This window comes from Lysinibacillus mangiferihumi, from assembly GCF_003049665.1.
GTDB lineage: Bacteria > Bacillota > Bacilli > Bacillales_A > Planococcaceae > Lysinibacillus > Lysinibacillus mangiferihumi.
Genome location: NZ_PYWM01000017.1, coordinates 1 through 57,671, shown reverse-complemented (window position 1 = coordinate 57,671; position 57,671 = coordinate 1). Strand labels below are relative to the sequence as shown.

Annotated in this window: 57 protein-coding genes, 1 pseudogene and 1 riboswitch (1 of these 59 running past the window's edge); of the genes and pseudogenes, 42 read left to right on the top strand and 16 right to left on the bottom strand. The window is 36.4% G+C overall.

What is annotated here, in order from left to right; all coding sequences use genetic code 11:
• The 18 genes from hypD to C9J37_RS15745 form a co-directional block, all read left to right on the top strand.
• On the top strand, window positions 1-14 hold the 3' end of the coding sequence (gene hypD, locus C9J37_RS15835) for a hydrogenase formation protein HypD (RefSeq protein WP_107896109.1). Its footprint begins 1,093 nt before the window's first position; the window shows 14 of its 1,107 coding nt (coding positions 1,094-1,107); its start codon lies beyond the left edge, outside the window; its stop codon occupies window positions 12-14.
• A gap of 1 nt (window position 15) precedes the next feature.
• Window positions 16-1,026 (top strand): hydrogenase expression/formation protein HypE, encoded by a 1,011-nt coding sequence (hypE, locus tag C9J37_RS15830; protein WP_107896108.1) that lies wholly within the window; start codon window positions 16-18, stop codon window positions 1,024-1,026.
• A 55-nt stretch (window positions 1,027-1,081) separates the two neighbouring features.
• Window positions 1,082-1,618 (top strand): cytochrome b5 domain-containing protein, encoded by a 537-nt coding sequence (locus tag C9J37_RS15825; protein ID WP_107896107.1) that lies wholly within the window; start codon window positions 1,082-1,084, stop codon window positions 1,616-1,618.
• The gene (locus C9J37_RS15820; RefSeq protein ID WP_107896106.1) at window positions 1,611-2,516 is read left to right on the top strand and encodes a hydrogenase small subunit; all 906 of its coding nucleotides are present in this window, start codon (window positions 1,611-1,613) and stop codon (window positions 2,514-2,516) included. Before C9J37_RS15825 ends, C9J37_RS15820 begins: the two co-directional genes overlap by 8 nt.
• Entirely contained in the window at window positions 2,509-3,915 is a 1,407-nt protein-coding gene (locus C9J37_RS15815) for a nickel-dependent hydrogenase large subunit (protein ID WP_107896105.1), read from the top strand. The genes C9J37_RS15820 and C9J37_RS15815 overlap by 8 nt, the downstream gene beginning before the upstream one ends.
• Window positions 3,915-4,364, top strand: coding sequence for a hydrogenase maturation protease (locus tag C9J37_RS15810; RefSeq protein ID WP_107896104.1), 450 nt, complete (start codon window positions 3,915-3,917; stop codon window positions 4,362-4,364). The genes C9J37_RS15815 and C9J37_RS15810 overlap by 1 nt, the downstream gene beginning before the upstream one ends.
• A gap of 989 nt (window positions 4,365-5,353) precedes the next feature.
• Window positions 5,354-6,367, top strand: a complete 1,014-nt coding sequence (locus C9J37_RS15800; RefSeq protein WP_107896102.1) for a S66 family peptidase — start codon at window positions 5,354-5,356, stop codon at window positions 6,365-6,367.
• 26 nt (window positions 6,368-6,393) lie between these two features.
• Window positions 6,394-6,660: a CPCC family cysteine-rich protein gene (locus C9J37_RS15795; protein ID WP_107896101.1), complete on the top strand. Its 267-nt coding sequence runs from the start codon at window positions 6,394-6,396 to the stop codon at window positions 6,658-6,660.
• Between the two features lie 99 nt (window positions 6,661-6,759).
• Window positions 6,760-7,239 carry a magnesium transporter gene (locus tag C9J37_RS15790; protein ID WP_235617137.1) on the top strand — a complete coding sequence of 160 codons (480 nt, stop codon included), beginning with the start codon at window positions 6,760-6,762 and terminating at the stop codon, window positions 7,237-7,239.
• 340 nt (window positions 7,240-7,579) lie between these two features.
• On the top strand, window positions 7,580-9,208 hold the full coding sequence (locus tag C9J37_RS15785) for a PucR family transcriptional regulator (RefSeq protein ID WP_107896099.1): 1,629 nt from the start codon (window positions 7,580-7,582) through the stop codon (window positions 9,206-9,208).
• Between the two features lie 260 nt (window positions 9,209-9,468).
• On the top strand, window positions 9,469-9,654 hold the full coding sequence (locus tag C9J37_RS15780) for a XapX domain-containing protein (protein WP_024364802.1): 186 nt from the start codon (window positions 9,469-9,471) through the stop codon (window positions 9,652-9,654).
• A gap of 71 nt (window positions 9,655-9,725) precedes the next feature.
• Window positions 9,726-9,887 carry a XapX domain-containing protein gene (locus tag C9J37_RS15775; RefSeq protein WP_107896098.1) on the top strand — a complete coding sequence of 54 codons (162 nt, stop codon included), beginning with the start codon at window positions 9,726-9,728 and terminating at the stop codon, window positions 9,885-9,887.
• A 191-nt stretch (window positions 9,888-10,078) separates the two neighbouring features.
• The gene (locus C9J37_RS15770) at window positions 10,079-10,756 is read left to right on the top strand and encodes a cysteine hydrolase family protein (RefSeq protein ID WP_107896097.1); all 678 of its coding nucleotides are present in this window, start codon (window positions 10,079-10,081) and stop codon (window positions 10,754-10,756) included.
• 141 nt (window positions 10,757-10,897) lie between these two features.
• Complete coding sequence (locus tag C9J37_RS15765; RefSeq protein WP_167397326.1) at window positions 10,898-11,827, top strand: oxamate carbamoyltransferase subunit AllH family protein; 930 nt, start codon at window positions 10,898-10,900, stop codon at window positions 11,825-11,827.
• A 2-nt stretch (window positions 11,828-11,829) separates the two neighbouring features.
• Window positions 11,830-13,383: an acyl-CoA synthetase FdrA gene (gene fdrA / locus C9J37_RS15760; protein ID WP_107896095.1), complete on the top strand. Its 1,554-nt coding sequence runs from the start codon at window positions 11,830-11,832 to the stop codon at window positions 13,381-13,383.
• Between the two features lies 1 nt (window position 13,384).
• Window positions 13,385-14,818, top strand: coding sequence for a YlbE family protein (locus C9J37_RS15755; protein WP_107896094.1), 1,434 nt, complete (start codon window positions 13,385-13,387; stop codon window positions 14,816-14,818).
• Window positions 14,811-15,746, top strand: a complete 936-nt coding sequence (arcC, locus tag C9J37_RS15750; protein WP_107896093.1) for a carbamate kinase — start codon at window positions 14,811-14,813, stop codon at window positions 15,744-15,746. Before C9J37_RS15755 ends, arcC begins: the two co-directional genes overlap by 8 nt.
• Window positions 15,747-15,793: 47 nt before the next feature.
• On the top strand, window positions 15,794-16,207 hold the full coding sequence (locus C9J37_RS15745; RefSeq protein WP_107896092.1) for a cupin domain-containing protein: 414 nt from the start codon (window positions 15,794-15,796) through the stop codon (window positions 16,205-16,207).
• A 378-nt stretch (window positions 16,208-16,585) separates the two neighbouring features.
• On the opposite strand, the gene C9J37_RS15740 is transcribed toward C9J37_RS15745, so the two are convergent.
• Window positions 16,586-17,119 (bottom strand): hypothetical protein, encoded by a 534-nt coding sequence (locus C9J37_RS15740; protein WP_107896091.1) that lies wholly within the window; start codon window positions 17,117-17,119, stop codon window positions 16,586-16,588.
• Window positions 17,120-17,438: 319 nt separating this feature from the next.
• Between C9J37_RS15740 and C9J37_RS15735 the strand changes: the two genes are divergently transcribed.
• Complete coding sequence (locus tag C9J37_RS15735) at window positions 17,439-17,801, top strand: hypothetical protein (protein ID WP_107896090.1); 363 nt, start codon at window positions 17,439-17,441, stop codon at window positions 17,799-17,801.
• Window positions 17,802-18,501: 700 nt separating this feature from the next.
• A complete protein-coding gene (locus C9J37_RS15730; RefSeq protein ID WP_107896089.1) occupies window positions 18,502-18,828 on the top strand; it encodes a nucleoside triphosphate pyrophosphohydrolase in 327 nt (108 codons plus the stop codon).
• Between the two features lie 157 nt (window positions 18,829-18,985).
• On the opposite strand, the gene C9J37_RS15725 is transcribed toward C9J37_RS15730, so the two are convergent.
• Together C9J37_RS15725 and C9J37_RS29010 are read right to left on the bottom strand one after the other, a co-directional pair.
• Window positions 18,986-19,186: a hypothetical protein gene (locus C9J37_RS15725; protein WP_107896088.1), complete on the bottom strand. Its 201-nt coding sequence runs from the start codon at window positions 19,184-19,186 to the stop codon at window positions 18,986-18,988.
• Window positions 19,187-19,345: 159 nt separating this feature from the next.
• Window positions 19,346-19,420, bottom strand: a complete 75-nt coding sequence (locus C9J37_RS29010) for a hypothetical protein (RefSeq protein ID WP_235617143.1) — start codon at window positions 19,418-19,420, stop codon at window positions 19,346-19,348.
• A 669-nt stretch (window positions 19,421-20,089) separates the two neighbouring features.
• Here C9J37_RS29010 and C9J37_RS15715 point away from each other — a divergent pair.
• The 7 genes from C9J37_RS15715 to C9J37_RS15685 all read left to right on the top strand — a co-directional run bounded on the left by C9J37_RS15715 (window position 20,090) and on the right by C9J37_RS15685 (window position 28,474).
• Complete coding sequence (locus tag C9J37_RS15715) at window positions 20,090-20,830, top strand: N-acetylmuramoyl-L-alanine amidase (RefSeq protein ID WP_107896087.1); 741 nt, start codon at window positions 20,090-20,092, stop codon at window positions 20,828-20,830.
• Window positions 20,831-21,194: 364 nt separating this feature from the next.
• Complete coding sequence (locus tag C9J37_RS15710) at window positions 21,195-22,712, top strand: lmo1851 family serine protease (RefSeq protein WP_107896086.1); 1,518 nt, start codon at window positions 21,195-21,197, stop codon at window positions 22,710-22,712.
• Window positions 22,713-22,780: 68 nt separating this feature from the next.
• Complete coding sequence (locus tag C9J37_RS15705; RefSeq protein WP_107896085.1) at window positions 22,781-23,683, top strand: CobW family GTP-binding protein; 903 nt, start codon at window positions 22,781-22,783, stop codon at window positions 23,681-23,683.
• 389 nt (window positions 23,684-24,072) lie between these two features.
• The gene (locus C9J37_RS15700) at window positions 24,073-24,756 is read left to right on the top strand and encodes a YkwD family sporulation-associated protein (protein WP_107896084.1); all 684 of its coding nucleotides are present in this window, start codon (window positions 24,073-24,075) and stop codon (window positions 24,754-24,756) included.
• A gap of 189 nt (window positions 24,757-24,945) precedes the next feature.
• On the top strand, window positions 24,946-26,379 hold the full coding sequence (locus C9J37_RS15695) for a spore germination protein (protein WP_107896083.1): 1,434 nt from the start codon (window positions 24,946-24,948) through the stop codon (window positions 26,377-26,379).
• The gene (locus tag C9J37_RS15690) at window positions 26,376-27,413 is read left to right on the top strand and encodes a GerAB/ArcD/ProY family transporter (RefSeq protein ID WP_107896082.1); all 1,038 of its coding nucleotides are present in this window, start codon (window positions 26,376-26,378) and stop codon (window positions 27,411-27,413) included. The genes C9J37_RS15695 and C9J37_RS15690 overlap by 4 nt, the downstream gene beginning before the upstream one ends.
• The gene (locus C9J37_RS15685; RefSeq protein ID WP_107896081.1) at window positions 27,395-28,474 is read left to right on the top strand and encodes a Ger(x)C family spore germination protein; all 1,080 of its coding nucleotides are present in this window, start codon (window positions 27,395-27,397) and stop codon (window positions 28,472-28,474) included. Before C9J37_RS15690 ends, C9J37_RS15685 begins: the two co-directional genes overlap by 19 nt.
• Before the next feature lie 78 nt (window positions 28,475-28,552).
• On the opposite strand, the gene C9J37_RS15680 is transcribed toward C9J37_RS15685, so the two are convergent.
• On the bottom strand, window positions 28,553-29,899 hold the full coding sequence (locus C9J37_RS15680) for an MATE family efflux transporter (RefSeq protein WP_107896080.1): 1,347 nt from the start codon (window positions 29,897-29,899) through the stop codon (window positions 28,553-28,555).
• 172 nt (window positions 29,900-30,071) lie between these two features.
• Here C9J37_RS15680 and C9J37_RS15675 point away from each other — a divergent pair, with 172 nt between their 5' ends.
• Entirely contained in the window at window positions 30,072-31,148 is a 1,077-nt protein-coding gene (locus C9J37_RS15675) for an undecaprenyldiphospho-muramoylpentapeptide beta-N-acetylglucosaminyltransferase (RefSeq protein ID WP_107896079.1), read from the top strand.
• A gap of 55 nt (window positions 31,149-31,203) precedes the next feature.
• Here the strand turns inward: C9J37_RS15675 and C9J37_RS15670 are convergent, their stop codons facing one another.
• Window positions 31,204-31,752 (bottom strand): GNAT family N-acetyltransferase, encoded by a 549-nt coding sequence (locus C9J37_RS15670; protein WP_024361631.1) that lies wholly within the window; start codon window positions 31,750-31,752, stop codon window positions 31,204-31,206.
• Between the two features lie 549 nt (window positions 31,753-32,301).
• Here C9J37_RS15670 and C9J37_RS15665 point away from each other — a divergent pair.
• The 9 genes from C9J37_RS15665 to C9J37_RS15625 all read left to right on the top strand — a co-directional run bounded on the left by C9J37_RS15665 (window position 32,302) and on the right by C9J37_RS15625 (window position 44,853).
• Window positions 32,302-34,329 carry a diguanylate cyclase domain-containing protein gene (locus C9J37_RS15665; protein ID WP_107896078.1) on the top strand — a complete coding sequence of 676 codons (2,028 nt, stop codon included), beginning with the start codon at window positions 32,302-32,304 and terminating at the stop codon, window positions 34,327-34,329.
• Between the two features lie 98 nt (window positions 34,330-34,427).
• Window positions 34,428-35,105 (top strand): response regulator transcription factor, encoded by a 678-nt coding sequence (locus C9J37_RS15660; RefSeq protein WP_024361633.1) that lies wholly within the window; start codon window positions 34,428-34,430, stop codon window positions 35,103-35,105.
• A complete protein-coding gene (locus C9J37_RS15655; RefSeq protein WP_107896077.1) occupies window positions 35,102-36,487 on the top strand; it encodes a sensor histidine kinase in 1,386 nt (461 codons plus the stop codon). The genes C9J37_RS15660 and C9J37_RS15655 overlap by 4 nt, the downstream gene beginning before the upstream one ends.
• Window positions 36,488-36,719: 232 nt before the next feature.
• On the top strand, window positions 36,720-39,542 hold the full coding sequence (locus C9J37_RS15650; RefSeq protein WP_107896076.1) for a 2-oxoglutarate dehydrogenase E1 component: 2,823 nt from the start codon (window positions 36,720-36,722) through the stop codon (window positions 39,540-39,542).
• Window positions 39,543-39,633: 91 nt separating this feature from the next.
• Window positions 39,634-40,866: a 2-oxoglutarate dehydrogenase complex dihydrolipoyllysine-residue succinyltransferase gene (gene odhB, locus C9J37_RS15645; protein ID WP_107896075.1), complete on the top strand. Its 1,233-nt coding sequence runs from the start codon at window positions 39,634-39,636 to the stop codon at window positions 40,864-40,866.
• Between the two features lie 376 nt (window positions 40,867-41,242).
• Window positions 41,243-41,428: riboswitch (Lysine riboswitch) on the top strand.
• 119 nt (window positions 41,429-41,547) lie between these two features.
• On the top strand, window positions 41,548-42,402 hold the full coding sequence (locus C9J37_RS15640) for a transporter substrate-binding domain-containing protein (protein ID WP_107896074.1): 855 nt from the start codon (window positions 41,548-41,550) through the stop codon (window positions 42,400-42,402).
• 284 nt (window positions 42,403-42,686) lie between these two features.
• Window positions 42,687-43,412 carry an amino acid ABC transporter permease gene (locus C9J37_RS15635; RefSeq protein ID WP_069512545.1) on the top strand — a complete coding sequence of 242 codons (726 nt, stop codon included), beginning with the start codon at window positions 42,687-42,689 and terminating at the stop codon, window positions 43,410-43,412.
• Between the two features lie 13 nt (window positions 43,413-43,425).
• Window positions 43,426-44,157, top strand: coding sequence for an amino acid ABC transporter ATP-binding protein (locus C9J37_RS15630; RefSeq protein WP_069512546.1), 732 nt, complete (start codon window positions 43,426-43,428; stop codon window positions 44,155-44,157).
• Window positions 44,158-44,655: 498 nt separating this feature from the next.
• A complete protein-coding gene (locus tag C9J37_RS15625; RefSeq protein ID WP_025219552.1) occupies window positions 44,656-44,853 on the top strand; it encodes a DUF6501 family protein in 198 nt (65 codons plus the stop codon).
• 64 nt (window positions 44,854-44,917) lie between these two features.
• On the opposite strand, the gene C9J37_RS15620 is transcribed toward C9J37_RS15625, so the two are convergent.
• The 4 genes from C9J37_RS15620 to C9J37_RS15605 form a co-directional block, all read right to left on the bottom strand.
• Window positions 44,918-45,988 (bottom strand): toxic anion resistance protein, encoded by a 1,071-nt coding sequence (locus C9J37_RS15620; RefSeq protein ID WP_107896073.1) that lies wholly within the window; start codon window positions 45,986-45,988, stop codon window positions 44,918-44,920.
• Window positions 45,985-46,635, bottom strand: a complete 651-nt coding sequence (locus C9J37_RS15615; RefSeq protein ID WP_107896072.1) for a 5-bromo-4-chloroindolyl phosphate hydrolysis family protein — start codon at window positions 46,633-46,635, stop codon at window positions 45,985-45,987. The genes C9J37_RS15620 and C9J37_RS15615 overlap by 4 nt, the downstream gene beginning before the upstream one ends.
• A gap of 241 nt (window positions 46,636-46,876) precedes the next feature.
• Window positions 46,877-47,158, bottom strand: coding sequence for an acylphosphatase (locus C9J37_RS15610; RefSeq protein WP_069512549.1), 282 nt, complete (start codon window positions 47,156-47,158; stop codon window positions 46,877-46,879).
• Window positions 47,159-47,199: 41 nt separating this feature from the next.
• The gene (locus C9J37_RS15605) at window positions 47,200-48,927 is read right to left on the bottom strand and encodes a globin-coupled sensor protein (RefSeq protein WP_107896071.1); all 1,728 of its coding nucleotides are present in this window, start codon (window positions 48,925-48,927) and stop codon (window positions 47,200-47,202) included.
• 130 nt (window positions 48,928-49,057) lie between these two features.
• Here C9J37_RS15605 and C9J37_RS15600 point away from each other — a divergent pair, with 130 nt between their 5' ends.
• From C9J37_RS15600 to C9J37_RS15590, 3 genes are all read left to right on the top strand, one after another.
• The gene (locus C9J37_RS15600) at window positions 49,058-49,339 is read left to right on the top strand and encodes a DUF1033 family protein (protein ID WP_107896070.1); all 282 of its coding nucleotides are present in this window, start codon (window positions 49,058-49,060) and stop codon (window positions 49,337-49,339) included.
• A 222-nt stretch (window positions 49,340-49,561) separates the two neighbouring features.
• Window positions 49,562-49,762 carry a cold-shock protein gene (locus tag C9J37_RS15595; RefSeq protein WP_004230088.1) on the top strand — a complete coding sequence of 67 codons (201 nt, stop codon included), beginning with the start codon at window positions 49,562-49,564 and terminating at the stop codon, window positions 49,760-49,762.
• 198 nt (window positions 49,763-49,960) lie between these two features.
• Window positions 49,961-50,440 carry a YkvA family protein gene (locus tag C9J37_RS15590; RefSeq protein WP_107896069.1) on the top strand — a complete coding sequence of 160 codons (480 nt, stop codon included), beginning with the start codon at window positions 49,961-49,963 and terminating at the stop codon, window positions 50,438-50,440.
• A 104-nt stretch (window positions 50,441-50,544) separates the two neighbouring features.
• Here C9J37_RS15590 and C9J37_RS15585 read toward each other — a convergent pair.
• The 6 genes and pseudogenes from C9J37_RS15585 to C9J37_RS15560 all read right to left on the bottom strand — a co-directional run bounded on the left by C9J37_RS15585 (window position 50,545) and on the right by C9J37_RS15560 (window position 54,584).
• A pseudogene (locus tag C9J37_RS15585) lies at window positions 50,545-50,825 on the bottom strand (hypothetical protein).
• A 10-nt stretch (window positions 50,826-50,835) separates the two neighbouring features.
• Window positions 50,836-51,225, bottom strand: a complete 390-nt coding sequence (locus C9J37_RS15580) for an SHOCT-like domain-containing protein (protein ID WP_024361648.1) — start codon at window positions 51,223-51,225, stop codon at window positions 50,836-50,838.
• Between the two features lie 13 nt (window positions 51,226-51,238).
• On the bottom strand, window positions 51,239-51,604 hold the full coding sequence (locus tag C9J37_RS15575) for a DUF2089 domain-containing protein (RefSeq protein ID WP_024361649.1): 366 nt from the start codon (window positions 51,602-51,604) through the stop codon (window positions 51,239-51,241).
• A 385-nt stretch (window positions 51,605-51,989) separates the two neighbouring features.
• Window positions 51,990-52,814, bottom strand: a complete 825-nt coding sequence (locus tag C9J37_RS15570; RefSeq protein ID WP_107896068.1) for a S1C family serine protease — start codon at window positions 52,812-52,814, stop codon at window positions 51,990-51,992.
• A gap of 57 nt (window positions 52,815-52,871) precedes the next feature.
• Window positions 52,872-53,528, bottom strand: coding sequence for a hypothetical protein (locus C9J37_RS15565; RefSeq protein ID WP_107896067.1), 657 nt, complete (start codon window positions 53,526-53,528; stop codon window positions 52,872-52,874).
• Between the two features lie 60 nt (window positions 53,529-53,588).
• On the bottom strand, window positions 53,589-54,584 hold the full coding sequence (locus C9J37_RS15560) for a S66 family peptidase (RefSeq protein WP_107896066.1): 996 nt from the start codon (window positions 54,582-54,584) through the stop codon (window positions 53,589-53,591).
• A gap of 226 nt (window positions 54,585-54,810) precedes the next feature.
• Here C9J37_RS15560 and C9J37_RS15555 point away from each other — a divergent pair, with 226 nt between their 5' ends.
• Window positions 54,811-55,281, top strand: coding sequence for a DinB family protein (locus C9J37_RS15555; protein ID WP_107896065.1), 471 nt, complete (start codon window positions 54,811-54,813; stop codon window positions 55,279-55,281).
• 114 nt (window positions 55,282-55,395) lie between these two features.
• Here C9J37_RS15555 and C9J37_RS15550 read toward each other — a convergent pair whose 3' ends face one another.
• Window positions 55,396-57,000: an ABC-F family ATP-binding cassette domain-containing protein gene (locus tag C9J37_RS15550; RefSeq protein ID WP_107896064.1), complete on the bottom strand. Its 1,605-nt coding sequence runs from the start codon at window positions 56,998-57,000 to the stop codon at window positions 55,396-55,398.
• Between the two features lie 267 nt (window positions 57,001-57,267).
• Here C9J37_RS15550 and C9J37_RS29005 point away from each other — a divergent pair, with 267 nt between their 5' ends.
• On the top strand, window positions 57,268-57,522 hold the full coding sequence (locus tag C9J37_RS29005; RefSeq protein WP_235617136.1) for a hypothetical protein: 255 nt from the start codon (window positions 57,268-57,270) through the stop codon (window positions 57,520-57,522).
• The last annotated feature ends 149 nt before the right edge of the window (window positions 57,523-57,671 follow it).

Genomic DNA, 57,671 nt, shown 5'->3' with positions numbered 1-57,671 from the left:
TGAAGGAGGGATAATTTGGTTCAACGTATTAGTTTAACACATGGAGAAGGCGGTGAGTTAACTCATCGGTTAATCAAAGATGTTTTTATCAAATCTTTTGGTAATCTTCAGCACACACAACTTGATGCAGCAATCATTAAATTAAACGCTTCAAAATTAGCAGTTACAACAGATTGTTACGTTGTAAAACCCTTATTTTTCCCGGGTGGAGATATTGGTAAGCTTGCTATTACGGGAACAGTCAATGACTTAGCAGTAAGTGGTGCAACACCTCAAGCTATTACTGCAGGTTTTATACTTGAAGAAGGATTTCCATTAAGGCAATTAAAACTTATCGTTAAAAGTATGGCAGAAGAAGCCAAAAAAGCAGGTGTGTCAATCATAGCTGGTGACACGAAAGTAGTAGAAAAGGGAAGTGTTGATGGATTATTTATTAACACAACAGGGATTGGATTTATAAAAGAAACACATCAATTGTATCCAGAAAATATAAGCGTGGGCGATATGGTAATTGTAAGTGGAACAGTTGGAGACCATGGAATTGCTATCGTATCTGCACGCGAGGAATTGGGGTTGATGACAGATGTACAAAGTGACTGTGCTTCATTAAATCATTTACTACAAGAGCTTTTAGAGAAAGTGGATGGGATTCGTGTAATGCGTGATCCTACACGTGGTGGTGTATCAACGTCACTTGTCGAACTATGTGAAGAATTGCATTGTACAATTGAATTAGAAGACAGTTCAATTCCTATTCGGCAAGAGGTAGAAGGAGCATGCGATATTTTAGGTTTTGACCCACTCTATCTTGCTAATGAAGGTAAAGTATTGCTGATTGTTGACAAAAATCAAATAGATTGTGTTTTAGATATCCTACAAAATCATGAACTAGGCAAAGATGCAAAAGTAATTGGCCAAATTACTGAATGTCAAAAAGAAGAGGGGAAGGTGTTATTAAAAACACCTATAGGTTCTACAAGACGTCTTTTCCGTCTTTCAGGCCTGCTATTACCTAGAATTTGTTAATGAAAATAAACATGAAGCATAAAATGTGTGGAGTCTCTCTAATTAGGAGGAAAACATGCAAAATATCGAGATGCTTCGATGGCAGTTGAACAGCCTTGTTTCGCAAGTACAACAAGATATTTATACACTTTCTACAACTAATCAATCATCAATAACCCCTGTAATTCTTCAAAGGTTATGGGATACAACTTCTAGTATCCATTTCATTGGTGAATTACTTGTCAATCAAGCTTTAAATTGTTACCAGCCAATATCTGATCATTCACAAATAATTTCTGTAAACAATACCCCTAAAAACACTCAAGTGCCACCTACTACACCTCAATCCCCAAATCAATCCATTCCACATTTAAACGGACGTAATTTTACAATAGGAGAATTAGCAAATTTCAATGGTAAAAATGGAAATCCTGCTTATGTTGCTGTCAACGGCACTGTTTATGATGTCACCAATAATAGAGCGTGGGCTGCAGCAACCCACTTTGGTTTACTAGCTGGTAAAGAATATTCACAAGAATTTGCTTCATGTCATGCTGGTCAACAATCTATTTTAACAACTCTACCTGTTGTGGGGAGGTTATATAATGAATAAGCTTATTTTACCGCCGGAAGATTTAAGTAATGAAGCTATTTCAAAAAGGTTAACGACAAATGCGTTAAATAATGTAAACAATGGACTGATTAACAAAAAGAATCTTGTGTATTTAGAACTGAATGGTTGTTCAGGAAATATCATATCTTTGTTAAACGGGCAAAATCCAGACTTTGAATACGCTTTTACATCAATGGTCAATATTCTTTACAGTAATTCGTTAATGGTTTCGGAGGGTGAAAAAGCTATTGCCAAATTAATGAACGCACTAGAAGGAGATTATATTTTAGCCGTTGAAGGGGCAGTAGCCTTAAAAAATAATGGTCTTTACAACATCATTGGTAGTTGGAAAGGAAAACCGTTAACAGGACTAGAAGCAATCAAGTTGTTAGGAGAAAAAGCATCACACATATTGGCAGTCGGTGCATGTGCTACACATGGTGGAGTGTCAGCAGCAAAACCAAACCCATCTGAATCAGTAGGTATAAACAAAGTTCTAACAAATAAAAAAATGATAATGTTACCTGGTTGTCCTGTACACCCAGATTGGTTTTTAGGAACCTTAGCCCATCTTTTATTATATGGGGAGCCAGATACTGATAACTTAAACCGCCCATTGATGTTTTATAGTACGCTTATTCATGACCGTTGCCCAAGAAGACCGTTTTTTGATCGGGGAATTTTTGCAGAGAAATTAAGTGATAAAACTTGCTTATTCAAACTTGGATGTCGTGGGCCAGTAACGAGAACGGATTGTCCGACAAGGCAATGGAACGGGCACGTAAATTGGCCAATTGGGGATGATACACCTTGTATTGGGTGTGCGCAATTTGGCTTTCCAGATGCGATGGCTCCTTTTATTAGCTATGACACAACGAGAGTGGTAAAAGATGAATAAAAGAATTATCATAAATCCTTTAACACGTATTAGTGGTTTTTTAGAAATTGACGTTCGGATTGAAAACAATGTAGTTGTGGATGCAAAAACAAAAGGAAACTTATTTCGAGGATTTGAACAAATGTTAGTAGGTAGGAGTCCTTTTGATGCGGTTTACTTTACACAACGAATATGTGGAATTTGTTCGGCGGCACATTCTATGGCTTCCTCACTGGCTTTAGAAGATGCACTAAAAATTGAGCCTATGGAACAAGGACGCTATTTACGAGACATCATTCATTGCTGTGAGTTTTTACAAAATCACATTCGTCATTTTTATCAATATACTGTTCCTGATTTTGTTAAATTGGGCCAAAATACACTCTTAGAAACGGATCATCATGATTTTCGATTAGCTAAAGAAATTAATAATCGGATTGCACAGCATTATTTAGATTCACTCGCTATCAGTCGTTCAGCACACCAAATGTTAGCGGTATTAGGAGGGAAAGCACCACATAATCATGGGGTGTTTATCGGTGGTATTACAACAAAAGCAACATCTGAGAAGGTAGTATTGATTGATTCACTATTACAAAAAATTGTGGAATTTATAGACGAAAAAATGATTCCTGACGTTTATGATATTGCTCATTATTATCCCGAATATTTTAAACTAGGTGGAGGGTACGGTAACTTACTATCTTATGGTTCATTTCATAATTATAAAGAGTTAGGAACACTGTATACGAATCCACTTGTTCTATCAAAAAAAGGCCTAGAAGTGTTTAACGAAAATAATATAGAAGAAAAAATAGATTACTCTTATTACAAGTTGTCAGAGAAAACTGATAAACAAAATCAAGCCGTTCTAGAACCAGACATGGATAAAAAAGGGGCATATTCTTGGGTAAAAGCACCACGATATAATGGACTTCCTTTTGAAGTAGGACCACTAGCAAGACTAATTTTAAGTGGAAATTATATAAATCGTATTTCAGCAATGGATCGTACAATTGCAAGAGCATTAGAAACAAAGAAGATTGCAGAAATTATGAAAATACTACTTAAACAAATTATACCGGATGTGGAAATGCAACAAAAATACGACCTTCCTTTATCAGCATCTGGTAGAGGACTAGTAGATACTACAAGAGGAGCATTAGGGCATTGGCTAGAGATTAAAAATCAGAAAATTTCCTTCTATCAAATTATAACACCATCAACATGGGATTTTTCAACTCGAGATGAAAATGGTTATAGAGGAGTAGCTGAAGAAGCGCTAATTGGAACACCGATAGCTAATCCTGATGAACCAGTTGAGATTGGCAGAATACTACGTTCTTTCGACCCGTGCATGTCATGTGCAACACATGTATACAGCCCCGGAAAAAAAGTAAAAACTATAAAGGTGTTCTAATGGAGAAAGTTATCGTACTTGGTATTGGAAATCGGTTAATGATGGACGATGGGATTGGCATTTATTTAGTGGAAGAAATGATGCGAGATGCAAGTGCACAAAATATCCAGTATATTATTGGAGAGTCAGACATCGACTATTGTATTCAACAAATCGAAAATGCAACGTTTGTTATTATAATAGATTGTACCATTACAGGTGGGCAACCAGGAGAGATAACAATTCATTCATTAGATCATCTTGTTGTATCTCGTTCATTCGACTTTTCAGTTCATAATCTTCATTTATTTCAAGTATTGTATCAATTGAGAAATCAAATCAAAGGTTATCTAATTGGAATTGAGCCATATAAAATTTCATTTAACTTTGGATTAAGCAGAGTCATAGAAAATAAAAGAAATGAAATAGAAAAAAATGTAAAAGGAGTGATTCAACAGTTAATCAACTGATTTAATTATTTTTATAAACGAGGAACTTATTTATGATTATGAAGCTGTCAAGAAACTCACTGCAATTAGAGCAACTTACAGGAGGCTATTACTTGAAAGCAAGGGTTATAGCGTTACTAAACAATTAATAATATAAGCAACCGACCAGAAATCGACCATTTTATCGAATGGAATCGCAAAAGTCGGTTGCTTTTTCTTTTTGCATCGTTCGGTAATTTTAAAATTACCATTTTACTAATCATCAATGATGCGTTCGTGTGTTTTAGTCCATGAACTGAAAGCATTGATAAATTAAAAAGGGAAAAATAATCATTCACTGAATCCAACTATTACATCTTATGAGAAAAAAAGTAAGAATTGAAAAAGGAAGAGAGAATGAGCACCTTTAATTATTCGAATAGGCGTTTGCAATAAAATTATATAATGTAAATTATTGAATTTTAATACATTTCGAAAGTTATTAGGGGAAGATGTTTATTGGAAAGGATCTCGTTCTCAATTTGAAGATTCAGCAAAGAATAAAATAGAGTACAAAGACGAAATTATTGTTAATTATACTCAGGTTGAAAATAAAGAAATAGAAGATCTGTTTAGTAAAGGAACAAGGAACAATCTCGATATCATGGAAAGTAGACGAAAAAAAGAGAAATACAGTGTTTAATATTGGAGAAACGCTCACATTTACCGATGCATAGGGTATGGTAGCTGCTAAAATAAGTGGTTTGCTGTTACCTTTTATAGTGTAAATAAAAAATGGATTGACCACCCAGTTTTTATGGGTAAGTCATACCATTTTTTGTTTTTGTCTCTGCAAGCCTTAAGTACATGAACTTCATATAATTGATGCATCATTATACTTATTTAATCAACGTTTTGTGGTTTTTTAGTATGAGAGCTTATTTATAAAGTGACTTTAACTAGTTTAATAATAGTCATTGTTCGGTGAAATAATATTTGGTAAAATAATGTAAAATATTGGAGGTATAAATATGATCAAATACCCGCGCTTAGAAAAAGATGCAACAATAGGAGTCACGGCACCTTCATCAGGGGTTCCGGAGGGGCTACATGAGATGTTTAAACAATCCTGTGAGCGTCTGAAATCGAAAGGTTTTCATATTATTTGTGGTGATACGGTTTGGACTCAAGAAAAAGCTAAATCAGCTTCTGCCGAAAAACGGGCGGATGAGTTTAATGAAATGATGGGTGCCGATCATATAAATATCATTATTCCTCCATGGGGTGGAGAACTGTTAATTGAAATACTTGAAAAAATTGATTTTGAACAGATAAAAAACAAATGGGTAGTAGGCTATTCAGATATCAGTGCATTATTATTAGCAATTACATTAAAAACAGGTATAGCTACTGCTCATGGTACTAATCTTGTAGATTTAAGAGGCGAATATTCAGATGACACTACTGCCATGTGGCAGGCTGTATTATCGACTAATAGTGGGGAATCTGTCCTGCAATATTCATCATCTAAATATCAAAAGGAATGGCAACACAATGCTCCCTCGCCATGTGTTTTTCATTTAACAGAACAAACTTATTGGAAAACTGTGTCCAATCAACAAGTACAGATACAAGGCCGTTTACTTGGCGGATGTATAGACGTGATTAGACATTTGATTGGGACAGCTTATGGTGATGTCCAAACCTTTAGAAAACAACATATCAGTGGGGAGCCCGTGTTATGGTATTTAGAGAATTGTGAATTAAACACACCAGATTTAAAAAGGTCATTAGTTCAAATGAAGCTTGCTGGTTGGTTTGAGCAATGTGCAGGGATTATGTTCGGTCGAAGTGATGCGAATACACCTGTAAATAATTACACAGTGGAAGATGTTTATAAAGAGCTGTCTGATGAGCTTGGGATACCTATTATTTATGATGTGGATTGTGGTCATGTTCCTCCACAAATAACTTTTATCAATGGTGCTTATGCTGAAGTAGAAGTAGTAAAGGGCAAAGGAATTGTTTTGCAAAACTTTAAGTAAAGTCAGAGGAAAAGAGGAGCGATGCTATGAAATATACTTGTCCTTGTTGTGGATATAAAACATTAGACGAAGAACCCCCAGGAACTTATGACATATGTACAATTTGTTTTTGGGAAGATGATGGAGTTCAATTTGATGACCCTGATTGGGAAGGAGGAGCTAATATTCCATCCTTAAGGCAAGCCCAAAAAAACTTTATTGTATTTGGGGCTTGTGAAGAAAGATGCATGGAGTTTGTCAGAAAACCTAATGATAAAGATGAAAAAGATTTTAATTGGAAACGGTTGATTTAGAGGAGGTTTAATGTGCTAACATAGCAATTGTTTAATAATAGTCGAATTTAGGAGGTAGTTGAACTGAGTTATTGTTCATTTATCGCAACAAATTATGCAATGCCAGAAGTGGAAACAAAAGCGAAGACGATTACTGTTAGGGAAGCTATGGAATTAGCAATCAAACCACATGAGTTGGTACCTTGGGAGAAGATGGATCCTAGTGCCCAAATAGTAGTAGTTGAAAATAATGAGGACTTAAATGAGTTGGTCATTAAAAAGGATGCTTACTATGATGTTAGTGAATATACAAGTTATCCATTCATTTATGAAGTTGCTTTTATATATTCGGAATTGAGGGCAAAGCAATTACTGGCGTACCTAGAGAAAAATATTAGAGAAGAGCAAATAGTAGAGTTATGGAGGGTATGGATTGGTCATGACGAGAATGACTTACATATACCGTATGTTAACGTTAACTACGAAGAGCTATCTCTCAATCATCTGGTACAAATGTACAATCCGAACCATGAAAAATTTAAAGAACAACATTGTATCGTAATAGAAAGATACAATAATCAATATGACAAAGAAGGTTGAAAATAGCGCGACTGCTTCATGACGTTGCAACAAAATGAACAGAATCATCCGTGACTAAGAAAGATTATGTCAGCCAGCATAGTCTTTTTTATTGCCACCAAAAATACATAGGTTTGAATAAAGCTAGTGGTTCATAATTGTCGAGGACCAAAGGGTGTTCGCTATTCGTGTTATAATAAAAACATCTTTATGACAAAGTATCCATTGAAACGAAAAGAATTGTCGGTGTGTTTTTTCTTTGGTAACACCACAACCGTTCATAATGAAGCTGTCACGTAATAATGTATGCGGTCTAATAAACGAAAATAAGGGAACTTTTTTTCTCGTCTGGAGTGATTATATGTTTATTACAATAAGTGATGTTTTAAACATGGAGGGATTTGAAGATGTAGAAGTCCTTGCAGGAGAGGCTGGATTGAGCCGCAGAGTTGAAAATGTCTATTTTATGGAAGTTCCGGATATTTACGCATATATCGATCAAAACGGATTGCTGCTCACCACCTTGTATCCTGTTGCTGATAAACCGGAGCATATTGAAACATTAATTCCAAAATTAGCCGAATTGAATCTTGCAGGAATTGCCATTAAGCCAGGAAGATATGTCGCTGAAATTCCAACCATTATGGTGGAGCAAGCAAATGAACTTGGTATTCCGCTAATGAAGCTACCAGATGGTGCAAACTTATCGACACTGACTAATCAAGTACTGACAAAGTTTTTAGACGTAAAGACATCGCTGTTGGAATTTCGAAATAAGATGCACCAGCAATTACTGGAGTTATTATTGGAGGGCACAGATGTCAACAAGTTCGTTCATTCTATTGCTAGTCTTGTTAATGCCCCAGTGTTGCTTCTTAACAATGATTTTGAATATGTCGGGTCTTCACTTCAAAACGAACACAAAATTTCAATCCAACACAAGGCGTACAATTCAGACTCGAGCAAGAGAACATTTTCTGTTCAAGTCGATGATAACGTTTATGACAAAAATGATTTGTTTATTCAGTGCATTTTTGCAGGAGGCAATGACTATGGCTTTTTAGTCATATTGCTAGAAAAAGAAAAAAATCTAACAGAGGATTTAATTATTGCTATCGAACAAGCATCCTTTATAATCGCTTTTTTATTTCAAACAGAGCAAACATTGCTTCAAAAAGAAAGAAATCATTTAAGCAGTTTTGTCCGGGACATTTTTCATAATCAATATACTTCCCAAACCGAAATGATTGAAAAAGCGAAAGTGTTTAGATGGAACTTGCAATTTCCGCTTGTCCTAGTAAGCATCAAAACAAATGAGAAAGATAGCGAAAAGAAATTGGCAATATTTCATAAAATGCTTGATTCAGGTCTGATTGAGGGCTCGGCTTCTGAAATAGTGGATGTTCCGATAGAAAATTGCAAAGTCCTTTATATTAATGACTCTTTAGTATGTTTTATTAGTCTGGTGTCTGAAAAGAATGTTCGGAAAAAACTTCAAAATCTAGGGGACACGATACTCACGCTGTTTGAGAAAAATGGAAATCTTGGGGTTAGTATATCTGATACAGTCCATCATTTTAACCAAATGAAAGAGTATTATGACAATTCAACGTTAGTGTTTCAAGTTTATAAAGAACATTTACAAAAACAGTCCTACGTTCATTTTTATGGCGATATCGGCTTGTTCCGACTTTTTCATTATGTTGATAATCTTTACATGCTGGAAGATTTCGTAACCGAAAAATTAGGGAAAGTATTCGAATATGATAAAAAGAAAAATACAAACCTTTTAGAAACGCTTAAGTACTACATTAAAAATAATACAAATGTGCAAAAAACGGCAGAGGATATGTTTGTTCATTATAATACGATGCGTTACCGAATCAATAAGCTGAAAGAACTTGGCATCGACGGTGAGGACGGCTTCGAATTAACAGAAATTTCATTAGCCTACCAATTGCATCAATACTTGCAACTGAAAAAAGGGTGAGGGTGGAGAACCCGAGCGACGACTTTACGTTGGACATTGTCTTCTCGACAATGTCTTTTTTTTGTAAAAAAGGCGTTATGCTTTGTAGAAAGTTGCCAATTAACAGAGAAATAAATATCAACTTCTTACAATGATTATAACGCTTTCAAATGCTATCATGTAGGTATTGAAGGAGGGAGGTTTCAATAAACAGCAGTTATCATACACGATTTAGGTATTTAGTTTCTGTATTACACTTTGGAATACAAGGAGTGTTGGAAATGCGTGACTATCTTTTGTCTTTAGCCGGTGGTTTGATTGTAGGAATATTATTTTCTTTAGTTAAGTTACCGTTACCTGCCCCTCCTTTGGTAGGTATATTTGGAATGGTAGGTATATTTTTAGGAGGTGTACTAATGGATTCTCTTTTCAACTCTCTCAAAGAAAAGAGAAATGTGAGTACGTAAACGAACCACCAGAAAATGCTTGGTTATGCGGTTTTTAATGAATACATCCCACTAAAAAAGGAGAATGTAAGATGTTGCAGATTATCTTGTCATTCATAGGAGGTTTACTTGTAGGCATTTTATTCAAATTCATCAAGCTGCCAGTGCCGGCTCCCCCTCTTATTGGTATTGTTGGGGTAGTAGGAATCTTTCTAGGTGCTGAGCTAGTATACGCTGTCCTGCGTCTTTTCTAAAAAGACATAAAATCTTCTTCCTTCATTAGGCTAACTTATTACGTCGAATTATAAACGTTTGAGTTATGTTGCCTATCTCCATATAATGGACTCAAGTTTTTCCTGTATTATTTTCCGTTTCATCAAAAAAATCATTGCGGTCAGTTTTCTAAAGCTAGATGTTTTGAATACCATTCGAGAGGGAGATCTACATGAATAAAGTATATACAATAGAAGCGAAACCTTATAGTTTTGAATTTGAGTTAGAAACAACAGCGTTAATCATTATTGATATGCAGCGTGACTTTTGTGCACCAGGTGGCTTTGGTGAAAAGCTAGGGAATGATATTACGCTAACATGCTCCATTATTCCTACTATTAAGACGGTTTTGGAAGTTGCACGTGAAAAGGGTATGATGGTTATTTACACTCGTGAAGGGCATCGCCTAGATTTATCAGATTGCCCGCCAAGTAAATTAAAACGCGGCAGCAAGCAAGGGGCAGGCATTGGTGATGAAGGTCCAATGGGAAGAATTCTTATCCGTGGTGAGTATGGTCATGATATTGTGGACGAGCTAAAGCCTGTTGAAGGCGAAGTTATTATTGATAAACCTGGAAAAGGTTCTTTTTATCAAACAGATCTTGAAGTGATTTTAAACAATAAAGGTATTACGCATTTGCTTGTTGCAGGGGTAACGACTCACGTCTGTGTTCAAACGACGATTCGTGAAGCGAATGACCGTGGATTTGACTGCTTACTACTTGAAGATTGCTCAGCAGCATTTGATCCAAAAGACCATGAAGACTCCATTCACATGATTAACCAGCAAGGTGGCATCTTTGGGTGGACAGCTCCATCGAAAAATCTGCTTGTTGCACTTGAAGATTAACGAAGAAAGCATTTGCACGAAGTATTTAATAAAGCGTTTTCATTTAAAAGAATAAACAGTTGAGGGCATGCTACATTATCATGTCCAATGCATGCCCGTATCCGTAATTCTACTAGCTATCATGAGAATATGGTGATATCTATGGTTCCAACATATACATGTAAAATCAATCAGATGGACGGTCGTCTACTTGAATGGATGCGCCAGCAATCAATCGGTGAACCAATTGGAGTAGTCCACAGTGTTTTCGATAAGGTAGTAAATTTCACAACTGATGACGGTACAATGCTCTTTTCTTTGGCAAAGAATGAGGTGATTCAATCACCTAGCATGATGAAAACCTGTCAGAATGACTATTTTTCTAAGATGTGTTCGACCATAATATTGACTAAATCTATTTGTTTAATTGACTATAATTTATTGAAAATCAACGATTGGCAATGGGATTTTTCAAATGCGGCCGTTTGGAATAGGGATATTAAGCCGCACTGTCAAGCTAAGCAAAAGCCAACCGTATCTCGTTTGCGGCTATTGAACAATTTTATCTTACAGCACGGAGCAAAAGGAGGAATTTTTCCAGCGTGGAAAAGCTTCACTTATCCAGACTGGGAGGTTCCTATTGCTACACGAAAAAATATCTATTTCTCCCCGTTTCTTGAAGGGTTAGAGCAGCTAAAGCTGGATATGAAGACCGATAAGTTTGGTAGGTTTTTTTATAACTTTGCGGGACTTGGCATGGGGTTAACACCGTCTGGCGATGATTTTCTAACAGGGCTATTGGCTACCTGGCAGTATTTTGAATCCCCCCTATCTAAAAAAATGGAAAGCTGTAGCGCAAAATGGTTGCAGAGATTGAAAGGTAGAACGACCACGGTAAGCTATTTTATGCTAAAGCAATGCCTGGAGGGACAGGTCAATGAAGCTTTACTTAATGTATTGGACAACATAGACGGTAATCCAATTCCCCATTTACAGTGTATTTTAGAAATGGGATCGACCTCTGGGACAGATATGCTGACTGGTGTTAGCGTAGCATATCAACAGCTTATCGACCTAAAGGAGGAAAAATAATAATGACATCTAAAGTATTGATAGAAAGTAACGCCTATTATGACTCGGTAACATTAATGTCACTATCAAGCAAAATAAATCGTATGGATGGCGTCGAACAGGCCGTTGTTTCGATGGCAACCGAAATGAACAAAGAGTTGCTAGAAAACATTGGTCTGCTAACGGATGAGGCGAAAGTAGCTACGGGCAATGATTTAATTATTGCCTTGATTACAGATACAGATGAGCGGGCAGAGGAAGTGATAACACTTATCCATACAGAATTAACTTCCAAGAAGGTAAAGAAAGGAAAAGACAATTATCATACAGCGAAAACGTTGACTTCTGCATTGCATCTCATGCCGAATGCTAATATGGCGATTATCTCCGTTCCAGGAAAATATGCAGCGCGCGAAGCGAGTCAAGCCTTAAAAAAAGGCATGCACGTTATGCTGTTCAGTGACAATGTAAGTATTGAAGATGAAAAAGTTTTGAAGGAAATAGGGAGAGACAACGGTTTATTCGTTATGGGGCCAGACTGCGGGACAGCAATTATCAATCGCAGTGGACTGTGCTTTGCCAATAAAGTAAGCGAAGGAGGCATTGGACTAGTGGCAGCCTCCGGAACAGGGCTACAGGAAGTGACGGTACAAATTGATCGACTTGGTTACGGTATTACACAGGCAATTGGTACGGGAGGTCGCGATCTCCATGAATCAATTGGCGGAATTATGATGCTTCAAGGGCTTCAAGCATTAGAGAACGACGACAATACGAAGGTCATCACATTAATTTCCAAGCCTCCAGCGCGAAATGTTCAGGACAAAATTCTTGCAGAAGTGAAAAAATGCCGAAAACCCGTTGTAGTCTGCTTTTTAGATGGTGATGCAAAAGCAGTTGAGGCAGCAGGTGCTACCTTTTCTCCTACATTAATTGATGCTGCCCGCAAATCTGTTCAATTACTTGATACGCAAGCCGTAATCGAAACGGACATTGCAAAGAGCGTTCAACGATGGATTGCTGAAGAAAAAGCAAAATTAGCAGATGCTCAGCAGGACATTCGTGGATTATTCTGCGGTGGTACGCTGACAGCAGAAGCATTATCCATTCTCCGCTCTTCAGGAAAAAGTGTCAAAAGTAATGTCGCTAAAAAAGAGGAAGAGAAACTTAACGACATTACCTATAGTGTAGGTCATACGTTGCTTGATATGGGCGATGATGATTTTACAAAAGGTAAACCACATCCGATGATAGAGCCTTCACTTAGAAATGAGCGGATTCTTCAAGAAGCACGAGACCCTCAAACTGCTGTTCTGTTATTAGACTTTGAATTGGGATATGGTGCCCATGAAGATCCAGTAGGTGTAACACTAGAGACGCTTCAATTAGCAAGAGACGAGGCTACACAGGCAGGAAGGCACTTGCCAATCGTTACTTATATTTGCGGCACTTCTAAAGATAAACAAGATTATCAGCAGCAACTAAAGAAACTTCAATCTATAGGCGCTTTTGTTGCCGATAGCAATGAAATGGCAACAAGAATTGCCGCGATGCTTGTACAAAAGGAGGTCAATTAAATTGAGTACAGCGAATGAGCTTTTTAATCAGCCATTACAAGTAATTAATATCGGCACATCCAAATTTAAAGAAGATTTGGAGCTGCAAGGCGTTGAAACCATCCAAGTGGACTGGCAACCGCCTGCAGGGGGCAATCTACAATTGCTCGAAGCATTAGATTTCTTTCAGGAAAATGAAAAAGTGGAAAAGGCGAATCAAGAATCGATTCAACGCATAAAAGATGCACACCCTTTCTTAATTGATATTGGACTAGCTATTGATGTCATACCTGGAATGCACAGCAAAAAAATACTGCATGCTGGCCCTCCTATTGCATGGGAAAACATGGCGGGTCCGATGCAGGGGGCAGTGATTGGCGCACTTATTTTTGAAGGGATGGCAGCGGATGAGGAACAAGCAAGAGCATTGATTGAGGCTGGAGCAATTGAATTTGGCTCATGCAATGAGCATTCAACAGTGGGACCAATGGCGGGCATCGTCTCTCCTTCCATGCCAGTGCATATCATCGAAAATCGAACACATGGAAACCGTGCTTATTGTACGATTAATGAAGGTCTAGGCAAAGTGCTACGTTTTGGTGCTTTTTCTAGCGATGTAATTGATCGGCTAAAGTGGCTGCGCGATGTTTTTGCTCCGGCATTGAAAAAAGCACTTGTGCTAACAGATGGCGTAGATTTAAAAGCCATCATCGCGCAGGCTCTTCATATGGGAGATGAGTGCCACAACCGTAATAAGGCAGCAACAAGCCTTTTCTATAGGGAAATGACGGACTATTTTATGCAAACAGATTGCAAGACGGACACATTGCGAGAGGTCTTGCGCTTTATTCAAAATAATGAACACTATTTCTTGAACCTGTCCATGCCAGCATGTAAAGCTTCACTTGATGCAGGACACGGCGTTCCATATTCCACGGTTGTTACGACAATGGCGAGGAATGGGGTTGAATTTGGTATTCGCATTAGCGGGCTAGGTGACAAGGAATGGTTTACCGCACCGGCAAACTTTATTAAAGGCTTATATTTCCCAGGCTATTCAGAGCAGGATGCAACTAGGGATTTAGGGGATAGTGCCATTACGGAAACAATGGGAATTGGTGGGTTTGCGATGGGCGGTTCGCCTGCAATTGTTCAATTTGTTGGAGGAGAGGTAGAAGATGCTATTCAATATAGCGAACAAATGTATGACATTACAGTAAGTGAAAATAGCAATTATGCTATACCAACGCTAAATTTCCGCGGAGCTGCCTTTGGAATTGATGTTCGAAAAGTGATTGAAACAAGCATTCTTCCTGTTATTAATACCGGCATGGCACATAAAGTAGCAGGAATCGGGCAGATTGGCGCAGGCATTGTCCATCCTCCAAAGGAATGCTTCGAAAAAGGATTGCTTCGTTTCTATAAACTATATGGAGAGGAAGAGGCAAATGAGTAGAATATTAATAGCGCTTGGAGGAAATGCACTCGGTTCTACTCCTGAAGAGCAACTACAATTAGTACACGATTCAGCCAAGCCAATTGTTGATTTAATTGAACAAGGTCATGAAGTTGTGATTGCCCATGGTAACGGGCCGCAAGTCGGTTCTATCAATCTGGCATTCGAAAAAAGCTCGAAGGAACATGCAAATATTCCTAGTATGCCATTTGCAGAATGTGGGGCAATGAGCCAAGGGTATATTGGCTACCATTTGCAAAATGCACTCCATGAGGAACTGTTAAAACGCTCAATTAACAAATCAGTTGCAACAGTTGTCAGTCAGGTAGTAGTTGATAAGAACGATCACGCCTTTCAAAATCCAACAAAGCCAATTGGTCCTTTTTATTCAAAAGAAGAGGCTGAAAGATTAATGGCTGAAACAGGTGACCATTATATAGAAGATTCAGGACGCGGCTATCGTCGGGTTATTCCATCTCCTGCTCCGATTAAAGTCGTTGAAAAAGATATTATCCAAGACTTAGTTAATGCAGGGCGTATTGTCATCGCTGTTGGTGGTGGGGGTATACCTGTAGTGGAGGAAAAGAATCATGCTTTAATCGGCGTAGAAGCGGTTATTGACAAAGATTTAGCAAGTAAATGTTTAGCGGATGAGTTGAATGTAGATTTTCTGTTCATATTGACAGCTGTCGAAAAAGTCGCAATTAACTTTGGGAAACCAAATCAGCAAAACCTGAATCAGTTATCGATCGAAGAGGCAGAAAGGTTGATGAAAGAAGGGCATTTTGCACCAGGCAGTATGCTTCCAAAAATTCAGGCAGCCATATCATTCGTCAAGGGGAAGCAAGGTCGCAAATCAATCATCACTTCGCTGGAGAAAGCAAAGGATGCCATTCTTGGTAAGACAGGCACCGTTATTTTCAACTAAATCAGCTATTACAAGTAATTGAAAATGTATGGTAAGGAGAATTGGAAATGAACGAAAACAAGACGAAAGTAAAAATTGGCGAAGCATTAAAGTGGAATGTATTTACAGAGCACCGTAAAGTTTATCACCGCGAGCTTCTAAGTGCCAAAGAGGCAAATGAACTCGGCGTCAGTGTTAGCTCGGTCTTAAGAGAACGCATAGAAGTAGGTGGAGCCGTATTGCCCCATTATCACGACGTAGCTGAAGTAATTCATATTACAAAAGGAAAAGTAAAACTTCTGCAAAATGGGGAATGGAAATCCTATCAAGAAGGGGACACTTTCCTTGTACCAAAAGGGGTCGTTCACTCGGTTGCCAATGACGATGTCGAACCTACCGAGCAGGTTAGTATCTTCATCCCTGTTCATGAAGAAATCCAAAACGAAAACTTCTTGTCACATATGGTGGACTCGGAAAAATAAGTTGAACAACGAGAAAGAGCAATCTGTTAAAATACGGATTGCTCTTTTGTTGTACTATACATGGCTATTGCTGATTATAAAAGATGAAAATGAACAGTCATCGATACTCTGAAAGAATAAGCAGGGTAAATGACAAGTTGGGAGAACTTAACATGAAAAATGTCAGGGTGCTTCTAGCTGTAACTACACTAGTGAAGATGAGAAGGTGCTTCGTGAAATCTATCGTATTGAAAGAAGTTTCATGGGGATTTATTCAATGATATGGTAACAAAATGAAGTTTTTTGACTAGACTAAAGGGCCGGTGATGGGATTGTAAAGTGATTAGATGGAAGGCTTTGATAAGTAAAGGCCCTTTAGGTAGTTAAAGATATTGGCAGTTATTCTAAAAAAACTGGCTTATTATCCTTATTGTAAAGCATTAAATCATTTAGCATCGTGTCGGTTAACTTTCGAGGAATAGTTTCGAGTGTGATATATAAATGACCAATGTTTTCGTTAATAAGTGTAACCTCAAATAAATGATTCTTATTGCCTTCTTTTACAACTATATAATCGATTTTCTCATGATAGTTACCACTTAAAAGAATATAGTTACCTCGATTTGTATGTATGATATTGTTGTTTTTATCAAAAATATTAGATTTTATAAAGATCATCTTTAACTTTTTGTTAAAATAATTCTCTTTGAAAACTGCATATCCCTTTTTATTACCATACTTAAAAATAACAATCTTTGAATTTGATTTTGAGATGCCATACTCTTCAATCGATGAAACCTCTTCCTCTAAATGTTGTTGAATACTAGTAGTTATTGCACTGACGTTTGATTGAATAGTATAAGTTCTTTGAATGATAAAAAATATAGTAAATAATAGAAGGATAGAAATAATTATTATGATGTAATCTTTCACGTTACATCCTCCTTTTATTGTATTTTAAATAGAGCTATACAAGAAATTAATGAGGTACTATTCGCGCTACCTACTATGCCAGTGAATTTTGTAAAAGAGTACAATTTTGTTTGTAATGCTAAGCACAAATGGTTACGCGAATAGCATTTTAATTTACGTCATTACCATTTAATCTAAAATCATCTGTTAAAAAGAAATTTTTAGTAATCAAATAAGTGTCCAGATTAGAATTTTGAATTCTAAAAGATTGAACAGACGATATAAAATCCTCAACGCCTGAGAAAAATGCAATACGAGTTGTGAGTGAAGGAGTGAAAATATGTTTAACAGAAAATTGTTAGCAGCTTTTGTAACATCGATCATATGTTACTTTATCGTACCTTTTTTCTTTAACGATTTTACGAACTCTTATTTCGCAATCGGGCTTGGTGTAAGTATTATTTCAGTTCCAATACTATTTACTATTGGAATTTTAGCATCCATCGTGATTGAATTTCGAACTAAACATATTTTATTTTCTTATATGAAACATTTTGGCTGTGGATTAATTTGTGTTTGTGTGCTTTTACTGTTAACAGAATGGAATATAGAATTATTTTTCATTTACACAGGAATGGCATTTGTTTATGTTACCGTTTTCTTTATTAGTGATCATATGATTAAAAGTAAGTTTGTCAACTGAACATAGTGTTTGTGTTTGTTGGTATGGTAGATGGTCGTAAACAGAAAGTCTCTGAAGATATTTATAAAGTATTGGAGGAATTAGCTATGCGACAGTCTATTGTTATTGATGGTGGTTATGGAGCACAATAGTATCCCAAATAAAAATTATATTTTAATAAAGAATCCATTTTGATTAAACTCAAAACGGATTCTTTATTTGGTACTTTTTGGGATAGTTCTCCTAATTTAAATGGACTTAGACTAATGAGGAAGTTTAGTTGGAGAACGATGTTACGATATCGTAATATAAAATACCAAAATTACAATACCCTGTAATTGCTATAGAAGCTCATACAACGTTTTTATTTCTGTGTAATATACTGGTATTAAAAAAATGATTAACGTTCTAAATCAAGTAAAACATGCTATTTAAATGCAATTTAACGTTGTTGTAACAAGATTTATGTAAGTTATTGGTAAAATATAGGTAGAGCTATTTAAGGAGGTAATCAGGGTGGAGAGAAGAATATTAGATTATGAAAATTTATTAGAAATGTTAGATGATTTATTAAGAGAACGAGCCTTTAGGTTTAATACGATGTTTTAGTATAAAGGATGGGGACCCTTATTTTGGCTAATGCTCTGCTGATTTGCTGACAGTACAATTTTTAGATGTTATTCTACAATATAACAGTAAGATACATGAAAGGAGTATAGCAATGCCTGTTTATAATAAGCTAGTACGAGATAATATTCTAGAGATAATTGCAGAAAAGGGGTTGCAATGTAATGCAAGAATATTAGAGCCACAAGAACTGTTGCTTGAAGTAAAAGCAAAAATAATGGAAGAAGCAAAAGAGTTTTATAAGGCAGAAAACGTTCAAGAAAGTGTTGAAGAATTAGCAGATATTTTAGAACTAGTGCATACTGCGATAGGAGTGTTAGGTGTGAGTTATGAAGAATTAGAAGCGGTTCGTAAGCAGAAGAAAGCTAACCGTGGAGGATTTGACAAGGCAATTTATTTACTTGATGTAGAAGATAAGTAAGTTATTTTTAGGGAAAGAAACTGCCGATTGGCCGCTCACACTTTAAGATAGTTGCATTTATTAGCTACAGGATTAGATTAAGAGAAGAAATGATGGATTACTTTGTAACATGTATAAGAGTTAAATGTTGTTTATTGTAAAGAGGAACAAAAGCGAGTCAATCACTACTCTTACTATAGACAATACTGTAGGAAATATTCAGTTTATGCCAAAGCCAAGATTCGAAAATTTTATCTAATTCCTTTTTTATTTTTTCATCGCTCATTTCTACGCTAAGACCTAATTGTTCAAAAGTAAATGTTTCTTGTATTCTGTCATTATACTTCGTATCAACCGAAAAAGTCACAGTTTGGCTCAATTGACTTATCCCCCCATACTTATTTAAGTGAATTGAATGGTGTATATAGCATCAAAAATAGGAGGCTAATGGGAGGGTAATGAAAACGACTTCATATTATATAGTGACAATATCTTTTTATAAAAAACGGTTATCAAAGTAAAGTAAAACTTTGAATAGCTACAAAAAAAGACATATGATGATTAATAACCAACCTGTACATTTCTTTTGGTGTTGAAATTCTTGTGTACCCATTATTAACATCATTAAGCCTAAAAATAGTATCATATATGCTTGAAACTTATAGTCTTTTGTAATGAAGCCATACAATGCCAAAGATATGCCCACTATTGAAAATAATATACGTATTGTTTTTAACAATGTGATTCCCTCCAAATCATTTCTTTTTCACTTCTTCAAACTTTAGCTAAATCTATTAGTGTGAGTTTATGTGAAAGTGTCCATATGATTGCATTGGACTTTACTTTTCCCCATGCTAGATAGACCAAGTTTCCCACTTTGTCCTCCTCCAATCTATTTTGTTGTATATACGTTATGTAAATGGTTTCAATATTTCACCCGTCTCCACTAATACTTATATAAGTTTTTTTGAATTGGATTGCCAATGGGGATGATGTTCTTTGCATTCTTTGACAACCGAAAATAAAATCCACTATTCGAAGCTTTCTCCAAATTCTACTAATGTTCTTATTGAAGCACTTAATCACTACAATTAGCATAACGAAAGTCTTGTAGTTTTGTAGAAGAGAGTGTATATAAAAACACAAACAAAATGAGTGCGAACACATACTATAAAAAGAAAGCACGATAGTCTATGCACTCTATTTAAGGAAAGTAACACTACAATAAATACGTCATTTTAGAAAGCGAAAACGAATCTACTTTTGGAAGGGGGGGAATCGCGTGGTATCAATACGTCAAAAATTAGTCGCTGCGACTCAAGCTGCAAAAATTACAAATGGCAAAAATAATGCAAAAAAATATATTGTTGTTCATGAAACAGACAACACAAGCGTTGGTGCAGATGCAGATGCCCATGCTCGACTCCAAATAAACGGTAATAGTAGAAATGCTAGTTGGCATTGGCAAGTGGATGATCAAGAGGCCATACAATCTTTTGAACATTATTGGGAATGCTGGGGAGCTGGAACCTATATAGGCAATACACAAGGCATTCAAGTTGAAATATGTGTTAATAGCGATGGAGATTATAATAAGGCAGTAAAAAATGCGGCGAGTTTAATAGCAAAAATAATGAATGATGAAAATATAGCTATTGAAAATGTCGTGCAACACCATTATTTTAGTGGCAAAAACTGTCCTAGAAATATGCGTGCAGGGAAAATCTCATGGACTAATTTTTTACAAATGGTAACAAGCAATGAAACGCCAAAGCCAGAAAAACCACCTACCGAGTTATCGAAGTATCGAATTATTACAGGAACATATAGCACACGAAACGCAGCAATAAGCGTGTTAGATGTGATGAGAAAACGTTTTGGCTGGGTTGCTTATATTGAACAGGAGGGGTCTAAGTTTCGAGTAAAAACAGGGACTTTTACAGGCACTAGTGCTGCTAAAAGTGCAGAAAATAAAATAAAAGCTGCTAAATTAGCGCAACTGACATACATTATCGATGCATAATGGCTCATCAGCTAATTATATGAGTATTTTAGTTGACTGCTTTTAGGAAATGAGTAAAATAGAAAGGCAGTACTATTATATACTTGAAACTTAGCAGCTAAGGGCAGTGCCTCAGAAGGTATCTGAGGCACATTTTCATGAAAAATTGTAAAATAGGGAGCTTTTTAGACCATTGTTCTATTAATAGTGGGCGTATGGATGCTGAAAAAGTAGCTTATTAATGTGCAATTTTATGAAGTTAGTAGGGGGGACAAGAGCTGTCATGAAATTTTGACACTCTTTTTCTTTTCGTCTCCTCTATAACCTGTTAAGATGGTAATAGTGTGACAACAAGTTAGTGTATATGAGAGTGGTGACAATCAAGATGGATGAACAGAAAAAAGATGGTTTAGAACAACAGCAAGAGCAAATACAACAAGTAGAGGTAAAACCTGCAGGCCAATTTATTCAGATGAAGCCGTTTAAGTTTATTATGCTGATGTTCTTTACAATCTTAATTACCGCAGGCTTAACCATTTTTGCGTTAACTTTCGGTGAAAAGAAAGTGGTAGAAGTAAAAGTCCCAATTGAACGTGCGGAATTTACAAAACTATACGAAGCATTTGATATGCTTAAAGGCAAGTATTACAAAGATATCGATTCTGAAAAAGTAGTGGATGGCGCCATTAACGGCATGTTTGATGCATTAGAAGATCCTTATTCTGATTTTATGGTGAAGGATGAAGCAGAAAAATTTAACTCTGGATTATCTTCAAGCTTCCAGGGTATTGGTGCTGAAATTCAAGAACGTAATGGTTTTATTACGGTTGTGTCACCTATTAAAAATTCACCTGCTGAAAAAGCAGGGTTATTACCAAAAGATATTATTTTAACGGTAGATGGTAAAAGTATTCAAGGTTTTAGCTCTTCAGAAGCAGTTGCACTTATTCGTGGTGAAAAGGGTACACCTGTAAAGCTAACAGTGAAACGTGGAGAAAATGCTGAACCTATTGAAATGACGATTATTCGCGATGATATTCCTGTTGAAACGGTTTATGGTGAAATGTTAGATGGAGATATTGCACATATCCAAATTACATCATTTAATGAAGAAACAGCAAAAGAGCTAGAGAAAATCCTTGTTGAGTACGAAGGAAAAGGCATGAAAGGGATTGTCCTTGATTTACGCCAAAATCCAGGTGGGTACTTAGATGCTGCGGTTGAAATTTCAAATTTATTTGTACCAGAAGGTAAAGCGATTGTACAAGTGCAGCAAAAAGACGAGGAGCCTGTTATTACAAAAGCTGTCGCAGGGAAAAAATATAATGTACCTGTAACCGTTCTAGTGGATAATGGCAGTGCATCCGCATCGGAAATTTTAGCAGGTGCTTTAAAAGAATCTGTAGGAGCTAAAATTGTTGGTGAAACATCGTTCGGTAAAGGAACTGTACAAAATGTTACACCTTTAAAGGATGGTTCTAATTTAAAATTCACAACTGGTAAATGGTTAACACCAAACGGTAACTGGATTAATGAAAAAGGCATTGAACCGGATGTAAAAGTAGCGTATCCAGCTTATGCTTCTTTACCAATTTTAGACCCGACGATTGAAATGAAAGAGGGCTTGCAGTCAGACTCTGTCAAAGTGGCTGAAGAAATGTTAGAAGTGCTAGGCTATGAACCTGGAAAAGCTGACGGTATCTTTGACCAATATACAGAACGAGCTGTGAAAAAATTGCAAGCTGACAATAAGCTTGAAGAAACAGGCATTCTAACGAACGAAACAACTTACGCATTAATGGATGCGTTACGTGAAAAAATGAAATCAGAGGATCCTCAACTGTTAAAAGCAAAAGAGCTTGTCTCTGATGCAAAAGAACAAACAAAGGGAACAACAAACTAACACTGTAGCTGTCGCAGAAGTCGTCTCGTACGGCATTGCGACAGCTTTTTCTTTAGGAGGAATGAATTGTGAAGGATGTATATTTATTTAGTGGATTTCTTGGAAGTGGTAAGACATCTATGCTGACAGATGTTATACGACAACTAAAAGAAAAGGGTTTAAAGCCCGCTGTTATTATGAATGAACTTGGCAAGCTGCCATTTGATTCTCAAGCTGTAGAAGAGGACGTGCCGCTAAAAGAGATGCTAGAAGGCTGTATTTGTTGCTCAGGAGCTGAAAAAACAGAGGCTCAAATCCAGTCTCTTCTATTAGATAGTGAATTTGACGTTCTAATTATTGAAACAACTGGAGCGGCTCACCCTGTAGAAGCATTGGATGCTGTCTATTCCCCTATCTTTGCCGAGCAGTTAAATGTCAAAGGTATTGTTACAGTTGCGGACTCGAAGCTTTGGTTACATCGTGATACATTAACACCGCAAGTGCGTACATTATTTATGGAGCAAATTCGTCACGCGCATTTATTATTAGCCAATAAAACCGATTTACTAACAGAGGCGGAGCAAGCGCAAGTCGTCTATGAGCTACAAGGTTTTAATCCCCATGCATTTATTTTGCAAACAACAAATGGGCGTGTACCGTACCATTTACTAGAAAATTTATCTGCCACTGTTAAAATTGATAAGCAACATATTGTGAAAGCCCCGATAGCCTCCATGCATTTAGGCTCTCGTTTAGTTGAATTTGAAGGTGTTCACTTTACACAAGAGCAAATGGAAGAGTGGGTACGTGGATTACCAGATACGGTGTACCGAATGAAAGGCTACGTTCCGATAGAAGGCGTTAAAAATCCCATGCTGTTTCAGTATGCCTATGGAATGGTACAATGGTTGCCAGAATTCATTAAAATGCCTGCAAAGCTTGTTTTAATAGGTGAAAACATTGACCGTGTTCATGTAATAGGTATTGATTAAATAAATAGTGTCCCATGCTTTACTTGATATAATCAAATTCATCTGCTCGTGTTCTTTCTGAATCCTTAGAAATCATTCAGTGGAACCGAGCAGATTTTTTATAGCCATAGCAATTTTTAAATCACTTTTTATTTTATCCAGGCAATTTTAGTTATTGGCAAGTGTGCTAATCTATCAAAATCGTAGCCAAAATACGAACAGAAATTGAATACTGTCAACCCTATTTAAAACGTAAGTATTTCATAGACTGGTCAAACTTGCTAAAAAATATAACAAAAAAACCCCTGTTTAACGGAAACTACTTTTCTATTGGGTATGTTAGCAGATGTTGGGAAGGTTTTTTATAGAATTATACTTTACGATAGGTTGCAGATAGGAGGAATTGCAAAATGAAAAAAACACTTACTGCAATTTGTGCAACATTTCTTTTAGCAGCTCCAATTCAATTGGCTTCTGCTGCTTCTAATACTACAGAAGGGAACACAGCAAATCAGACAACGAACTGTAAAGTTTACTATTATAATAATTGGTCAAATCACAAGTGGGTTGTAACTAAACCGAATACAACTGCACCGTCAAAAGATGCGCAAACAAATCAACAAACAAATAAACCAACTAATAAACCAACAAATCAACAAAATAATACAACGACACCACCACCAACTACTTCTAATCCGACTACAACAACATCGGATGTGAATGCTTTTGAACAAGAGGTAGTGAAATTAACGAATGCTGAGCGTACAAAAGCAGGTTTAAAAGCTTTACAAACGGATGATAAACTAATGGCTGCAGCACGAGAAAAATCTCAAGACATGCAATCGAAAAAATATTTTTCACATACGAGCCCAACATTTGGTTCACCATTTGATCGTATGAAAGCTTTAGGCATCACTTATAAGAGTGCTGGTGAAAATATCGCCCAAGGTCAACGTTCTCCACAAGAAGTCGTACAAGCTTGGATGGATTCACCTGGTCACCGTGCCAATATTTTAAATGCAAATTATACACATATTGGTGTAGGTTATGTGAAGTCAGGTAACTACTGGACGCAACAGTTTATTCAAAAGTAATAATGTGAAAATTTAATAGAAACAACGTATTCAATTAGGATGTCCAATAAGTCTTCAAGGCTTATTTGGATGTCTTTTTATTTTTTTAGGTGAAAAAATGACAAACGGTGAAGAAAACAGGATAATCGAAAGACATACCGTTTGAGATAAGCCATTTTTGCCTATACTTCCAAGTATAGGAGGCGTTTTATGAATAAAGTGGAATTAATGATGAAAAGCTTACAAAAAGCATTTAATCAATCATCCGATTTTACAGTAAGACAAGTAGACTGGCGAGAAGGAACGTCTGCTATTTTATGCTTTTATTCCTCGCTTGTGGATGCAAAAGAAGCGCAAAAATTACTCGATACAATATATGCCCGTTTAGATACAAACAAGCCGTTCTGGAGTGAAACGATAATGACGACTCTTAAGGCGTTTTCGCTACCACAAGCTATCGAACATATTTGTAATGGCGAAACGCTAATCATTATTCCTGATACAGGTGAAATGCTTTCACTCACGATTGTAAATCGAGTACATCGCAATCCTGATGAGCCGAATAATGAGCATGTTCTGCGCGGATCGCATGAAGGGCTAGTAGAAAGCGTTGAAACCAATTTAGCCTTATTACGCAAACGAATTCATAATCCTTCGCTCGTCGTAAAATCTTTTTCAATTGGCAAAGAGACAAATACAAAAGCTTATTATTTATATATTGACAGGGTCATTAAAGCAGAAACGTTAGCTGAAATTGAAAAGCGCATTGACGCCATTAACATAGATTATTTTTATAGTGTTGGTCAACTAAGTGATGAGTTAGAAGATTCCGTATGGTCGCCTTTTCCTCAATTGCTCAATACGGAGCGTCCTGACCGGGTTGTCGCTAATTTAGTTGAAGGTAAAGTGGTGTTGATAACGAATATCTCTCCAACAGCATTGATTGCACCTGTTACGTTTTTTTCCTTTTATCAATCACCTGACGATTATAATGGTCGAGTGTTGGTAGGTTCTTTTTATCGAATAGTTCGGTTAATGTCATTTATTGCAGCTGTATTCTTACCAGCCTTTTATATTGCTATTATTAGTTTTCACTTTGAAGTACTACCATTAGAATTAAGTAATCAAGTAAAAAATGATGTAAATGAAATTCCGTATCGACCTTTAATAGAGGCGCTTATATTAGAAATTATTATGGAGCTTATACGGGAATCCAGTATACGATTGCCACAATCAGTGGGGCAGACGATAGGCATTGTCGGAGGATTAGTTATAGGCGATGCTATTGTGAGTGCTGGTTTAGTATCGAACTTAATGGTGATAGTTGTTGCTTTAACAGCAATCTCTAGCTATGTAGTGCCTTCAGTAGAATTAAATACTTCGATTCGTATGCTACGCTTTCCATTTATGGTGTTAGCCTCACTATTTGGGTTTTTTGGTATTGTTATTGGTGTAGTTGTTTTATTGATTCATTTAATTAATTTAAGCTCTTTAAAACAGCCATACTTTTCTCCAATTGTGCCATTTCAACCAAAGGAAATCTATAAAGTGTTCGTGCGAGGACCGTTCTTTAAACCTACCGTCCAAGTGACATCTTTTAGTTCACCGAAAGATGACAGTGTAAAGAATGGTGATACACCTTGAATTTTTCGTTATCTAAAGGGCAATTTTTTTTACTATTGTTTTTCATTGAAACAGGTATTATTTATATTTCCTTTCAAACGCCTTTAATTAGCGAAAGTAAAAATAAGGCCTGGGTGCTATTTATCGTAGCAACCATATTACATTATTTAGTATTACTATTTTTTGAACGGTATTATCGGTATTTTTACTTGAATACATTTTTCCAATGGGTGTATAAGGTGTATTGGTTTTTAATGATTGCGACATTTTTAGCCTATATGGTATATGTTTTAGCATCATGGGTTTTGCCTCAAACGCCCGAGTGGATAATCATCTTATTCATTGTTGCACTTTCGTTATATGGTAATATAAGTCGACCGGAAACCGTTATTAATATTGGGGTTATGTTTATTCCGCTAATATTTATTTTTATCATTTTTTTAATGCTTGCGGTTCCAGACCTTACATGGACAAACTTATTACCGCTTGAATTTAATAATAGTAAGGAAATCATTCAAGGTCTTATCCGTAGTGTTTTTGCATTTATGGGCGCAGAAATGTATCTGATTTATCGTCCTTTTTTACAAAAGGAATTGACTTTAAATTACAAGCCAATATTGATTTATCAGCTTGTAATTTTTGTCTTTTATTTGATTTCTGTCATGTTTTCCCAAATGTTTTTCACTATTGAAGAGATTAAGTTAGTTCCAGAGCCAATTATTTATATTTTAAAATCTCAAGAAGTTACATTTGTAAAGCGACTTGATATTTTCTTTGTATATATTTGGTTGTCATGGTCCATCATCACAGTATTGATTTTTAATTTAACGATAAGGGTTGTCCATTTTGGAATAGGTAAGAAAGGTTCTAAGAAGGCAATCGTTTTTTATCATATATTGCTTGCGATTATTCCACTTTTTTTTGTTAAGTTTAAGGTGATTGAAACGATGAAAAATTCCTTCCATTATATAATACTAATTTTCACTTTTCTTTTACCGATTCTCATCATTTTATGGAATAAATGGAGGGGGAAAACGTGTATCGAAAAGCAATAATCGTTCTTTTGGTTGTACTACTTGCGGGTTGTTGGGACGAGCGTTTATATAAAAATTCGTCAGTTGTATCTCTTGCTGGCATAGAAGGGACAATGGGCGAGTATAAAGGATATTATGCTTACCCGAAAACGCTTGATAAACAAAGTCAAATTATGTTAATTGAAGCGGAAGGTATTTCTCCACGTGATGTACGAAATAATGCCGATTTGAAGGTTGAACAAACACTTGATTTGTCTGAACTCGCTACATTGCTTATTTCAATTGACACGGTGAAAGAACCTTTATATGACCTACTAGATATTTATTTTCGTGATCCTCAAAATCCAATTTCTATTAAAGTGGCAGTGACTGAGGGGAGCGTAAAACCTTTTATTGAGTTAACAAAAGAAGTAACTGACAATGCAGGAGGTTACTATGAACGTTTTATTGAAAGTACAGAAAAAAATACAATTTATCCTAAACTGAATTTACAAATGATCGGATCGACATTGTTTGATAATGCCAAAGATATTGCCATCCCTTATATCAAAATGGACGAAGAAGAACATAGCGCGGAAGCAGCGGGAGTGGCATTGTTTTCTGGGCAAGTGTTTACAGGGAAAATTTTGGATCCTAAGCAATCCTTTTATATGCTTTTATTAATGGATAAAGCGAATCAACATGCACGTATACAATATATGCTCAAGCTCAATAACGAGGATGTACCTGTCACTGGGGAGGTAATCCATTTAAAAAGAAAATGGATCATCAATGAAGAAATGAAAAAAATAACAATGGATTTTAAAATTGACGTAGAAATAGAAGAGTTTTCAAAAAATCATTTGTATAAAGAGGAGACGTTTAAAACGATAGAGGAGATGTTCCAACAAAAAATACAAGCTGATTTTGAGGAAGTAATAAAAATACTGCAAGAACAGGAGTCCGACACGTTAGGGATAGGACGTTATATTCGTGCTTATCATCCCAAATTCTTCGAGGAAGACTGGCGCGAGCAATTTGCTTCACTTACGATTGAACCAAAAGTGAAAGTAACGATTATTCGTACAGGCATACTCCGTTAATAAAGAGCTTGCATCTATTGTTTAACTAACAAAACGCAAAAATGTTGATGTTGTATCACCATTTTTGCGCTTTTTTCATTATAGGGCAAATTTTCTTTGTACGCGTAATAAACGGATTAATAAGGTAATAGCGCCTGCAGATAGACCAGCTACAAGCCCTAACCAATAACCAACTGGACCAAAATCAGTATAGTTAGCTAGTACATAACCTGTAGGCAATCCGATAATCCAATACGAGATGATAGCCATGATAAATGTGATGGTCACGTCCTTGTATCCTCGTAATGCGCCTTGCACAGGTGCTTGAATAGAATCAGATAGTTGGAAAATGGCAGCATACACTAAAAAGACTTGCGCATTTTTTAAAACCAGCTCATCGGCAGAATACATTGTAGCGATTTGTTCGCGAAGTAAGTAGAGAAGGCAAGCTGAAAAAAAACTAAATACAATAGCTGTGGCAACGCATAAATAGCTATAGATTTTCGCATCACGTAAACGTCCCGCACCAATTTCAAAACCTACTAAAATCGTTACACCCATTGAAATACTTAGAGGAACCATATATAACAACGACGTAAAATTAATGGCGATTTGATGGGCAGCGATGATTTCTGTGCTAAAGCTACTCATCATCATTGTGACGGCAGAAAAAATACTCGTTTCCGCAAATAAGGAAATACCGATTGGCACACCAATAACTAAGATTTCTTTCCAGCTAAGCCATTGTAACTTTGGCCATTCACGGAAAATAGTAAAGTGTTCAAAAGGCACGCGTTTAGCAATAATCCAAACCGTAATAAAGAAAATTAGCCAATACGTAATGGCTGTCGCAACACCTGCACCAACACCACCAAGCTCAGGTGCACCGAACTTTCCGAAAATGAAAATATAATTTAAGAAAATATTAATAGGTGTTCCTAGCAGTGTAATAATCATGGTTACTCGTGTTTGACCTAACGCATCGATAAAACAACGTAGAACAAAAAATAAAAAGAGTGGAATAAGACCAGCGCACATTGCATGAATATAAGATTTAGCAATGTTATGTACAGCGGCGTCTAATTGCATATTTCCCAGTATCCAATCGAGCCCGATAAATAATATGATAAAAATACATGCAGAAAGTACAAGTGCGACATATAAGCCTTGCTGCACTGCTTGTTTTGCTAATTGTTCTTTCTTTGCGCCAACAAGCTGGGAGACAATCGGTGTTATTGCTAATAATATACCTGAAAGCCCAGTATAGATAGGCATCCAAATGGACGACCCAATGGAGACTCCTGCCAAATCAGAAGTACCGTAGCGGCTAGACATTAAAATGTCGAAAAAAGAAATGAGATAAATGGCTACTTGGGTAATTAGAATAGGTACAATGATTTTTAAAATGAGTGAATACTTTTGCTTTAACGTTGTCGTTTTATACATAGTGAGTAACTTCCTTTTATAAGCATGATGAATTAGTATAGCATATAGTAAACATAATATGATGAAAAATTAAAGCTTCATCTATATCTTTTCTTTCGCATATAGTAAAATAAAAGACTGTAAACAAAAGTGGCGTTTGCTACAATGGCTTTTAAGGAATAGGAGAATTTACGTGAAACAACAAACAATCATTTTAACCGGTGGTGGGACAGCAGGCCATGTATCACTTAATCAAGCGATATTACCTTCTTTACTTGAACTAGGTTACGATGTCCACTATATTGGTTCAGAGCAAGGTATTGAAAAAGAATTAATTGGCGAGGCATTTCCTAAAGTCCCGTTCTATGGGATTGCTAGCGGGAAATTGCGTCGTTATTTCTCTATGAAAAACTTTACGGATCCTTTTAAAGTACTTGCTGGCATTATGCAAGCATTTCGCATTATAAAGAAAGTAAAGCCAGAGGTTATTTTTTCAAAAGGTGGTTTTGTCTCTGTACCTGTCGTGATGGCAGCTAAAGTGGCAGGCGTACCGGTTGTCATACATGAATCCGATGTAACTCCTGGCTTAGCTAATAAAATTGCACTTCCATTTGCTTCGCATATCTTCACTATTTTTGAAGAGACGCTTCAGCACTTGCCAAAGGAAAAGGCTACTTGTACAGGTTCCATTATTCGTCAAGAATTATTTAATGGTAATAAAGCAAAAGGCCTTGCTTTCTGTGGCTTTACGGCGTCAAAACCTGTTCTTTTAGTGATGGGGGGAAGTCTTGGTTCGGTTGTGTTAAATGACGCATTACGCCATAATTTACCTGAATTACTTCAAACATTTCAAGTAATACATCTATGTGGAAAAGGGAATAAAGACGACAGCTTAGAGTCAATGAAAGGCTATAAACAGTTTGACTATGTTACGACGGAATTATCGGATTTACTGCATGCAGCAGATTTTGTTGTTTCTCGTGCAGGGTCTAACTCTATATTTGAATTTTTAGCCCTGCATAAGCCAATGCTATTAATTCCTCTATCTGCACAAAAAAGTCGTGGCGATCAAATTTTAAATGCAAAGTTATTTAAAAAGCAAGGGTACGCTGAAGTTTTACAAGAGGAAGAACTAACAAAAGAAACATTTATGAAATCAGTTTATACGTTAACAGCGCGTAAATCAGAAATCATACCAGCGATGGAAAAGACACAAAGACCTAAAACGCCAAACGAGATGGCGAAGTTAATATTGCAATATAAAAAATAAAAAGCTATGTGTACTGTTATAATAAACAGTGCACATAGCTTTTTTAAATGGGTCATTACATTGCTTGTTCTTCGCCTTCTTGCGTTTGATTGGCAGTTGTTAAGTAGAACAAGTCACGTGGTATTTTATATAGATTAAATTGTGCTTCTCCGCTGTTAACTTGTGCTAGTAATGTTGGGTGACTATCATTTGCACTTACAACATAAGGCAACTTTAAAGCGGCACGCTGTGATTTACTATTTTCTACTCGTATACGGAGGAAAACCGTATGGAAATTATAATCAAAAAATAATTCATTTAAGAAGAGCATTTTTGCTTTTTGGTTGTAACCTTGCCCTTGATAGGGGAGTCCTATCCACGTTCCGAGGAAGCCAGCACCGTCTTCCACATCATGAATGCTAATGGTGCCAATCGGTTGACCCCAATCATCAGTTATTGTCCTGGAGATAGCGAGCCCTCTCGCTTCTTCTTCGATTAGTTGCTTGGTCATAAACCAGTATTCGTCCGCAGATTGTGCCTTTTGGCGAACGAAAGGAAAAACAGATGGATGCGATAATAGCTCATAAAGCTCTGTACATTCATGTAGGTCTCGATGTTTAAGCATACGAAACGCCTCCTTTGCAAGGGTAGTTAAAACAATTCCGTTAAAGCATAAAGAATAAAACTAAAATTCGTACTGGAATTAAAAACCCAAAGAACTAGACGTTATAACTATGAAATCCATAATCTCCCGCTGTCTTACTGATTTTGCGACCATACCGAAAAATGGCTAGTTTTATTAATATAATATAACAAGTCTACTGCTTGGTGCAATCATTTTGCTCTTTTAAACGAAAATTAAGTTTAATTGTCAGTTAATTCAGAAAAAATAGCGAAAAATATCATTTCCCTACTTTTGTTATATATAATTATAAAGTCTATTACAGTTATATGTTTCATAAAAATGACGAAAAAAGTATTTCCTTAGTATCGTTTTGCCTTGTAAAAAGTGAAATATTATCAAATTTTACTCGAAAAAGGATAGAATCTTTCGTAATTCAACAAAGTTAAATGATTGTAAATATGTTATAATACTAGTGTAATTTTTATTTTATAAATAAATACATTTATAACGAATTTATATATATGTGACTTTATAATGGGGAGTGACATCATGGAATATCTTTTAAGCGAAAAACTATTCAATCAACTATTTATTGGAGAAGATTTCGTCTATTTAATGAAAAGAGTTGGAGACGATTATCAATATATTCGCTTAAATCAAGCTGCCCAAGCACTGTTATCCAATAACGCCATTGGAAAAATGCTATCTGCTGTTACTTCTAGTCGGAATTTTGTCATTATTCAAGAAAATTATCATCGAGCAATCGCCCAACATCAGCAGGTCGATTATGTCGATTATGCCTATGTTGAATCAGAAGTGCGAAAATATGAGACATCTGTCCGCCCGATTAAAGACGGAAATGAATACTATATTTTAGCTATTACAAAAGAAATCTTATATGACAGAAGTGTTGAAGATAAGTTTTTATTTATGCGGTCTATTTTTGACCACGCTTTTTTTTCAACCGTTATTTTATCTGCTGAAGGTACTATATTTGAAGTAAATACAAGCTTCATGGAAGATTTTGATTTGGATAACGATATGGTGAAACATCAGCCATTTATCGATTTGCCCATCATTCCAAAAGAGGAAATAGAAAAAATACAAAACTATTTACAAAGAGCAGCAATGGGCGAAAATATTGCAGAGAAGCTTATTAAATTACATACGTTGGATAAACAGGAGCGCATGTATTTAGTATCAATGTCACCAGTAATGCAAGGAGACAATTCCTTTGCTATTTTCTTAATCATGCAAGATTTTACGCAATTTACAGAACAACAGGCCGCATTGCGTTCAACATCTCATGGCCTTGAAGTGTACAAGGCAGCTTTAAATTCTGCCACTTCCATCGCTATTTTAGATATCGAAGGGAAAATCGTGGAAGTAAATGATTTATTTTTAAATGCTTCGGGATTTACAGCCAGTGAATTACTAGGCCATCCTTATGACCTTATTGAACCCCGTAATAATAAAAAAAGCGTGTTTCAAGCAATCAATGAAACCCTGGCATTAGGAGAGGTGTGGCGAGGTGAGCTGTGCTACCGCACAAAATATCATGCAGACTATTGGGTAGAGGCTGCTATTGTGCCCTTGAAAAATGAATTTGGCCAAGTGGAGCAATATTTATCCATTAACTATGATATTACGGACAAGAAAAGAATGTTAACGGAATTAAAAAATATTGAACGGACATTCCGATTGATTACTGAAAATACAAATGATTTAATTGTCATCTTAAATGAAGATGGCATCATTATTTATGCCTCACCGTCTTACAGAATGTATTTAGGTTACGCAATTGTTGAATTACAAGGTCAGTTTTACAGTGATATTATTGATGAACCAAGTAAACCAGCGTGGCAAGAGTTTCTAAATGATTTTACAGAGAAGACTGATACACAGTTTGAGCTATTGCTTCAAGCGAAAGATGGTACACCTGTTTGGACAGAAGGAAATGTAACGGTCGTTCATGATACAGAACGCGAAACGATTTCACAAATTATTATGGTTTCACGTGAAATTACCCATCGTAAAGAACGAGAAAATGATTTACTTTATCTTGCTTATCATGATAGTTTAACGCAGCTACCGAATCGAAGGTATCTAACAAAGGAATTTCCCAAAATACTGATGGACGCACATGCAAAAAACGCATGTATTGCCATGTTATATATTGATGGAGATGACTTTAAAGATGTAAATGATCAATTCGGACATGATATGGGGGATGATTTTATCCGCAAATTTGGTAATGTGTTAATAACATCTGTCCGTAGTCACGATCTTGTTATTCGAATGGGTGGGGACGAATTTATCATTATTTTAACAGGTTTAACGCGTAAACCTGAAGCAAGGCAAGGTCAAATGATGCATATCATTAACCGTATTCGCAATGAATTAAAAAAAGGTTGGACAATCGAAAATCATTTCTTTGCACCTACTGCATCTATAGGAATTGCCTATTATCCAGACCATGCAACTACATTAGAGGAGCTAATGGATTTAGCAGACCAAGCATTATATAAAGCAAAGGAAAGTGGGAAAAATAATTTATTTATAACTGGCCCACTTTAAAATAAGTCTGTACAAACGAGTATTTACTTGTGGTACAGGCTTTTTAAATGATGTTATGCTAGAAAAGAAGTTATTAGATTGAAATAGAAGGTGATTAGATGCCTAAAAAAATACTATTGGTAGAAGATGAAAAACATATTGCTCGTTTTGTTGAACTGGAGTTACAGCATGAAAGCTATGATGTGACCGTAGCCTTTGATGGGCGGGAAGGGCTTGCACTTGCCACAACAGAAAACTATGATGTTCTATTATTAGATGTCATGCTGCCGGGTATTAATGGAATTGAGATTTGTCGCCGCGTTCGTACGCAGTCTCAAGTACCTATTATTTTACTTACTGCCAGAGATGCAGTGATGGATCGAGTTGCAGGTTTAGACGCAGGAGCCGATGATTACATCGTGAAGCCTTTTGCCATTGAAGAATTACTGGCACGTATACGTACCATTTTACGCCGTGTGGAGCCTAATGAAAAAATGGTGGGTCATACATTACGTTTTCGAGATATTGAAATCGATATTGATGCATATGAGGTATTGGTGCAAGGTCAAAGACTGGATCTTACAAAAACCGAATATGATTTGTTGAAGTTATTAATAGAACATAAAAACCGCGTATGTACAAGAGAGCTTATATTAACTTCCGTCTGGGGTTATGATGCAGATATTGAGACTAATGTTGTGGATGTATACATCCGTCATCTAAGGACAAAACTACCTGGTGATTTAAATGCCTATATCGAAACCGTACGTGGGGTAGGATACGTGATGCGTGAATGAACAAAATAAATGCCTATTTCAGCAATCTTTCTTTGCAAAGAAAGTGGATGTTGACATCGAGTGCGGTCATTTTTATTAGCTACGCTATAATTTGTATCGTCGTCTATGTTTCACTGCATACTTGGCTACTAAATGATGAAGTTAGTAAAGTGAAACGAACAAGAGATGATGTCGCTTCATTTTTAGAATCACAAGGGCCCAATATATCTATCCAACAAATCCAGCAAAATACAGGATTGTTAAAATCGATTGTTGATCGCGAGCAAACTGTTAGATTATATAATAATGATGGTATTGAGATTTTGCGAATTAATAATGCTTCCCAAGCTGCACCTCTTTCTCAGATGCAGAAAATTGTGCAAATGACCATTGATAAAAAAGAGGCATATGTCGTAAACGAGCCAATAAAGCTCGGTTTTTTTCAAGTATATATTCAAGTGATTCATCCGTTAACACGTTTTGAATCCTTAATGCGTTATTTGTTGACCGCCATGCTTATTGCAGGAGTCGGTGCATTGTTCCTTTCAGGTTCCATTGGGTATTATTTAGCGAATTATTTAACGAAGCCACTTCATGCATTGCGTGCATCAATGAAAACGGTCATGGACCAAGGTTTTAATGAACCAATACAGCTATCCTACTCATCACAAGATGAAATTGGTGACTTATTGAAAATGTACAATGCAATGATGAATGAGCTACAAATATCATTTGCTCAACAGCAGCAATTTGTTGCCGATGCTTCTCACGAACTGCGGACACCTATTCAAGCAATTGAAGGCCATCTCTCACTACTGAAGCGGTGGGGTAAGGATGATCCAGTGATTCTAGAAGAATCGATAGATACATCATTAACGGAAATTACTAGGATGCGAAAAATGATTGAAGAGTTGCTTGAACTCGCACGACGTGAAGAGAAAGATGACACGAGTGAAGCAAATCCGGTAGCAGTCATTGAAGGTGTCATAAGTGAAATGGCGAAATTGTACCCGAATGCAACTATTACGCTGTCGAAAAATGGTGAAATAGGGGCGGTCTTTATAACACCTAATGCTCTTGCTCAAGTAATTCGCAATATAGTAGAAAATGCCATTCGTTATTGTGAAAAAGTTCCAGAAGTAAATATTTCCCTTTTAATGAAGGATGAAAAAGTGGAATTTCAAATAACAGATAATGGGATTGGAATAGCTGAAAAAAACCTTCCCTATATTTTTGATCGTTTTTACCGTGTAGATGAAGCGAGAAATCGTCAAATTGGCGGTACGGGCTTAGGGCTAAGTATTTCTAAAATGTTACTTGAAAAATATAATGCTTCAATAGAAGTCAAGAGTGAAGTAAATGTTGGAACCGTTTTCTTGCTGAAGATACCGCTAAAATATTAAGAAAAATACACGCTTTATTTAAGAATTTTAGCCTTCGAGAAAAAAATTGCTTAATTTGCTAAAAAGAGTTGTATTTTCTGTGAAGAGTAGTAAGATTGAGATGGAAAAAACGTTCTTTAAATTATGGATAAGTTGTGTCAAACATCCTTTTAATGAGCGGGAAAATATTATATAATTAATTGTAATTTAATTAATGGAACTGCCGATAGGCAAAATTTGGAGGTCATTTTTCATGTCGAACAACGTTACAACTGTAAGTTCTCCATGGTCAGCTTTCTCTGGTCCTAACTTAGGATATGTGATGGAGCAATACGACTTATTCTTACAGTCTCCTGAAGAAGTAGAACCGGAGTTAGTATCATTATTCCAACAATTTGGTGCACCAGTCGTAGTAGAAGGTGATGTAGCTGTAGTAAGTGGTTCAGCAGCTCCTGCTGGCGATTATAAAAAGGTATTGGCAGCTGTTAAATTAGCTGATGCAATTCGTTCACAAGGACATTTAGCAGCAGATATTTATCCTTTAAAAAATCGTGCACTTCAAACAGCGCAAATTGAAGAAAGTGCGTTCAACTTAAGTCCTGCGGATTTAGCAGAAATTCCTGCTGCTATCTTCTTCAAAGATGTGCCAGCGGGCGTGAAAAATGGTAAGGATGCAATTGATTATTTAAAATCTGTTTATACAGATAAAATAGCTTTTGAATATGGGCATGTTGTCGTAACTGAAGAACGTGATTGGATTCAAACTCAAATTGAATCTGGTTCTTTAAAACAAGCACTATCTTCAGATGAGAAAAAAGCGTTATTAGACCGTTTAACACGTGTTGAAAACTTTGAGAAATTTATTCACAAAACATTTGTTGGTCAAAAACGTTTCTCAGGTGAAGGTTTAGATACTCAAATCGTCCTTTTTGATGAAATTTTAAAAACAGTAGAAGCGAACAAAGTAGAAAATGTTCGTATTGGTATGGCACACCGTGGTCGTCTAAATGTGCTAACACATATTTTAAATAAGCCATATGACATGATGTTCTCTGACTTTGCACATGTTTCAAACGACTTATTTATGCCAGATCACGGTCGACTTGAAATTACAAAAGGTTGGACTGGTGATGTGAAATACCACATGGGTGCTTCCTATACACGTGAATCAGGTATGAATGTCAAACTAGCGTATAACCCTTCACACTTAGAAGTTGGAAACCCGGTAGTATTAGGTTCTACTCGTGCAGCACAAGATGATACATCTAAGCCAGGGCAAGCTGTGCATAATCCAGCAAAAGGACTAGGTATCCTTGTGCATGGTGACGCTGCATTCCCAGGTCAAGGGATTGTAACAGAAGTGTTAAACTATTCTAAAACTGAAGGTTTCTCAACTGGTGGTACAATTCATATCATTGCGAACAATATGATTGGTTTCACTACGGAACTACAAGACTCACGTTCATCTGTTTATTCTTCTGACCCAGCAAAAGGTTACGAAGTACCAGTTGTACATGTTAATGCAGATAGCCCAGAAGCTGTAGCACAAGTAGGTCGTTTTGCAGCTCACTATCGTCAAAAATTCGGTAAAGATATTATTGTTGACTTAATTGGTTACCGTCGACATGGTCACAATGAAACAGATGACCCAACTGTAACAAATCCAGAAACATATAAACTTGTTGCAAAACATGATACAATTCGTACATTGTATGGTGCGCAATTAGTGTCAGAAGGTCTAGTTACTGCTGATGAAGTAGCAGCACTTGATTCAGCAATCTATGCTGAAATGCAAGTGGCTTACGATCACGTAAAAGAAATGGCAGCTAAAGATGAACATAAACAGATAGAGATGCCAGAAGAATTAAAAATTGAATTCCCACAAATTGATACAGCAGTAGGTGCTGAACGTTTACAAACAATAAACGAAGAACTTTTAGTGTTTGAACAAAACTTCGAGCCACAAAAGAAATTAGGTAAAATTTTAGAAAAACGTCGCGATGCATTTACTTCTGCTAAAATTGACTGGGGTCATGCTGAAACATTAGCATATGCAACAATTATTCAAGATGGCACACCTGTTCGTTTTACTGGTCAAGATGCGCAACGTGGTACATTCTCACAACGTCATTTAGTGTTACATGACAAAAATAACGGCAATGTATTTACACCACTTCACCATATTTCAGGTGCAAATGCTTCATTTACAGTTCACAACTCTCCATTAACTGAAGCTGGAGTTGTAGGCTTTGAATACGGTTACAATCTAGAAAAAGGCAATGTTTTATCTGTTTGGGAAGCACAATTTGGTGACTTTGCAAACATGGCACAGGTGATGTTTGATAACTTCATTTCAGGTGCACGTTCTAAATGGGGTCAAAAATCAGGCTTTGTCATCCTTTTACCACATGGTTATGAAGGTCAAGGTCCTGAACACTCTTCAAGTCGTATGGAACGTTATTTACAAATGTCAGCAGAAAATAACTGGTTTGTTGCGAACTGCTCGAATGCAGGTAACTACTACCACTTATTACGCCGTCAAGCAGCAATGTTAGAAACAGAGGGTGTACGCCCACTAGTTGTTGTATCACCAAAATCTTTACTTCGTCATCCATTAGCTGCAGCAAGTGCTGAGCAATTAGCAGATGGTTCATTCCAAGAAGTAATTGAGCAACCAGGATTAGGTACAAAAACGGAATCTGTTGAGCGTATTGTATTAGGTACTGGTAAAGTAATGATCGACTTAGCAGACCGCGTAAAAGATGGAGAAGGATTCGATCACTTACACATTGTGCGTGTAGAACAACTTTACCCATTCCCAACAGCGCAAGTAGCTGATATTATTGCTAAGTATCCAAATGTAAAAGAAATTGCATGGGTGCAAGAAGAACCTAAAAACCAAGGTGCTTGGAATTACGCATTAGAAACATTATATGAGCTATCTGAAGGTAAAAAGCTTCGTTATGTAGGTCGTCCTGCAATGAGCTCAACTTCAGAAGGCGATGCAGATTCTCATAAAGCAGCTCAGTCTGCTGTCATTGAAGAAGCAGTGGCTGAAACGGTTAAAGTTAAATAAACATATCAACATTACTGGAAGCTGGGCTACTTGCCTAAGGCGGTAGCCCTTTTATGTGCATTATGCACGTTAATCAAAGGAGGAAATGAAAGTGGCTGAAATTAAAGTCCCTGAATTAGCAGAATCGATTACAGAAGGTAGTATTGCACAGTGGGTTAAAAAAGTGGGCGACCGCGTGGAAAAAGGTGAATTTATCGTTGAACTTGAAACAGATAAAGTAAACGCTGAAATCATCTCTGAAGAAGCTGGCGTACTAACACAAATTTTAGCTGAAGAAGGCGATACTGTTCTTGTAGGTCAAGTAATCGCAGTTGTAGAAGCTGGCGAAGGTGCAGCACCAGCACCAGCTGCAGCACCAGTAGCAGCAGCTCCAACACCAGCAGCGCCACAAGCAGCAGCTCCAACACCAGCACCAGTTGTAGAAGAAACTTCAGGTGAGCGTGTCATTGCGTCTCCTGCAGCACGTAAACTTGCTCGTGAAAAAGGTATTGACCTTGCAGCTGTATCTCCAGTTGATCCACAAGGCCGTGTACGTGTTCAAGACGTTGCAGCTCATGGTACAGCACCAGTAGCAGCTCCACAAGCAGCTCCAGCAGCACCAAAAGCAGTAGTAGCTGTTGACGAATCTCGTGTAACAATTGAAAAAATGAGCCGTCGTCGTCAAACAATTGCTAAACGTCTATTAGAAGTGAAGCAATCAACTGCTATGCTTACAACATTCAATGAAGTAGATATGACAAACGTAATGGCATTACGTTCACGTAAAAAAGAACAATTCTTTGAGTCAACTGGCTCTAAGCTTGGTTTCATGTCATTCTTCACAAAAGCAGTAGTGGCTGCACTTAAAAAATACCCATATGTGAATGCTCAAATCGTTGGCGATGAAATTCACTTAAATAACTTCTTTGATATTGGTGTAGCTGTATCAACTGAAGAAGGTTTAGTAGTACCAGTTGTTCGCGATGCTGACCGTAAAAACTTTGCTGAAATTGAAGATTCAATTGCAGATTTAGCTAAAAAAGCTCGCGATAAAAAATTAGGTATCGCTGATCTTCAAGGTGGTTCATTCACGATTACAAATGGTGGTGTATTCGGTTCATTAATGTCAACACCTATTATGAACGGTACTCAAGCTGCTATTTTAGGTATGCACTCAATTAAAAAACGTCCAGTAGAAGTGAACGGTGAAGTAGAAATTCGTCCTATGATGTACTTAGCACTATCTTATGACCACCGCATTATCGATGGTAAAGATTCTGTAGGCTTCCTTAAAACAGTTAAAGAATTACTTGAAAATCCAGAAGATTTATTATTAAATTCTTAATACAGAAAAATATGTGTTCAAGCCCTGCAAATTTAACGGTTTGCAGGGCTTTTTGTTGTCCATATATAGAGAGGAATTCGCTTCTGAAGGAATAGACGAAATTTCGCCTTATACAATTGGTCTAAAGGCCTTTAAATATAGAAAAATACTGAATCTTTTGTATTGTCGGTAGTGTTGAACATGATAATATTTTATGAAAAAATATTAAATAATAATTACAATACTTCTACTTTCTTAGATGTAATTTATGGATTATAGAAGGATAATAACCTAATTTTGTCATTAGTCAGAAAAATGATAAAACTATCTTGACGAATAGACTAGCTTTATAGTAATATCTAAATATCAATTAAATAAACAAACCTCACTTTTGTTTTTGTGAGGTAGAGGCGCGGTATTTATTAGTCCATTGCTGAGTTAAAGCAAGCGAAGACGTAATGGAGAAGGAAATATCGCCGAAGTATAAAAGGAGCTCGTACTTTTATGCTGGGTCTGCAGTGAATAAGTGCAGGACTGTCCTAGTAAATCTAATTCCAGTTTACTAGGTTGTGCTATCTCAGAATGATGGAAATTATAGTGAGGATTTGGGCAACTGTCAATAAAAGGTAAGACCTAAGTTCAAAACTTAGGTCTTTTTTTGTACAGTTGCTTTATTTTTTTTACAGAAAAGGGGAGTTTTAGATGAAAAGAAAATGGTTGCTATTTATGTTAACGGCAATGACAGCGATTTTGTTAGCAGCTTGTGGTGCTGGAGACAAATCGGAAGACAAAGCATCAGGTGATGCGGCGAAAGAAGAAACAGGTGGTGAATTCCGCATAGGTATGGAAGCAGGTTATCCTCCATTTAACTGGACACAGCAAGATGATTCAAATGGTGCAGTAAAAATTGCTGATAATGCAGAATATGCAGGCGGCTATGATGTACAAATGGCGAAAAAGATTGCTGAAGGTTTAGGAAAAGAATTAGTTATTGTCAAAATGGAATGGGATGGTTTAGTTCCAGCACTACAATCCAAAAAAATTGATGCGATTGTAGCGGGAATGTCTCCAACCGAAGAACGTAAACAAACAATTGATTTTACAGAAAACTACTATACTTCTGATTTCGTAATGGTTATTAAAAAAGGTAGTAAATATGAAGATGCAAAATCTATTCAAGATTTCTCAGGTGCAAAAGTTACTTCACAGTTAAATACGTCTAATTACAATGTAATTGATCAAATTAAGGGCGTAGAAAAACAAACAGCAATGGAGAACTTCTCTGCAATGCGTGTCGCTTTAGAAGCTGGCAAAATTGATGGTTATGTAGCAGAGCGTCCAGAAGGTATTTCCGCTGCAGCAGCGAATGACAAATTTACATTTGTATCATTCGAAGAAGGCTTTGATACAGATATTTCAAATACTTCAATTGCAGTTGGTTTACGTAAAGGTGATGCAAGTCTAGATAAAATCAATGAAATCCTAAAAGGTATTTCAGAAGATGATCGCCAAAAAATTATGGAAGAAGCAATTCTTCAACAACCTGCAGCACAGTAATTTAGTTGGGGTTGCGCCAAAATGGAAAATAGTATACTGGAAGTACTTCTAGTATGCTATTTTTTGATATAAATGTATGAATCTTTTGAAATAAAAAGGATTTTTACTAAGCGGGGCAGCCTCAATCATTTTCGTTTAGATAGAAGGGTGGCACCTTCTAATAAATGTTCATGTCTATGGTGTGTATCACATAATTTGAATAAAGCAATATCATTCAAATGAAGAGATGATTTCGCTAAGGCATATTTGATATCAAGCAACAACGCGTTGTTAGGAGGAACATCATGAGTTTAGATTGGATCATTTCTATTATAGAAAACAACTGGCAAATGTTTTTACGAGGTGCGTATTATACATTACTTATTTCAATTATCAGTACAGTCATTGGTGCATTTATCGGATTTTTTATTGGGATTATGCATACCATTCCAGTACGTAAAAAGGGTATAAAATATTATGTATTAAAATGTTTTAATTTTATACTGACATGCTATGTAGAATTTTTCCGTGGTACACCAATGATTGTACAAGCAATGGTAGTATTTTACGGACTAGATATTGCTTTTGGGATTGATATGCACTTTATTACGGCAGGTATTTTAGTCGTTTCGCTTAATACAGGTGCTTATATGGCAGAAATTGTTCGCGGAGGGATTGTTTCCATTGATAAAGGACAGTACGAAGCTGCTTCTGCCATTGGGATGGGACATGTGCAAATAATGATGTATGTCGTATTACCACAAGTTGCGCGTAATATTTTACCTGCAACAGGCAACCAATTAATTATGAATATTAAAGATACGGCCGTTTTAAGTGTGATTGGCGTAACGGAACTATTTTTCCAAACGAAATCAATATCAGGTAATAACTTCCGCTATTTCGAATCATTCTTTGTTGCATGTGTGCTGTACTTTATCATGACATTTACGGCATCAAGAATTTTATTATACGTTGAAAAACGCCTTGATGGACCGGATGCTTATCAAAAAGAATTAAAGGAAATTGACTAAGGGGGACGAACAAATGGCAATCATTCAAATAGAGCATTTAAGTAAATCATTTGGACGTAACCAAGTGTTGAAAGATGTGAATTTTAAAGTAGAAAAAGGAGAGGTTGTATGTTTAATCGGTTCATCAGGTTCCGGTAAATCAACACTCTTACGTTGCATTAATTTACTTGAAACGCCAAACGGTGGCGAAATTATTTATAAAGGGGAAAATATTTTAGACGAAAAGCATAATATTAAAGCTTATCGTACCCATTTAGGCATGGTTTTCCAACAGTTTAATTTATTTAACAATCATAATGTGTTAAAAAATTGTACAGTAGGGCAAGTAAAGGTGTTAAAACGTTCAAAAGAAGAAGCAGAGAAAACAGCTTTGAAGTATCTTAAAATCGTCGGTATGGATCAATACGTCAATGCTAAGCCGCGTCAACTATCTGGTGGTCAAAAGCAGCGTGTAGCGATTGCGCGGGCATTATCGATGAATCCAGATGTGATGCTATTTGATGAACCGACATCTGCGCTAGATCCAGAAATGGTAGGGGAAGTCTTAAAAGTTATGCGAGAGTTAGCGGATTCTGGAAATACGATGTTAATCGTAACACATGAAATGGAGTTTGCGAAGGAAGTTGCAGATCGTGTTGTATTTATGGATAAAGGGGTAATTGTGGAAGAGGGACCACCATCGAAGGTGCTAGTAAACCCAGAACATGAACGTACAAAAGAGTTTTTAAAACGAACGCTGAAGTAAGTTTAGCATTCGTTTATCTTCAGCATCAATGGATTTCAGCCCGTACTGGCACTTGATAGAATGCTTCAGTCACGTCTGTAATAGGAAAGCACTCCGTACCGGAAATCTACTTGTAAATGTAATAGCACTAGGCAAGCCCCACCATGAAAAGTCGTGGTAGGGCTTGCGAGTGTTAGAAAAGTATCTTTAAAGAAAAAACAAGTTTCTACAGTTTGAAAAGCCCATAACAAATGGACTCATTTATTTTCTAGAATTCCATTCTGCATATAAAATAAAGCAGATGGCAAATGCAACAGCGATGATAAAAAACCATTGCGGAACACCACCAAAACTCATAACAACACCTCTAGTATCATTTTATTAGGGTAAATGTGTAAATAAAACGTCATTAAGTACAAAATATAGACTTCTATAGTTTTTTCTCCACAAAAGAGCTAAAATCGTATAAAATAAACAATAGACGTTAGCTAAGTGCTAGTAAAGAGAGGTAGAGAAATTATGTTACATTTAAAATGGAAAGATGCGCCAACACTTCGTACAGTTACTTGCAAACATACGAATGCATCAAAATATTTAGTTTCCAACGTATTAACAGTAGGGAAAGAGTATGAAGTGAAAAATGAAACAGAAGAGTTCATTTTCATTATTGACAATACTGGTAATATCGGTGGTTACTACAAAGAGTATTTCGCATAAAATGAGTAGGGGTGTCACAGAAAACTTCTGAGACACCCCTTTATATATTTAGCGACCCAGCAGATTATTCCTTCGTTGTTTTTTTCATCCCTGCAACATCTAGTTGTAAATGTTGTCTATCCTGTTCTGTAGCAGTATGCAAAGCAAAAACATCTTGAATGGCCGTTTTAAGCTCCTGCTGTGTTTCTTTAAATTTCATTACTTGCTGTTCAAAAGTAGGGCTAGTAAAGCGCTCGTTTGTTCGTGCTAGTCTTTCTTCCAATTGATTGTAATGATGATCCATATTCATGGATAACATCATAGCCAATTGATTTTTCCAAAGAGGAATAAGTGTCACAATTGAAAACTCTATTTTCTCAGCAAGCGTTTGATTAGCTTGTTGAATCATCCGTATTTGAGGGGCAGTTTGTAATGCAACCTGCTGGGACACTTGTAAATCATAAATACGTTGGTCGAGTCTTTCCAGTTGTGCAGTGAAATCATTGAGCTGCTGAACGGCTAGCGGTTGTTTCGTTGTTTGTACAATATCGACTTTTGTAGGTAACTCTACTTCAATGGCTTGCTGTTTTTTCAACAGCCCAGCTGCAATGGCAGTTGCAAGCTCTTCAAAAAATCCTCTATTGTGTGCATATAGCTGTTCTAACATTTCTACGTCTTTTAACAATTGTAGTTGAGCACGTTCGAGTTGAACACCAATTCGTTCGACTTGAATACTAATGCGTTCAAATTCCGTTAATGTTTGTTTGACGCTTGGACTCGTTTTACCGAACATTTTTTTGAAGAAGGATGGTTTTTTTGGCTCTAGTGCCGCAGGGTCTACACGATCTAATGTTTGCATTAAGGAATCTAGCATTTGCCCAATTTTTGTGACATCTTTATCCTTCACTTGGGCGAGCATACGATCTGCAAAATGAGAGACTGCACGTTGAGAGTCTTGGCCTAATGATAATACGGTTTCAAAACTACTTAGGTCAATTTGACTTGCATATAAAAGTGCACGACTTTGGGCAAGAGGTGACAATGTCTCATAGGTCTCCATCGCTTCTTGATTTGACGATGCTAAATAGCTTTGTACAAGAGGTGAGATTCCTTGCAATGAATCTAAATGGACGAAAGCATCTCTGTTAGCTGTCATTTTTCCTCGCCTCGCCATTCCAATTGTTCTTTCCGTTTTAAATTGGAACGGTTTGCGAATTCAATTTCCATTTGAAGATGATCGATATCATTAGAGAGTGCATCCTTTAAGTCAATTTGAAACGTGGAATTTAAATCCGCTAATGTTTCACGCGTTTTTGATAATGTAATTTGGATTTCTTTATCTTTGACAGGCTGTTTTGACAACATAGTATACTTTTCAGTCAATTCAACAGCAGAAGGAAGATGCGCATAGAAAAATGGCTCCACATTGTAAAACTTTCTTGGATCAGTTTTGACAATTTTGATAATGTTTTTTGAAATACGTGTCATTTCGAGTAATTGCTTAAAGGCTGACACGGAACGTACGCGTAAATAGTTTTGGCTTAATGTTTGAATATGTTTGTTAGCTGTCGATAGCTGTAAATCAATATGTTTATACTCATCCTTTGTAATTCCTGCTATGTGCATAACTTTTCTTTTTTGACTGAGTTTTAGCAATGTTGTGCTCGTTGCATAGGTTCCAGCGAACAAACAACCACCAAGGAAGAATCCTGGATTTGCCGCAAACGCTGTAATAGAAACAGTTGATAGAGAAATTAAAAGGCTAGCGGTATGTCTTGAGAAAAACTGTCCGATACTGAGCATCGTTTCTTCCTCCTTGCTTTTCAATATGTCTATCTTTTAATACGTTAAAATCGACATAAAGTTTCAATAATTATCTTAAGACTTACATAAATTTTACTGCTAATTGCTAAGTTTCTCAATAAATACACTTGTCTAATGGATAGAATTCACATTTTGGTAGGCGTGTATTCTTTATAGTATGTTCGTTTTATAGAAGACCATTAGCAAAAGTCTGTTAATGAGTAGAAAAAAGAAGTCAGACTTAAACAATGTCCGACTCCATACGTACATAACCTTTTAAATCGTCGAAAAGTTCTAAAGTAAAAGAATTAGAATCTGCTTGTAAGCTAACGCCCTTTTGAACAAATAGAAGAAATTCATCTATTGCTTTTTTTGAACCTTCTACCTCTACTTCTATTTGCTCTTGAGCATTTAACTTGCAGTAACCTTTCAAGCCTAGTTCTATCGCTTTTTGTTTGATAAAAAAGCGATATCCTGTTCCATAAACATCTCCAAAAAATTTAATCAGCGCTCTCTTGTTCACGCTAAAACCTCCCAAAAGTAGAGGAGGGTAGTCCCTCCTACTTACTGCATAACACGTTCTTTTTCCAAGTATGCAATTAAATTATTAATATAGAATAGAACACGCTTCGATGCTTCGTCTACCTCTTTTAAATGTCCATCAGCCTTTTGAATATTGCCTTCTTGATATGCTTCCGCAGCCAACTTAGCCGATTTATGCACTTGTAAGTGGTATTCGTCTAATTCACGAAAATCTTGTAAATGACCAAAACGTTCCACTGTCCGAGGAGCACTATACCATTTACCGAGTCGGCATTCAGTATGTGAAGACACGTCGCTTGGTTGCACTTCTTCTAAACCGAGGAACATATTATAAATACGCCATTTCCATAAAATATGGTCTGCTTTTGAAAGTTGTAATAAAGCAATGGAAGATAACTGGACATTATTATTCGCGATAATATCATTACGGAAGCGATTAATTTCTTGCCCGAGTAAGTGAATATCGCTGGATGTATTATAACTATAATCACGAATATCATCTTGATGGCCGGAAATTTCAATCATTCGTGCTGATACTTCGTCAATGGCAGCAGCTTGCTCCTGCGAAATGGCAGCCGTATTTGTCACATCGAGATTAATTCCTTCAATTGCAGCGACAATAGCATTTAGCAATGGTAATGATTGTTTTGCCTCAATCGTTGCTTCTTTAATAATCGTTGTTGTTTCTGTTATGGAATGCGAAACATCATTGGAGTAACTTTTCAGATGGTGAACATTTGTCGATACTTCACTAAGAGCGGAAACCGTTCCTTCTGCTAACTTGCGGACTTCTTGCGCTACAACAGCAAAACCTTTGCCATGTTCACCAGCACGAGCAGCTTCAATTGAGGCATTCAGTGCAAGTAAGTTTGTTTGATCGGCAATTTGATTTATTAAAGTCACAACGTGTTCGATATCATTGACGCGTTTTTGTAACTCAGTAAACGAATCAACGATGGTAGTAAACGTTTCTTCCGTTTTAAAAATTTCTGATAAAGCATGCTCAATGGCATTCTTACCTTTCACAGCATGATCAACTGATTCCGTTGTTTTCTCGGAAATATGCGAGGACATACGAGCAACTTCATTAATCGATGCGGCAATTTCCTCCGTTGCGGCAGTAGATGATTGTATTTCTTCATTTTGTTTATCTAAACTAAATACTAAATCTTTCATGTACATAATTTTTGCATTTACATCCATGAGTGAAGAAATTTCAGCGACAACGTTCTCGATAATACGCTCTGTTAATACTTCCACAAGTAGTTCCTGGTCAACATTGACAGCTGATTGGAAAGATTTCATATACTCAAAAGCTTTGTATGGTTTTAAACCAAAGTTATGTAAAATGTAAGTCGTAATATAAAAAGCAAATTGGTTAAATACTACAATTAACTTACCAGGTTCATATTGGTTTTTTCGAAACAGATTAAAAAACTTTACCGTTTCATCCACATATTCATCATCACGAGTGGCCAAGAAAAATTGCGTTAAATAGCGACTAATATTTTCTTCACTGATCGTTTGTTGAGAGGAGGGAGAGATTTCATTTAAATAATTTTTAAATATTGCATTCATAGAAGGCGTAATATCCTTCAGTTTATAAAAAAGAGCCTTTAAATTTTCTTCATCTTGTTTATTAAAATGATTAAATGCCAATGTCTTGTTGAAACGGCCTGTTGCACTTAAGTTGGTCCCTCGCTTTAGCAATTGTTCTAGCTCGGCCTTAGGTCGAATACTTGAAAACATAAAAAAATACCTCCCAAATTAAATAATGAATAATAAGGTAATAATAGCATATTGCAGGGTGTTTTAATAGACATTTCAGAAGTGTTTGCTAAAATTAGAATATCTTATAACAGCAAGGAATGTGGCAAATATGTATACAATACTTTACATGAAAGCTGACTATGAGCCTTGGTGGAAATTTGAAGGCTGGGAAGCTTTTATTCAAACGCAAGAAACGTTTGATACAAAAGAACAATTTGAGCAGGCATTACAACGGAAATTAGCGCATTTCCGATCCGTATATGAACATGAAGCGACTAAAGAGGGGGGTTTTTGGGCTTTTTGGTCTGAAGATGAAAGTTTTTACTGCGAAGCCTGTGATGATGATGCCCAAGTATACCATGGCATAATGGCTTTTGAAGGGAATTGTTAAATAAATTTTCAAATTAATTAAAAAAACAATTTTCTTTATTTGACAAAATTATGAATGATGGTATACTTAACTTAACAATTTAATTGCTTCACCGGAAACATGGATTCACATATTACAAAAAGTGATCGCGTTAGTTCGGTACTCTTTGTAATATGTGAATTTTTTTAATTCGTTGAAGAAATTACATATTGTTCACTTTTATTTTTTTGGAGGTTTTTTTAAATGAAACAAGGTACAGTAAAATGGTTTAACTCAGAAAAAGGTTTTGGATTCATCGAAGTTGAAGGCGAAAACGACGTATTCGTACACTTCTCAGCTATCCAAGGCGAAGGTTTCAAAACACTTGACGAAGGTCAAAAAGTGGAATTCGAAGTTGTAGATGGCAACCGCGGACCACAAGCTGCTAACGTAACTAAACTTTAATTCTCAGTAATTAAAATTACTTTCGTTAAAAAAAGGCACCCTATTTTTATAGGGTGCTTTTTTTGTATACTTTTGTGCTAGTTCGACAATAGTAAGGGCAGGTAGACTCGTTTTCAATAGCTCATTTTTAATTATTTATAGAATTATTTTTCGTTTTAGGGTAATAGGGAATTAAAGAGTAGAAGGAGGTAGCTCAAAATGGATAACAACGGAAACAAACAGAATAAGCAGGAACATCATGATTTTTATCAAAAATTGCGGAGGAAATTTGTACAATTTTTCACTTCAAAAACAGGGAAGAACCATCGATATGCTGATTATTTATTGTTTGTACCTGATATATTTCATTTACTAATTAAAATCGTGACAGATCCTGCTATTGACTCTAAAAGTAAAACATTAATTGGGGCGACCATTACGTATTTTATTTTCCCAATGGATGTTTTACCAGAAGGTATATTTGGTTTTGGAGGTTTTCTGGATGACTTGATGTTAGCGACGTATGTCCTTAATATGACGATTAATAAATTGGGCCCTGAAGTGATTGAAAAACATTGGACTGGTGATGAAAAATTACTTGGGGTTTTACAAAAACTAACAGAAACAAGCGAGGAACTTTTAAGTAAAATGCCTGCAAAATCAATTGTTACAAACTATCTGCACAAAAACAATAAATAATAATATTATGTTAACTTAAATTATTCCGAATTAAAATCCCCCATTCTTTTAGAAAGGGGGGGATTGTTCGCTTTGTTCACTGTACCTTCTCCATGTACTGTAAACTATAATGTAACCTTCACTTCAGTACCATCATTTGCTTTGACATCCACTAGTACGATTCCTTTATAATTTTTTAGCTCCCGAACAATAGGTTTGAGTACTTCTCTATCTATTGGTGGAAAAGTAAAGTCTATTTTTTTCTTTCGAAGTGATCTTTTGTCCATTTGTTTGCCATTAGCTGCATAAACTTTGAAGTTAAAATGGAAATAGCGATATTGACAAATGCATATGGAATAGGAAAGGTGAAGCGCACACCTTTTGCTTTTACTTTGACATACATCATAAGCGTTTCACTATTCAATAATAACTGAAACGGTATCCCCGTCTGCAGATTTAATATCAACAATTTGGCCATCTAATTCGTTTTCGATTGCTTCTAAGATAAGGTTGATATCTATATCTTTAACATATTTTTCTGATTGAGGTATGCTTGCAGCAATGCTGTGACCTGCCATTAATATTACTTTTACAAGTTTTATAGGCAAATTAACTGTAACATTATCATTTTCGGCAGAAATCACACGAATTTTTAATGTTTTATCTAAATAGGTAGTTGGTTTTTCTAACGATATATTTCCCGTTTCTTCTTTATCCTTTAATGCTTGAATTAGTTCAGATCCTTTGTCTGCATCAATTTTTCCTTCTTGAATCATGGTTAACACTCTTGAAATTTCTTCTTTCATCATTGATTCCCCCTTATTCTTCTTTTAAAAGTTTAATGGCTTCTTCAGCTGTGATTTCGCCATTTTCCAACATAGTGACAACTTTTTTTTCGTCGATTTCATTTTTCTTTTTTGGCTCATATCCAAGGGATGAAATAATGTCTGTTAACTTGCCTCTTACCGTTGGATAGGAAATACCCAATTCTTTTTCAACTTCTTTAATATTTCCTCTGCATGTCAAAAATACTTCCACAAAATGCAGCTGATCCTTTGATAAGGAAGCCAGCTTTGATAATTCAAATTCATTTTCAATCGTAGTGTGACAATGAGAGCATTTTAGCCTGGTTATTTTTAATGTTTTACTACAGACCGGACAATTTGTAATTACTTTATAAGCCATAGTGTGACATCCTTTCTATTTGTTGATTAAATTATATAATAAAAAATCAATAAAATAAACATTAAAATTAAATAAATTAATTTTATTAATAAAAAACTTTAATAAATTAATCATTAATATTGAATTGTAGTTTGATTTTCGATTTATAAGAGCAATAGGAGGAGTGACTTATCACTACTATATGAGTGGTTTTTGAAATTGGAATATATTATTGAGAAGAAGGGAAGTACAATTATGTCTAACTGAAAGTATATCTTGTAGTGAAGCGTGTATAATCATGGTGAAATGTCAGGAAAGATGTAAAATGAGAAGCCCCGCCGCTATCTATAGAAGATAGAAGGAGGGGCTTTCATTAATCATAGAAGTACATCAGTTGCTAAGTTAATTATGACGCATTAATAGTTTGCTCGATTTGTTCTTGTAAAACATGGACAGGTATAAACAATCCTACTCGTCCATAAGGCTCCTTTTTCATGGTGGCGAACACAATACCAATAACATCACCGTCTGTATTAAGAACAGGGCTCCCACTATTGCCTTTGTATACAGGTGCTTGCATCATCATAACGGGCACCTGCCAATCATCAAGATAAATTTCATTTAGTAATGTTCCTTTATTTGCAATACCTGTGAAAGCCAGTGGATTACCAATGAAATAAACTGCCTCATCCTCTTGATAACTAGGGCGATTGGCAAGCGTTAACGACGGTAGGTTGGTACCAGTAACTTGCAAAAGAGCTAAATCGACTTCAGGAAAACTTTGTACTAATTGTGCTTCCATAAGCCCTTGTTCTGGAAAGACAACAGACAATGTAAGCGCATTTTCCACCACATGGGCATTTGTTACTACTAAGCCATCTGGAGAAATGACAAAGCCTGTCCCTTTACTAGAGCCAGTAGAGACTTCAACAATCGCTTTTTTATACGTTTGAATATCTTCTTGCTTCGATAATTGACTAGAGACCTTGAGAAATTCAATAGCTGGTATCGAGTAAATTTGGAAAATTAGCGCAAATGTATTCATAAATAAGACGAACGCCATGCACCATATCATCCATTTAATAATAGGCTTCTGCTTCTTCGGCTTGCTTCCTTGCAGGCGTCTTTCTTGTTCTTCAGCTAAAGCCTTTTGTTGCTCTGCCAGAACAAGTTCAATCAATTCCTCTTCTGTTAACTCTTCTTCAGTAGTGTGCTTATGTATGTCGCTCATGTAAGCTACCTCCTTACTTAAAGAAAAAGGCGCCAGAGAGACGCCAATGTAGACAATTTATTCGATTTTTTGAAGCGTTGAAGTGACCGTAAATACTTCTTCCTTATTTGTTTTCATTTCGTCTTTAGTATGGATAAGCCCCACACCTTTGGCAAAATATTTTGTCGTCGTCATGTTGTCCTTTGTTTTACTAAGCTCAATTACATTGTGGAAAGTAGCGAAGCTCGTTGTGATAGCGGCGGTAGTCGATAGAATTACCCAACCATCAAAGCGATGCCCAACTTGCAGCGGTTGTTGTAAAATTGTTTCAATAACCGGAAAGGTTGCTATTTCTTGAGCTGTTGGCACTGTAGGAGCTTCATCGACCGCTTCCATATAAACAAGTTCTATTGCGGCATTCGTAATACGATAAACTTTTAATAAAATGACACCGCCATTATTTTCGATTTGTGCAATTGACGTTTTATCGATATAGCTTGTCTGAAGTGTGTAACTAGCAAATTCGTTGCCTTCACCTTGAAAATAAGCTGTTGATCCATCTGGAGGGAAATAGTCAGTTATCAGTCCTGCATCTAGCTGTTTTGCATTTTGCTCATCTGTTTGGGTCTTGTCATGATTCGTTGCAAGGCTAGTTTGTTCCTGACGCTCAGTTTTTGAATTGTTTGTACAGCCAACAAGAATGAGTGCTAGACATAAGAATATGATTTGTCTCATATCCAACTCCTTTTGCCATTTTTCTTTAAGTATACGTGAAGTGACGACTAGATACGAATATTAAGAGAACCAGCTCTCTAAAAATGTAATGCGTTTTTGCGTTGCATCCACTTTGACACGTAAACCAAGTGGCATTGCGTGCAATGGGTGTGTATGACAACAATCCACCTCCGCCAAGATTGGGATGGCTAACCCGTCCAGCTGTTCTAACAAAACATCGTATGGTTTTCGTCCTGTTCCTTCATCATCGTATTGCTCATGTTTACCTAAAATAATCGCTGAAATTTTGTCGAAGAAGCCATGTAATTTTAGCATGGCGAAGTTTTTCTCCACTACAGCAATCGTTTTGGATGTATCTTCTAACAGTAAAACATCGCCTTCTTTTATTTTTGGGAAGAAGGGGGTTCCTATAAAACCATACATTGTATTGATATTACCACCGATTAAACGACCTTCCGCACTTCCTTGTTGTACGGTAATCCATGCATTATCATGTTGTGTTTTTTCTACAGTTTTTTCAAGCCAATTAATGCGGTCGTCCGTCCATATAGGGGGAGTGGGCATTTCATAAGGAATTGGCACGGCTTGCATAAACAAATTTTTAAAATATTGTTCTGTGTAGTTGACGAATGGTGGGAATTCACCGAATGTGGATGCAACAGAAGGTCCGTAAAACACAGGAATACCAGTCTTTGCATAGATGGCAAGTAGGATTGCTGTTACATCCGACAAGCCCACAAGTATTTTAGGCGTTTGTTGTAACGCTGCATAATCTATATAAGGCAACATACTATTTGCATTTGTGCCTCCCATCGTAGGCAATATCATTTTCACCGTAGGATCCAGTAGTAAATCATTGAGCTCTTGTGCACGCTCCTTTGGCGTACCAGAACGGTATGTATCACTCTTGCCAGTTAATAGACCTTCCTTGATGGTAAAGCCGAGTGCCTGTAATCTTGCCTTACCTCGTTCATAACGTGCTTTAGCAAGTACTGAAGCTGGTTTGGAAGGCGAATAAATACCAATAGTATCGCCTTGTTTTAATGGGGAGAACATAAAATACCTCTTTCCAATTGTTTAAGTTGTAGCCCATTATACATGATTTTACAACTATATGGGTGAACTCTGCTACTTTATGAAATAGATGCTACTATCAACAGTAATTTAGAACATTTGTAGCAAAGTTGATATTGTTATGTATGTTAACCATATTCTAGAAACTTGCGATACCGTTTAGAATTGACTATGATAATGTCAGAGTCAAAAAATGGGGGGCGATTCGATGTATCGACAAGTAGAAGATTTTCTAAACGACTGGTCAATTGCAGCGGAAGGAACGGTTCAAGTACTAAAAGCAATGACGGATGATACGTTAGACCAATGTATTGTTGAAGGACATAATTCATTAGCTTGGTTAGGCTGGCATTTAGTTGGTGCAGCAGGCTATTTTAGTTATTTAGCAGGTTTAACGGTGCCAATGATTCGTCAAGAAGATCAAGTTCCAACTACAGCAGCTGAAATTGTAGCGACCTATGAAAAGTTAGCCAACAGTATTAAAGAGGAAGCGGCAAAGCTTTCAAATGAGGGGTTACTAGAAGAAGTGAACAGTTTTAAAGGACCGATTTCTAGAGGCGCATTATTACGCGCAATGATTGATCATCAAACACATCATCGTGGACAAATGACTGTACTATTACGACAAGCTGGTTTACCTGTACCAGGTGTATTAGGACCAACGAAAGAAATGCAATAATCCAATTAGACGGCAAATACATGCAGTATTTGTCGTTTTTTAATTTCCAAAATAAAAACTCCCCCAAGTAAGTGGGGGAGTATCATACTATGAAACGTTTTTTGAGAGAAAGGTTTAGTTTAAACCTTGGCTGTCTTTCCACTCTAAAAACTCATCATAAGTTAACTGTTTGTCTAAAATCGTACCATCTTCACGGATTTCAATGACACGGTTAGCAATTGTTTGGATGAACTGATGGTCATGAGATGTGAAAATCATGGCACCTTTAAAGCGGATTAAACCTTCATTTAGCGCTTGAATTGACTCAAGGTCAAGGTGGTTCGTTGGTTCATCAAGTAAAATAACATTAGCAGTTGCTAACATCATTTTAGACAACATACAACGCACTTTTTCTCCCCCTGATAAGACAGAAGGGGATTTTTTTACTTCTTCACCAGAGAATAGCATGCGACCTAAGAAACCGCGTAGGAAGCTTTCTGTTTCATCATCAGGTGAATATTGACGAAGCCATTCTACTAATGATTTTTCAGAGCCTTCAAAGTATTTATCATGATCGTTTTCGAAGTAGCTTTGAGATGTTGTGACACCCCATTTAAATGTACCTGCATCTGCTTCTTTTTCTTCCATTAGGATATCAAGAAGCGCTGTTTTTGCCATCGGGCTACCAAGTAATACGATTTTATCTTCTTTATTCATCGAGAAGCGAATGTCTTTAAATAACGTTTGACCTTCTTGACTCGCTGTCAAACCATCCACTGTTAAGACATCATTACCGATTTCACGGCCGATTTGGAAGTTGATAAATGGATATTTTCGGCTAGAAGGTCTAATATCATCAAGCTCGATTTTATCCAGCATTTTTTTACGAGATGTTGCTTGTTTTGATTTAGACGCATTGGCAGAGAAACGCGCGATAAACGCTTGTAATTCTTTAATTTTTTCTTCTTTTTTCGCATTTTGGTCTTGTGCCATTTTTTGCGCTAATTGAGAAGATTCATACCAGAAGTCGTAGTTACCCACATATAATTGGATTTTAGAGAAATCCAAATCCGCGATATGCGTACATACTTTGTTTAAGAAGTGACGGTCATGGGAAACGACGATTACTGTATTTTCAAAGTTAATTAAGAATTCTTCTAACCATTGAATCGCTTTTAAGTCAAGGTGGTTGGTAGGCTCATCCAGTAATAGAACATCTGGTTGGCCGAATAAAGCTTGTGCTAATAACACTTTCACTTTGTCAGAACCTTCAAGGTCACCCATTAACATATAATGAAGGTCATCTGAGATGCCTAAACCGTTTAATAATGTTGCTGCTTCCGATTCAGCTTCCCAACCGTTTAGCTCTGCAAATTCACCTTCTAATTCAGCAGCACGCATGCCATCTTCATCAGAGAAATCTTCTTTTGCATAAATTGCATCTTTTTCATTTTTTACATCATATAGGCGTTTGTTACCCATAATGACAGTATCAAGTACTGTATGCTCGTCGTATTCGAAGTGGTTTTGTTTAAGGACAGATAAGCGTTCGTCCTTACCCATTGAAACATTTCCTTCTTGTGCTTCAATTTCACCAGAAAGAATTTTTAGGAATGTTGATTTTCCTGCACCATTTGCCCCAATTAAACCGTAGCAATTCCCCGGTGTGAATTTTATATTTACGTCTTCAAATAGTTTACGATCGCCATAGCGAAGACCTACATTACTTACTTGAATCATGCAAGTTCCTCCTTTTTTCACAATGGCTCTAGTATAGCATGAAATATGTTCCATAGTCTATAAACATTATTAAATCAAGGTTTATCATCATTTAAAAGAAAAAAGAAGGAGAGTAACGGTATGTTAACTAAAAAGGAAATTGAATTGTTAGAGTATATGGACTATCAAGTCCTGAATAATGGAAGGCTGGCTTGGTAATCGAGCGTATGACAAAATGTAGAGTTCCTTGAAATATTACATAAGAGAAATTCTGAATTAGATCAGAAAATGGCAGCTATATTTGTCAAAGCTAAGATATCAGGCTTAGGGTATTACCAACATCAAAATTCTACATTTATTCCCGAAATAAAAGAATTATATAACGAATATGAAAAGGCCATTGAAGAACGCAATAACCAGTATCAGCAGGCCACTAAAGACTTTATGAATAGCTATGGTTTAGAAGATCATCGTACTAAAATTACGAATGACATTGTAAAGGAATTAAGAAAATTTGAACAACAGGAGCAACAGAAAAAATAAATCTTGCTATTTCAAATATTAACCTGAATTATTCACCAAAATCTAATACTTTAGGAATTTCATGAGATTTATAATGCTCAAGTACATTTGTACCGAGAAAATAGTCTAGTTATTGAAGATTGAAAATGAATCTTGAGGGAAAACCAATT

Bases quoted from the DNA above. Each gene is read 5' to 3' on its own strand.
- C9J37_RS15825 (WP_107896107.1), top strand. From the start codon at position 1,082: ATGCAAAATATCGAGATGCTTCGATGGCAGTTGAACAGCCTTGTTTCG.
- C9J37_RS15820 (WP_107896106.1), top strand. From the start codon at position 1,611: ATGAATAAGCTTATTTTACCGCCGGAAGATTTAAGTAATGAAGCTATT.
- C9J37_RS15815 (WP_107896105.1), top strand. From the start codon at position 2,509: ATGAATAAAAGAATTATCATAAATCCTTTAACACGTATTAGTGGTTTT.
- C9J37_RS15810 (WP_107896104.1), top strand. From the start codon at position 3,915: ATGGAGAAAGTTATCGTACTTGGTATTGGAAATCGGTTAATGATGGAC.
- C9J37_RS15800 (WP_107896102.1), top strand. From the start codon at position 5,354: ATGATCAAATACCCGCGCTTAGAAAAAGATGCAACAATAGGAGTCACG.
- C9J37_RS15795 (WP_107896101.1), top strand. From the start codon at position 6,394: ATGAAATATACTTGTCCTTGTTGTGGATATAAAACATTAGACGAAGAA.
- C9J37_RS15790 (WP_235617137.1), top strand. From the start codon at position 6,760: ATGCCAGAAGTGGAAACAAAAGCGAAGACGATTACTGTTAGGGAAGCT.
- C9J37_RS15785 (WP_107896099.1), top strand. From the start codon at position 7,580: ATGTTTATTACAATAAGTGATGTTTTAAACATGGAGGGATTTGAAGAT.
- C9J37_RS15780 (WP_024364802.1), top strand. From the start codon at position 9,469: ATGCGTGACTATCTTTTGTCTTTAGCCGGTGGTTTGATTGTAGGAATA.
- C9J37_RS15775 (WP_107896098.1), top strand. From the start codon at position 9,726: ATGTTGCAGATTATCTTGTCATTCATAGGAGGTTTACTTGTAGGCATT.
- C9J37_RS15770 (WP_107896097.1), top strand. From the start codon at position 10,079: ATGAATAAAGTATATACAATAGAAGCGAAACCTTATAGTTTTGAATTT.
- C9J37_RS15765 (WP_167397326.1), top strand. From the start codon at position 10,898: ATGGTTCCAACATATACATGTAAAATCAATCAGATGGACGGTCGTCTA.
- fdrA (WP_107896095.1), top strand. From the start codon at position 11,830: ATGACATCTAAAGTATTGATAGAAAGTAACGCCTATTATGACTCGGTA.
- arcC (WP_107896093.1), top strand. From the start codon at position 14,811: ATGAGTAGAATATTAATAGCGCTTGGAGGAAATGCACTCGGTTCTACT.
- C9J37_RS15745 (WP_107896092.1), top strand. From the start codon at position 15,794: ATGAACGAAAACAAGACGAAAGTAAAAATTGGCGAAGCATTAAAGTGG.
- C9J37_RS15735 (WP_107896090.1), top strand. From the start codon at position 17,439: ATGTTTAACAGAAAATTGTTAGCAGCTTTTGTAACATCGATCATATGT.
- C9J37_RS15730 (WP_107896089.1), top strand. From the start codon at position 18,502: ATGCCTGTTTATAATAAGCTAGTACGAGATAATATTCTAGAGATAATT.
- C9J37_RS15710 (WP_107896086.1), top strand. From the start codon at position 21,195: ATGGATGAACAGAAAAAAGATGGTTTAGAACAACAGCAAGAGCAAATA.
- C9J37_RS15700 (WP_107896084.1), top strand. From the start codon at position 24,073: ATGAAAAAAACACTTACTGCAATTTGTGCAACATTTCTTTTAGCAGCT.
- C9J37_RS15695 (WP_107896083.1), top strand. From the start codon at position 24,946: ATGAATAAAGTGGAATTAATGATGAAAAGCTTACAAAAAGCATTTAAT.
- C9J37_RS15680 (WP_107896080.1), bottom strand. From the start codon at position 29,899: ATGTATAAAACGACAACGTTAAAGCAAAAGTATTCACTCATTTTAAAA.
- C9J37_RS15670 (WP_024361631.1), bottom strand. From the start codon at position 31,752: ATGCTTAAACATCGAGACCTACATGAATGTACAGAGCTTTATGAGCTA.
- C9J37_RS15665 (WP_107896078.1), top strand. From the start codon at position 32,302: ATGGAATATCTTTTAAGCGAAAAACTATTCAATCAACTATTTATTGGA.
- C9J37_RS15660 (WP_024361633.1), top strand. From the start codon at position 34,428: ATGCCTAAAAAAATACTATTGGTAGAAGATGAAAAACATATTGCTCGT.
- C9J37_RS15655 (WP_107896077.1), top strand. From the start codon at position 35,102: ATGAACAAAATAAATGCCTATTTCAGCAATCTTTCTTTGCAAAGAAAG.
- C9J37_RS15650 (WP_107896076.1), top strand. From the start codon at position 36,720: ATGTCGAACAACGTTACAACTGTAAGTTCTCCATGGTCAGCTTTCTCT.
- C9J37_RS15640 (WP_107896074.1), top strand. From the start codon at position 41,548: ATGAAAAGAAAATGGTTGCTATTTATGTTAACGGCAATGACAGCGATT.
- C9J37_RS15635 (WP_069512545.1), top strand. From the start codon at position 42,687: ATGAGTTTAGATTGGATCATTTCTATTATAGAAAACAACTGGCAAATG.
- C9J37_RS15630 (WP_069512546.1), top strand. From the start codon at position 43,426: ATGGCAATCATTCAAATAGAGCATTTAAGTAAATCATTTGGACGTAAC.
- C9J37_RS15625 (WP_025219552.1), top strand. From the start codon at position 44,656: ATGTTACATTTAAAATGGAAAGATGCGCCAACACTTCGTACAGTTACT.
- C9J37_RS15620 (WP_107896073.1), bottom strand. From the start codon at position 45,988: ATGACAGCTAACAGAGATGCTTTCGTCCATTTAGATTCATTGCAAGGA.
- C9J37_RS15615 (WP_107896072.1), bottom strand. From the start codon at position 46,635: ATGCTCAGTATCGGACAGTTTTTCTCAAGACATACCGCTAGCCTTTTA.
- C9J37_RS15605 (WP_107896071.1), bottom strand. From the start codon at position 48,927: ATGTTTTCAAGTATTCGACCTAAGGCCGAGCTAGAACAATTGCTAAAG.
- C9J37_RS15600 (WP_107896070.1), top strand. From the start codon at position 49,058: ATGTATACAATACTTTACATGAAAGCTGACTATGAGCCTTGGTGGAAA.
- C9J37_RS15595 (WP_004230088.1), top strand. From the start codon at position 49,562: ATGAAACAAGGTACAGTAAAATGGTTTAACTCAGAAAAAGGTTTTGGA.
- C9J37_RS15590 (WP_107896069.1), top strand. From the start codon at position 49,961: ATGGATAACAACGGAAACAAACAGAATAAGCAGGAACATCATGATTTT.
- C9J37_RS15580 (WP_024361648.1), bottom strand. From the start codon at position 51,225: ATGAAAGAAGAAATTTCAAGAGTGTTAACCATGATTCAAGAAGGAAAA.
- C9J37_RS15575 (WP_024361649.1), bottom strand. From the start codon at position 51,604: ATGGCTTATAAAGTAATTACAAATTGTCCGGTCTGTAGTAAAACATTA.
- C9J37_RS15570 (WP_107896068.1), bottom strand. From the start codon at position 52,814: ATGAGCGACATACATAAGCACACTACTGAAGAAGAGTTAACAGAAGAG.
- C9J37_RS15565 (WP_107896067.1), bottom strand. From the start codon at position 53,528: ATGAGACAAATCATATTCTTATGTCTAGCACTCATTCTTGTTGGCTGT.
- C9J37_RS15560 (WP_107896066.1), bottom strand. From the start codon at position 54,584: ATGTTCTCCCCATTAAAACAAGGCGATACTATTGGTATTTATTCGCCT.
- C9J37_RS15555 (WP_107896065.1), top strand. From the start codon at position 54,811: ATGTATCGACAAGTAGAAGATTTTCTAAACGACTGGTCAATTGCAGCG.
- C9J37_RS15550 (WP_107896064.1), bottom strand. From the start codon at position 57,000: ATGATTCAAGTAAGTAATGTAGGTCTTCGCTATGGCGATCGTAAACTA.
- C9J37_RS29005 (WP_235617136.1), top strand. From the start codon at position 57,268: ATGGCAGCTATATTTGTCAAAGCTAAGATATCAGGCTTAGGGTATTAC.